The sequence below is a fragment of the Imhoffiella purpurea genome (assembly GCF_000585215.1).
Taxonomy (GTDB): Bacteria; Pseudomonadota; Gammaproteobacteria; order Chromatiales; family Chromatiaceae; genus Imhoffiella; species Imhoffiella purpurea.
On sequence record NZ_AONC01000040.1, the window covers coordinates 1 to 57671 of the forward strand.

45 protein-coding genes, 1 tRNA gene and 1 pseudogene (1 of these 47 running past the window's edge) are annotated in these 57671 nt (G+C 65.7%); 20 read left to right on the plus strand and 27 right to left on the minus strand.

Features of this window, described 5'->3' with window-relative positions:
- Positions 1 to 169: 169 nt before the first annotated feature.
- Positions 170 to 949: a 3',5'-cyclic-AMP phosphodiesterase gene (cpdA, locus tag D779_RS13115; RefSeq protein WP_232424180.1), complete on the minus strand. Its 780-nt coding sequence runs from the start codon at positions 947 to 949 to the stop codon at positions 170 to 172.
- 504 nt (positions 950 to 1453) lie between these two features.
- On the opposite strand from cpdA, the gene D779_RS13120 reads away from it, so the two are divergent.
- On the plus strand, positions 1454 to 1873 hold the full coding sequence (locus tag D779_RS13120) for a rubrerythrin family protein (protein WP_043754752.1): 420 nt from the start codon (positions 1454 to 1456) through the stop codon (positions 1871 to 1873).
- A gap of 103 nt (positions 1874 to 1976) precedes the next feature.
- On the opposite strand, the gene D779_RS13125 is transcribed toward D779_RS13120, so the two are convergent.
- From D779_RS13125 to D779_RS22895, 4 genes are all read right to left on the minus strand, one after another.
- The gene (locus D779_RS13125; RefSeq protein ID WP_043754754.1) at positions 1977 to 3488 is read right to left on the minus strand and encodes a LysM peptidoglycan-binding domain-containing protein; all 1512 of its coding nucleotides are present in this window, start codon (positions 3486 to 3488) and stop codon (positions 1977 to 1979) included.
- A gap of 117 nt (positions 3489 to 3605) precedes the next feature.
- Positions 3606 to 4205, minus strand: coding sequence for a Maf family protein (locus D779_RS13130; protein WP_043754756.1), 600 nt, complete (start codon positions 4203 to 4205; stop codon positions 3606 to 3608).
- Positions 4206 to 4329: 124 nt separating this feature from the next.
- On the minus strand, positions 4330 to 6441 hold the full coding sequence (glgX, locus tag D779_RS13135; RefSeq protein WP_043754758.1) for a glycogen debranching protein GlgX: 2112 nt from the start codon (positions 6439 to 6441) through the stop codon (positions 4330 to 4332).
- Between the two features lie 193 nt (positions 6442 to 6634).
- Positions 6635 to 6727, minus strand: coding sequence for a YtxH domain-containing protein (locus D779_RS22895; RefSeq protein WP_232424181.1), 93 nt, complete (start codon positions 6725 to 6727; stop codon positions 6635 to 6637).
- A 214-nt stretch (positions 6728 to 6941) separates the two neighbouring features.
- Between D779_RS22895 and D779_RS13140 the strand changes: the two genes are divergently transcribed.
- Complete coding sequence (locus D779_RS13140) at positions 6942 to 7337, plus strand: DUF2750 domain-containing protein (RefSeq protein ID WP_043754760.1); 396 nt, start codon at positions 6942 to 6944, stop codon at positions 7335 to 7337.
- Positions 7338 to 7415: 78 nt separating this feature from the next.
- Here the strand turns inward: D779_RS13140 and D779_RS13145 are convergent, their stop codons facing one another.
- From D779_RS13145 to D779_RS21190, 4 genes are read right to left on the minus strand one after another with little or no spacing between them, the layout of a single operon-like run.
- Positions 7416 to 8405, minus strand: a complete 990-nt coding sequence (locus tag D779_RS13145; protein WP_043754762.1) for a response regulator — start codon at positions 8403 to 8405, stop codon at positions 7416 to 7418.
- Positions 8402 to 11926: a response regulator gene (locus D779_RS21185; RefSeq protein ID WP_052348120.1), complete on the minus strand. Its 3525-nt coding sequence runs from the start codon at positions 11924 to 11926 to the stop codon at positions 8402 to 8404. The genes D779_RS13145 and D779_RS21185 overlap by 4 nt, the downstream gene beginning before the upstream one ends.
- A 9-nt stretch (positions 11927 to 11935) precedes the next feature.
- The gene (locus D779_RS13155) at positions 11936 to 12373 is read right to left on the minus strand and encodes a response regulator (protein WP_043754765.1); all 438 of its coding nucleotides are present in this window, start codon (positions 12371 to 12373) and stop codon (positions 11936 to 11938) included.
- The gene (locus D779_RS21190) at positions 12370 to 14226 is read right to left on the minus strand and encodes a sensor histidine kinase (RefSeq protein ID WP_052348121.1); all 1857 of its coding nucleotides are present in this window, start codon (positions 14224 to 14226) and stop codon (positions 12370 to 12372) included. Before D779_RS21190 ends, D779_RS13155 begins: the two co-directional genes overlap by 4 nt.
- A gap of 413 nt (positions 14227 to 14639) precedes the next feature.
- Between D779_RS21190 and D779_RS13165 the strand changes: the two genes are divergently transcribed.
- Positions 14640 to 16790 (plus strand): CHASE domain-containing protein, encoded by a 2151-nt coding sequence (locus D779_RS13165; protein ID WP_052348122.1) that lies wholly within the window; start codon positions 14640 to 14642, stop codon positions 16788 to 16790.
- Between the two features lie 203 nt (positions 16791 to 16993).
- Here the strand turns inward: D779_RS13165 and D779_RS13170 are convergent, their stop codons facing one another.
- The gene (locus tag D779_RS13170; protein ID WP_043754767.1) at positions 16994 to 17914 is read right to left on the minus strand and encodes a LysR family transcriptional regulator; all 921 of its coding nucleotides are present in this window, start codon (positions 17912 to 17914) and stop codon (positions 16994 to 16996) included.
- Between the two features lie 106 nt (positions 17915 to 18020).
- On the opposite strand from D779_RS13170, the gene D779_RS13175 reads away from it, so the two are divergent.
- Both D779_RS13175 and D779_RS13180 read left to right on the plus strand, forming a co-directional pair.
- Positions 18021 to 18626 (plus strand): FMN-dependent NADH-azoreductase, encoded by a 606-nt coding sequence (locus D779_RS13175; RefSeq protein ID WP_043754770.1) that lies wholly within the window; start codon positions 18021 to 18023, stop codon positions 18624 to 18626.
- A gap of 11 nt (positions 18627 to 18637) precedes the next feature.
- Entirely contained in the window at positions 18638 to 19489 is an 852-nt protein-coding gene (locus tag D779_RS13180; RefSeq protein ID WP_043754772.1) for a pirin family protein, read from the plus strand.
- On the opposite strand, the gene D779_RS13185 is transcribed toward D779_RS13180, so the two are convergent.
- From D779_RS13185 to D779_RS13195, 3 genes are all read right to left on the minus strand, one after another.
- On the minus strand, positions 19462 to 21384 hold the full coding sequence (locus tag D779_RS13185) for a bifunctional diguanylate cyclase/phosphodiesterase (RefSeq protein WP_081763523.1): 1923 nt from the start codon (positions 21382 to 21384) through the stop codon (positions 19462 to 19464). The two genes, D779_RS13180 and D779_RS13185, sit on opposite strands and share 28 nt — an antisense overlap.
- Positions 21385 to 21496: 112 nt before the next feature.
- On the minus strand, positions 21497 to 21775 hold the full coding sequence (locus D779_RS13190) for a hypothetical protein (RefSeq protein ID WP_043754773.1): 279 nt from the start codon (positions 21773 to 21775) through the stop codon (positions 21497 to 21499).
- 173 nt (positions 21776 to 21948) lie between these two features.
- Positions 21949 to 22710, minus strand: coding sequence for an SDR family oxidoreductase (locus tag D779_RS13195; protein WP_043754775.1), 762 nt, complete (start codon positions 22708 to 22710; stop codon positions 21949 to 21951).
- Positions 22711 to 22837: 127 nt separating this feature from the next.
- Between D779_RS13195 and D779_RS21195 the strand changes: the two genes are divergently transcribed.
- The 3 genes from D779_RS21195 to D779_RS13210 all read left to right on the plus strand — a co-directional run bounded on the left by D779_RS21195 (position 22838) and on the right by D779_RS13210 (position 27560).
- Positions 22838 to 25774, plus strand: coding sequence for a response regulator (locus D779_RS21195; RefSeq protein ID WP_081763504.1), 2937 nt, complete (start codon positions 22838 to 22840; stop codon positions 25772 to 25774).
- Positions 25775 to 25948: 174 nt separating this feature from the next.
- Complete coding sequence (msrP, locus tag D779_RS13205; protein WP_043754777.1) at positions 25949 to 26923, plus strand: protein-methionine-sulfoxide reductase catalytic subunit MsrP; 975 nt, start codon at positions 25949 to 25951, stop codon at positions 26921 to 26923.
- Between the two features lies 1 nt (position 26924).
- Positions 26925 to 27560: a protein-methionine-sulfoxide reductase heme-binding subunit MsrQ gene (locus D779_RS13210; protein WP_043754779.1), complete on the plus strand. Its 636-nt coding sequence runs from the start codon at positions 26925 to 26927 to the stop codon at positions 27558 to 27560.
- Here D779_RS13210 and D779_RS13215 read toward each other — a convergent pair.
- A complete protein-coding gene (locus D779_RS13215) occupies positions 27535 to 28707 on the minus strand; it encodes a class I SAM-dependent methyltransferase (protein ID WP_043755016.1) in 1173 nt (390 codons plus the stop codon). The genes D779_RS13210 and D779_RS13215 overlap by 26 nt on opposite strands.
- Before the next feature lie 120 nt (positions 28708 to 28827).
- Here D779_RS13215 and D779_RS13220 point away from each other — a divergent pair, with 120 nt between their 5' ends.
- On the plus strand, positions 28828 to 29316 hold the full coding sequence (locus tag D779_RS13220) for a DUF2452 domain-containing protein (protein ID WP_043754781.1): 489 nt from the start codon (positions 28828 to 28830) through the stop codon (positions 29314 to 29316).
- Between the two features lie 29 nt (positions 29317 to 29345).
- Here the strand turns inward: D779_RS13220 and folB are convergent, their stop codons facing one another.
- A complete protein-coding gene (folB, locus tag D779_RS13225) occupies positions 29346 to 29720 on the minus strand; it encodes a dihydroneopterin aldolase (protein ID WP_043754783.1) in 375 nt (124 codons plus the stop codon).
- A gap of 89 nt (positions 29721 to 29809) precedes the next feature.
- On the opposite strand from folB, the gene plsY reads away from it, so the two are divergent.
- Positions 29810 to 30409: a glycerol-3-phosphate 1-O-acyltransferase PlsY gene (gene plsY / locus D779_RS13230; RefSeq protein WP_043754785.1), complete on the plus strand. Its 600-nt coding sequence runs from the start codon at positions 29810 to 29812 to the stop codon at positions 30407 to 30409.
- Between the two features lie 34 nt (positions 30410 to 30443).
- Here the strand turns inward: plsY and D779_RS13235 are convergent, their stop codons facing one another.
- Positions 30444 to 31595: a TMEM43 family protein gene (locus D779_RS13235; protein WP_043754787.1), complete on the minus strand. Its 1152-nt coding sequence runs from the start codon at positions 31593 to 31595 to the stop codon at positions 30444 to 30446.
- A gap of 180 nt (positions 31596 to 31775) precedes the next feature.
- Between D779_RS13235 and D779_RS13240 the strand changes: the two genes are divergently transcribed.
- Positions 31776 to 33533, plus strand: a complete 1758-nt coding sequence (locus D779_RS13240; protein ID WP_052348124.1) for a PAS domain-containing sensor histidine kinase — start codon at positions 31776 to 31778, stop codon at positions 33531 to 33533.
- On the opposite strand, the gene tsaD is transcribed toward D779_RS13240, so the two are convergent.
- A complete protein-coding gene (gene tsaD / locus D779_RS13245; protein ID WP_043755021.1) occupies positions 33530 to 34555 on the minus strand; it encodes a tRNA (adenosine(37)-N6)-threonylcarbamoyltransferase complex transferase subunit TsaD in 1026 nt (341 codons plus the stop codon). The genes D779_RS13240 and tsaD overlap by 4 nt on opposite strands.
- Before the next feature lie 175 nt (positions 34556 to 34730).
- Here tsaD and rpsU point away from each other — a divergent pair, with 175 nt between their 5' ends.
- The 5 genes from rpsU to D779_RS13270 all read left to right on the plus strand — a co-directional run bounded on the left by rpsU (position 34731) and on the right by D779_RS13270 (position 39548).
- Positions 34731 to 34946: a 30S ribosomal protein S21 gene (rpsU, locus tag D779_RS13250; RefSeq protein WP_007041206.1), complete on the plus strand. Its 216-nt coding sequence runs from the start codon at positions 34731 to 34733 to the stop codon at positions 34944 to 34946.
- Positions 34947 to 35147: 201 nt separating this feature from the next.
- Positions 35148 to 35591 (plus strand): GatB/YqeY domain-containing protein, encoded by a 444-nt coding sequence (locus tag D779_RS13255; RefSeq protein ID WP_043754789.1) that lies wholly within the window; start codon positions 35148 to 35150, stop codon positions 35589 to 35591.
- A 19-nt stretch (positions 35592 to 35610) separates the two neighbouring features.
- On the plus strand, positions 35611 to 37362 hold the full coding sequence (gene dnaG, locus D779_RS13260) for a DNA primase (protein WP_043754791.1): 1752 nt from the start codon (positions 35611 to 35613) through the stop codon (positions 37360 to 37362).
- Positions 37363 to 37571: 209 nt separating this feature from the next.
- A complete protein-coding gene (gene rpoD / locus D779_RS13265) occupies positions 37572 to 39431 on the plus strand; it encodes an RNA polymerase sigma factor RpoD (protein WP_043754792.1) in 1860 nt (619 codons plus the stop codon).
- A 41-nt stretch (positions 39432 to 39472) separates the two neighbouring features.
- Positions 39473 to 39548, plus strand: a tRNA-Ile gene (locus tag D779_RS13270).
- 222 nt (positions 39549 to 39770) lie between these two features.
- Here D779_RS13270 and D779_RS21735 read toward each other — a convergent pair.
- The 3 genes and pseudogenes from D779_RS21735 to D779_RS13275 form a co-directional block, all read right to left on the minus strand.
- The gene (locus tag D779_RS21735) at positions 39771 to 39995 is read right to left on the minus strand and encodes a hypothetical protein (protein ID WP_081763505.1); all 225 of its coding nucleotides are present in this window, start codon (positions 39993 to 39995) and stop codon (positions 39771 to 39773) included.
- Complete coding sequence (locus D779_RS22285) at positions 39988 to 40164, minus strand: hypothetical protein (RefSeq protein ID WP_157726400.1); 177 nt, start codon at positions 40162 to 40164, stop codon at positions 39988 to 39990. The genes D779_RS21735 and D779_RS22285 overlap by 8 nt, the downstream gene beginning before the upstream one ends.
- A 17-nt stretch (positions 40165 to 40181) precedes the next feature.
- A pseudogene (locus D779_RS13275) lies at positions 40182 to 41743 on the minus strand (IS3 family transposase).
- A 271-nt stretch (positions 41744 to 42014) separates the two neighbouring features.
- Between D779_RS13275 and D779_RS13285 the strand changes: the two are divergent.
- The 3 genes from D779_RS13285 to D779_RS13295 are packed head-to-tail and all read left to right on the plus strand — an operon-like array spanning position 42015 to position 47052.
- Complete coding sequence (locus tag D779_RS13285; protein WP_198295716.1) at positions 42015 to 44162, plus strand: hydantoinase/oxoprolinase family protein; 2148 nt, start codon at positions 42015 to 42017, stop codon at positions 44160 to 44162.
- Positions 44163 to 44173: 11 nt separating this feature from the next.
- On the plus strand, positions 44174 to 46501 hold the full coding sequence (locus tag D779_RS13290; RefSeq protein WP_052348139.1) for a hydantoinase B/oxoprolinase family protein: 2328 nt from the start codon (positions 44174 to 44176) through the stop codon (positions 46499 to 46501).
- Between the two features lie 44 nt (positions 46502 to 46545).
- The gene (locus D779_RS13295) at positions 46546 to 47052 is read left to right on the plus strand and encodes an acetone carboxylase subunit gamma (protein ID WP_043754796.1); all 507 of its coding nucleotides are present in this window, start codon (positions 46546 to 46548) and stop codon (positions 47050 to 47052) included.
- 81 nt (positions 47053 to 47133) lie between these two features.
- On the opposite strand, the gene D779_RS13300 is transcribed toward D779_RS13295, so the two are convergent.
- Positions 47134 to 49155 (minus strand): sigma-54-dependent Fis family transcriptional regulator, encoded by a 2022-nt coding sequence (locus D779_RS13300; protein WP_198295717.1) that lies wholly within the window; start codon positions 49153 to 49155, stop codon positions 47134 to 47136.
- A 438-nt stretch (positions 49156 to 49593) separates the two neighbouring features.
- On the opposite strand from D779_RS13300, the gene D779_RS13310 reads away from it, so the two are divergent.
- On the plus strand, positions 49594 to 51570 hold the full coding sequence (locus D779_RS13310) for an acetoacetate--CoA ligase (protein ID WP_043754798.1): 1977 nt from the start codon (positions 49594 to 49596) through the stop codon (positions 51568 to 51570).
- A 104-nt stretch (positions 51571 to 51674) separates the two neighbouring features.
- On the opposite strand, the gene D779_RS13315 is transcribed toward D779_RS13310, so the two are convergent.
- The 6 genes from D779_RS13315 to D779_RS13340 form a co-directional block, all read right to left on the minus strand.
- On the minus strand, positions 51675 to 51911 hold the full coding sequence (locus tag D779_RS13315; protein ID WP_043754799.1) for a thioredoxin family protein: 237 nt from the start codon (positions 51909 to 51911) through the stop codon (positions 51675 to 51677).
- Positions 51912 to 51920: 9 nt separating this feature from the next.
- Positions 51921 to 52874: a permease gene (locus D779_RS13320; protein WP_043754801.1), complete on the minus strand. Its 954-nt coding sequence runs from the start codon at positions 52872 to 52874 to the stop codon at positions 51921 to 51923.
- On the minus strand, positions 52867 to 53955 hold the full coding sequence (gene arsB, locus D779_RS13325; RefSeq protein WP_043754803.1) for an ACR3 family arsenite efflux transporter: 1089 nt from the start codon (positions 53953 to 53955) through the stop codon (positions 52867 to 52869). The genes D779_RS13320 and arsB overlap by 8 nt, the downstream gene beginning before the upstream one ends.
- A 3-nt stretch (positions 53956 to 53958) precedes the next feature.
- Positions 53959 to 54393, minus strand: coding sequence for an arsenate reductase ArsC (locus D779_RS13330; protein ID WP_043754805.1), 435 nt, complete (start codon positions 54391 to 54393; stop codon positions 53959 to 53961).
- 223 nt (positions 54394 to 54616) lie between these two features.
- A complete protein-coding gene (locus tag D779_RS13335; protein WP_043754807.1) occupies positions 54617 to 54976 on the minus strand; it encodes an ArsR/SmtB family transcription factor in 360 nt (119 codons plus the stop codon).
- Positions 54977 to 55146: 170 nt separating this feature from the next.
- Positions 55147 to 57671 carry the 3' portion of a CopZ family metallochaperone gene (locus tag D779_RS13340; RefSeq protein ID WP_081763506.1) on the minus strand. Its footprint extends 298 nt past the window's final position, so only the last 2525 of its 2823 coding nucleotides appear in the window; its start codon lies beyond the right edge, outside the window — the gene reads right to left on this strand; it ends in the stop codon at positions 55147 to 55149.

The window sequence follows — 57671 nt, forward strand, 5'->3', positions numbered from 1 at the left end:
ACCAGCGACCAGCGACCAGCGACCAGCGACCAGCGACCAGCGACCAGCGACCAGCGACCAGCGACCAGCGACCAGCGACCAGCGACCAGCGAGATTATAGTGCTGGAGGCTGGAGGCTGGAGGCTGGAGGCTGGAGGCTGGAGGCTGGAGGCTGGAGGCTGGAGGCCGCTCAATACCCCCCGACCTGATGAATGGGTCGTTCCGCGTAATGGTCCAGTCTCATGACGCGGCTTGTGAGTCTTCCATCCGGATGCAGGTCGAGTTCGCGGTAGCCTGGTGGCTTGTTGTCGAGCGCGAAATCCAGGCTGTGCGGCAGGAACTGGATGCAGGTCGAGGGCGACCCCAGGACCTGATAGCCGCCGAGGTCGCGCTCGAAGCACTGGTGGATGTGCCCGAACAGGATGCCCTTGATCTGTGGATGTCCGTTGCAGAGGGCTATCAGCCGATCGCCGTTGTCGATGCCCATGGTATCCATCCAGACGCTTCCGACCGGAATCGGATGATGGTGCATGAAGAGCAGGGTCGGGGCCCCGTCGTCGTCGAGCAGATTCTCCAGCTGTGCGATATGTTCAGGCGCGAGATGGCCGCCATCGCTGCCGTTGACGTTCGAATCGAGGAAGATGAGGTTCCAGCCGTCGAGCCGGCGCAGCGCGAAGGGTCCGACACCGTATCCGCCCAGATGCTCGTCCATCAAGTTCTGAGGGTCATGATTGCCGGCCGTGCAGAAGCAGGGCAGTCCGGTTTGCCTCAGGGTGTCGCGCAGATAGCGGTAGCTGGCGGGCGAATCGTCGTGTACCAGATCTCCGGTGATCACCATGGCTCGCGCATCCGGCGACTGTTCCAGCGCCATCTCCAGAACCGCCTCGAAGCTGTTCCGGGTGGTGATGCCGAGTAGGCTGCCTTGTGGGTCTGCGAAGAGGTGCAGGTCGGTCAGTTGGATGATCCGCAAAGGTTCTCCCGCATCGCCAGTTCGAGGCTGATGCAAGCGCAGGTTGTGATTGGGGTAATGGAGGAGGGGCTTGTTTGCCGACATCGATGAATCCACTGTTTTCGGTCTGCACCGGGATTTCAAGGAGTGAGATCGATTGGCATCCCTTGTATCAGTGCGCCATCGCGTTCGTCCGGAACCCGTTCACGATCATCCGCAGCGTCCTTCACCCTAGAATCGTCTTTGCGAACCAGTTCACAGCCTATCGGGGACTGCCGGGGCTTGAATTTTCCCGACCGGCTCCAACATCAGCGCACGCGGTCCAGCTCCGGGCGCAGGGTGCCGGATACTGACCCGATGGCCTATCGAGGCCATTGGTAGAAACAATTTCAGTCGATCGGCCCTGCTCTATATGTTTCATCCACGGAATATGTTCGATCCGCGGAAGGAAGGCAACTCATGGATCGAATCCAGTCACAGATCGAATCCAGTCATCCAACTGTCGTCCACCACGAGGAATAGACCATGGAACTCAAGGGCAGCAAGACCGAGCAGAGCTTGAAAGAGGCATTTGCGGGCGAGTCGCAGGCCAATCGCCGCTATCTCTATTTCGCGGCCAAGGCCGACGTCGAAGGCTACAACGACGTCGCCGCGGTGTTCCGCTCCACGGCAGAGGGCGAAACAGGCCATGCCCATGGCCATCTGGAGTATCTGGAGGAGGTGGGCGATCCGGCCACGGGCCTTCCGATCGGTGCGACCGGGGACAACCTCAAGGCGGCGATCGCTGGCGAAACGCACGAATACACCGATATGTATCCCGGTATGGCCAAAACGGCGCGCGATGAGGGTTTCGACGAGATCGCCGACTGGTTCGAGACCCTGGCCAAGGCAGAGCGGTCACACGCCAACCGTTTCCAGAAGGCGTTCGACAATCTGGACGCCTGAGTGACCGCAAACCTGCGGCGTTCGGCTCGATATGGGGCGTGATCGGGGGCGCCGAGCGCCCCTGCGTGCGTCCGATGAGGGTGTGGCTGCGCTCGATTCGGGCTCAGATACCGACCTTCAGCCTCTGTCCCGGCTGAATATGGTTGTCGTTGGGCTTCATCTTGTTGAGCTTGCGCAGTTCGGCCACCGAAATGCCATTCTGAAGCGCGACCCGGTAGAGCGTTTCCTGCGGTTTGACCACGTGGTAGCGCACCTTGGTGGTTTTCCCCTTGGTCTTGGACTTGGGCGCGGTCTTCGCGGCGACCCTCTTTTGGCTGTCCGTCGACCTTGGCTTCTCGACCCTGGCGACCGCCTTGCGCGATACGGTGGATGGCTTCTGTCTCGGCTCCGTACGGGCGATCATGGTCGAGATCGGCGGCGGGGGAGAACCGGCACGCTGCTTCGAGCCATGAGGCAGCCACACGGTCGTTCCGACCGGGATGTGTCTTGCCCCATTCCGCAGCGAATTGCGCCAATGCATGTTCAGATCCGCGAGCACGCGGCTCGATGTGCCGTAGTGTCGGGCGATATGATCCGCTGGCATGCTGGATGCCAGGATCAGCCGGTCGTGCGGCCAGGGCGATTCGTAGCGGACGCCCTCGGGGAAATAGCGGCTGGGGTGACTCGCCACCTCGCGTGCGGCGACGAATTCAGCATAGAAGTTGCGTGAGGCGAATCCGAAATAGGGCCCGTCGTAATTGGAGACGATACGGCCGATGTCCGTGCCGTATTGCGCCTTGGCCTTGGCCATGCCGCCCTGGCCGTGGTTGTAGGAGGTGATGGCGAGCGGCCAGCTGCCGAGCTTGCCGTAGGCCTGGGCGAGATAGCGTGCCGCGCCGTCCGCGGCGAGAATGGGATCGTAGCGCTCGTCGACGCTGTCGTTGACGGTCATGTAGATACGCCCGGTCGCGGGCATGAACTGCCAGACCCCTCCGGCACCGACCGAGGATCTGGCATTGGTCTGGAAGGACGACTCCACGTGCGGCAGATAGGCGAGATCCTCCGGGACGCCGTGGCTGCGCATGATCTCGCGGAAGATCTTGTCGTAACGACCGCTGATCTCGACCCCGCGCCTGAAACGCTCGCGCAGTCCGCGCTGCAGGCGGATACGCTCCGATGCACCGTAGAGGGTGCCGATTCCGCCGGCCCGCTCGAACTTGGCGACCAGATCGCGGTCGGCCGCGGTCGGCGTCTGGCCCGAGCGCAGACGCTGCTCCAGAGCGCGCAGACGATCCGCGTGATAGTGGGTGCGGGCCTCCAGATAGGCCCGTTGCGCGCTGGTGTAGCTCGCCTGAATGGGGCCGGGCAGGGTCGCGACCTCGTAGACCACCCCGAGATGGTCGCTGTCGTGTATGGCGACCTCCCCGCGGCTCCACATACCGTAGACATGGCGCCAGAAATCCACGTTGTCCTGCAGCGCGTCCGGCACGGGGAAGGTACCCGAATCGCCGTAATCGACGTGGCTCTGACCGACCTCGCGCTCGCCGCCGCTACCAGCGCATCCGGCCAGAAACGACATGGCGAGCAGGGCGAGCGTCAGCCCCGATGTGCGAAGGTAGTAGTTGACGGTGCGCATGACTCGGAAATCCCCCTGAAAAACGAGACCCTATGCGAGGTCTCTCGCGTATAGCATGAAGTTTGGCCTAGGCCGTGGGGTCTTTCAATGGGCAAAATCCCCTAAGCTTCGGATTTCTCAGATACCCAGCGGGAAAATGCCCGATGTCTCCAGCAGAGGGATGAGCCGAATCAGCGGAAGACCGATGAGCGCGTTCGGATCCTCGCCCTCGAGACGCTCGAACAAGGCGATTCCAAGCCCCTCCGATTTGAAGCTCCCGGCGCAGTCGTAGGGCTGCTCGCGATCCAGATAGCCCTCGATCCGGGCGCGAGACAAGGAACGGAAATGAACCCGGAAGGGCTCGACCAGCGTCTGTGCCCGCCCGCTGCGCGCATCCAGCAGACAGAGCCCTGTCTGGAACAGGACGCTGCGCCCGGATGCGCGCTCCAACTGGGCGATCGCCCGGTCGCGCGTTCCGGGCTTGCCGAGGATATCGCCATCGAGACAGGCGACCTGATCGGAGCCGATGATGAGCGCGTCCGGATGCCTCTCGGCGACGGCGCGCGCCTTGGCCTCGGCCAGGCGCATCACCAGGACCTGCGGCGGCTCGTTCGGCCGAGGGGTTTCGTCGACCTCGGGCGAGTCGGTTCGGAAGCTCAGCCCGAGCTGCTCGAGCAATGCGCGACGATAGCGCGAGGTGGAGGCGAGGACGAGCGCTGGGGAGGGGGTCGGTGACACGCTGATCGGTTCCTGATTGCAGGGAGATGGGGGGCGAGCCGGCAATCCGCGAGATCCGCTCGCCGGGGATGATCGCCGACGGGCGGGCTTCCCCATCGAGGCGTCGTGGTGGGCGAGGGCTTGCTCAGTCGGTGGGCGGGTTCCAGACCCAGTTGGGCCGGCCCTCCAGGGCCACGACGCTGTAGGGGCCGAGCTGGATCCGCTCGCCCGCGATCGGGTGCTGTACCTCGGGCGCGACGGCGGGCTGCTCGCGGCTGGTGTCGAGCGCCAGGCTCCACTCCAACCCCTTGATCCGGGGGACGCTGAACTCGATGGGGTGCGCGGCCATGTTCAGCATCACGTGCAACAGCGGCTCGTCGTCGACCTTGCTTTCGAGGGTGAAGGCCAGCTGGTGGCTGTCCGGATCGTCCCAGCCGGGTGCATTCAGCTCGACGCCGTGCCAGATGATGTCCGGGCGCGTGTGGCCGTAGTCCGGCTTGCCGGTGAGGAAGCGGTCGCGGGTCAGGGTTGGGTGGCGTCGGCGCAGCGCGATCATGGAGCGGACGAATTCCAGCATCTCGCGATTCTGCTCGACCAGTCCCCAGTCCGACCAGGACAGCTCGTTGTTCTGACAATAGGTGTTGTTGTTGCCCTGTTTGGAGCGGAATACCTCGTCGCCGGAGAACAGCATGGGCACGCCCTGGCTGAACATGAGGATGCTGATGAAGTTGCGCGCCTGACGGCGGCGCAGGGCCATGATCTCGGGATCCTCGGTCGGTCCCTCGACGCCGCAGTTCCAGCTCAGGTTGTGATCGTGGCCGTCGCGGTTGTCCTCGCCGTTGGCCTCGTTGTGCTTGCGGTTGTAGCTGACTAGATCGCAGAGGGTGAAGCCGTCGTGACAGGTGATGAAATTGATGGAGTTCATCGGCAGGCGTCCGCGTCCCTCGTACATGTCGCTCGAGCCTGACATGCGGGTCGCGACCTCGGGCACCATGCCCGGGTCCCCGCGCACGAAGCCGCGGATCACGTCGCGGTAGCGCCCGTTCCACTCGGCCCAGCGATAGCCGGGAAAATCGCCCACCTGATAGAGGCCGGCGGCATCCCATGCCTCGGCGATGATGTGGGCTCGGTTGAGCGAGGGTGAGAGCTCGATCGCCCAGAGCACGGGCGCATGGTGCTGCGGATGCCCGTCCTCGCCGCGCGCCAGCGCGCTCGCCAGATCGAAGCGGAAGCCATCCACATGCATGTGGCGCACCCAGTAGAGCAGGGCGTCGATGAGGAAGCGGGTCACCATGGGATGGTTGCAGTTCATGGTGTTGCCGCAGCCGGTGTAGTCCCGGTAGTGTCGGCGGTCCTCGAAATCGAGGTGATAGAAGATCTCGTTGCCGAAGGCCTTGAAGCTGATGACCGGGCCCGTTTCGCCGCCCTCGGCGGTATGGTTGAAGACGACGTCGAGGATGACGCCGATTCCGGCGCGGTGGAATGCCTTGACCATGTCGCGGAATTCGTCGCGGGCATGGACGGCGGTCACGGCAAATCCGGGGTGCGGGGCGAAGAAACTGTGGGTGCTGTAGCCCCAGTAGTTCTCCATACCCATCCTCGCGGTCTGCGGCGGCACGTCCTGGGGATCGAAGGCCATTACCGGCATCAGCTCGACATGGGTGATCCCCAGATCCTTGAGGTAGGGGATCTTTTCGATGACCCCATTGAATGTGCCCGGGTGGACGACGCCGGAGGAGGGATGGCGGGTGAATCCGCCGACATGCATCTCGTAGATGACGGAGTCGTTGAGCGGGATATGGAGCGGCTGATCCTCTTCCCAGTCGTAATCGTCGCGTACGACCTGAGCGCGGATGGCCTTGGCGACGTTGTCGCCCGGGCGGCTCGCGGCGGTGCGGTCCCAGAGCCGGTCGCTGACGGTGGTCGCCCAGGGGTCCAGCAGCGCCTTGTCGGCGTCGAGGCGACAGCCGGTCTCGCTGGTCTCGATGCTGTCGCAGCGACCCTCGGCGCGCCAGTTGTAGAAGACCCCGTCGGGCAGGTTCTCGATGAAGATGTGCCAGAAGAAGAAGGTGCGATTGATGCGCGGATCGAGATGGATGACCTCGTAGGGCTCCTTGTGGGTGTCGCGCTCGAACAGCAGCAGCGACATCCGTTCGGCATGGCGCGAGAAGACGCAAAAATTCACCCCGCCGTTCAAGACGGTCGCGCCAGCCGTATCCCAGCTTCCGGGTCTGACACGGAATCTCGGTGATCTCATTGGACCATCTCCTGCGGGTTCTCAACGACCTGGCGCCGCGATTTCCCGCCGCTCCGTCCTGTTCGGCGGGAAGACATCCCTTCGTGGTGCCACGTCTCTATCGCGCCGGTTTCCGATGAACGGCAACCGGTCACCGACGAGCATGCTGGCCGCCATCCGATGACGGCGCTGGCAACGCAGAGTCAGTCCTGGCTCACTTGAGCATGCCTGGAACGAGGAGATAACCGATGATGGTCCCGACGATGGTGCCGAGTATGGCGCCCAACAGGATTCCGTACCACTTCACGACGTCACCTCTCTCGTTGCGATCCGAGCGGCTGCTATTGTGTTCCGCATTGGTGGGATCGACAAGTGATCCATGTGGCTTTTTCCTCGATCGCGGGCTTTCTCTTCGCGCGTCATCGGGGTTTCTCGCATCGGGTCGGGCTGCTAGAGTGGCGAGCCCGGTCGGCTGCTCGATCCGGGTTTCATGCCACACCCATGCAAGGCCTACCAGACCCATGAACGCACCCCTGTCCCGATCCGATATCGCCACGCTCTTCCACCTTTCGCCCTCCGAGCGCTACACCCATTTCCTGACCGAGGCGGCCCAGCGCGGGCGGGTCTGGACGCTCTGCGGCCAGGGCGGGTTCGTCGCCTTCTGCGACGAGGAGGGACACGACTGCTTTCCATTCTGGCCGGCGCCCGAACTCGCCGAGGCATCGGCCGACGAGGACTGGTCGGACTGCCGGGCGGAACCGCTCGAGCTCGGGGTCTTCATGGAGCGCTGGCTCACCGGGATGGCCCGGGACGACCGTCAGGTCTCGGTCTTTCCGGCACCCGATGGAACCGGAATCGTCGTCGATCCCCTGATGCTGCTCCAGGATCTCGAAGATGAGCTTCGGCAGCCGGATTGATCTCGTGCGTCTTCGAGCGCCGTCCGTCGGTCCGTCCGAGGGACCGGGGCCGAGCGGCCTGACGAGCCGGCGGCGGGGCTAATTCCGTTCTTTTGCGTCCCAGTCCGCCTTGATCTTCAGGATGCGCGGCAGGATGTCCTGAAACAGGTCGACGAGGCGCGGCTCGAAGTGACTGCCGCTGCCCTCGCGGAGCGTCCCCATCGCCTTGTCGATGGACCAGGGGTCCTTGTAGGGGCGTTTCATGGTGAGTGCGTCGAAGACATCGGCCACGGCCACGATACGTGCCGACTCGGGTATGGATTCGCCGGCCAGCCCTTCGGGATAGCCTCTGCCGTCCCAGTGTTCATGATGATAGAGCGCGATCTCGGCCGCCAGCTGGAACATGGGGGCGTGACTCATGCGCAGGATTTCATGACCGATTCTCGGGTGGGTCTTCATCACCGCCCACTCTTCGCCGTTCAGTTTGCCCGGCTTGCGGAGTATCTCGCTGGGGATGCCGATCTTGCCCGTGTCATGCATGGAGGCGGCCTGTTCGATACGTTCGCACGCGGCCGGCTCCCAGCCAGCGGCCGTCGCCAGCTCTCTCGCATAGTGCGCCATGCGCCAGATATGCACGCCGGTGTCCGTGTCGTTGAAGTGACCGGCCACGCCGAGCATCGAGAGGGCGTCGCGATGGCTCCGATCCAGTTGCGATGCATTGACCAGCGATAGATGGGTCCTGACGCGTGCCCGCACGATCGGTGGCGACAGCGGCTTGACGATGTAGTCGACGGCGCCGGCCTCGAATCCCGACGCCTCGTTCCCCGCATCGGCGAGCCCCGTCACGAAGATCACCGGGATCTCCTCGGTGGCCGAGTCCGCCTTGAGCGCCCGGCATACGCTATAGCCGTCCATGTCGGGCATCTCGATATCGAGCAGGATGAGGCTGGGGTGGCGTTTGCGGGTCGCCTTCAGGGCCTCGGCTCCATTGGCGGCGAACAGCAGCCGATAGTCGCCGCCCAGTATGTGGCGCATGGCATGCAGATTTTCCGGCTGATCGTCGACGATGAGTATGGGGCCCTGGGTCATGTCTGCTCCTCGAGTGGAATGCCGAGCCCGCTGGCCAGTTCGCGCACCGCGCGCTCGCCCGCGGTGGAATCCAGGCTCTCGAGTGCGGCGCGCATGGCCGCCATCCGCTCGCCCGGCATGGATTCCGACAATTCGGAGATGAATGGCTCGGCAGCGATGGGGTCGAAGTCCTGGAAGGCCCTGAGCGCGCCGCACAGGAGCGGCGCGATCGTGTCGGGATCGCGCGCTTGGGGTGCGGTGGCCGAGGATGGTTCGGTTGGCGGGGGAGGGGCTGGCTCGGGGGCATAACGGGCGATGGAGGCCAAGGCCGTTTCGATCGCGGCCTCGAGTCTCATGGTTGAGGTCCGGACTCGCTCGCTCGGCTCTTCGGCTGCAATGACACGCTCGAGATCGCCGGCCCGCTCCGCAACCTCCATGAGTCCCAGGTTTCCCGCCGTGCCCTTGAGCTTGTGAGCCAGAGGTCTGGCCGTTTCCGGGGTGGCCGAGGCGATCTGCCGGGCCGCTTCCTGGAGCTGAGGGGCGATTCTGCGCAGATAGCGCCGATAGACCTCTGCATCCTTCCAGATCGCCAGACCGCGCTCGATCGTCAGTCCCGGAAGGTTTCGGTCGCTCGCGTCATATGGCGGGGCGGGCGATGGGACGGACGACGCGGTCATCGCGGATTCCTCGTCGCGCGTCAGTACCGGGGCAAGGGCTGCCGAATCCTCCGAAGCGGGACGTTCCTTCCGGCCGTGGACGAGGTCCCGGATGAGAGAGACGGCCTCCTCCACATCCAGCGGCTTGGACAGAAAGGCATCCATCCCAGCCTCTTTGGCCGAGAGCTCCTGAGACTGCATGGCACCGGCCGTCAATGCGACCACGGGCAGCCTCGAATGCCGCTCGTTTTGGCGAATGCGGCGCGTGGCCTCGTGGCCGTCCATGACCGGCATCTGGACATCCATCAGGACGATGTCGACCTGGTCCGGGTGGGACGTGAGCCAGTCGAGCGCCTCCTGACCGTCGCCCGCTAGACTGACCCGCGCCCCCTCGTCGGCGAAGATCTGTTGGGCGACCTCTCGGTTGATGTCGTTGTCGTCCACGACCAGCAGGCGAAGACCGTCAAGGCGCTGCCGATCCTGTGCCCGTGGATGCGGCGGCATGACGGTCTGACCGAGGCGGCGCCCGCGCGCCCTGACGACGGCATCGTAGAGAGGTGATGGCGACAACGGCTTGTCGAGTACGGCCTCGACCGATGTCTCGTTCAGGCTGGCCATCACCTCTTCGAGCGGGTGGGCGGTGAGCAGGAACAGCAAGGGGCGGCGCGGCTCGGGCAGGGCCTCGCGAATCCCCGACAGGGTTGACGAGCCCTCCTGTCCCGGGAGATGCCAATCCAGCAGCACGGCCGCGTCCGGGCCTTGCAGCTCCTCGTCGTGCAGCACGCGATCCATGGCCTCCTGCCAGGATGCCGCTCGGTTGGCCGACCATCCCAGGCTGGCGACGGTCGCCATCAGGCCGTCGAGCACGACGGGATTGTCTCCGACGACCAGAACCTTCATTCCCAGTGTCAATCGCGTGGCCGCGGACTCCTGCTTCAGACGCGACAGGGGAATCTCGAACCAGAAGGTGCTGCCCTGTCCCGGAACGCTCTCGAGGCCCATGCGTCCATCCATGAGGTCGACCAGCCGGCGCGTGATCGCCAGCCCGAGTCCGGAGCCGCCGAACCGTCTGGTGGTCGACACGTCGGCCTGGGTGAAGGGCTGGAATAGCCGCTTCTGCGCCTCCGGCTCGATGCCGATTCCCGTGTCCCGTACCGCGAACCGCATCAGGACGCTGTCATGGCTGCGCTCGACGGGCTCGATGCGGACCTCGACCATGCCCGAATCGGTGAATTTGATGGCGTTGTTGGTGAGATTGATCAGGATCTGACCCAGTCTCAGCGGATCGCCGCACAATGGCCAGTCGCTGCAGATCGGCGGAACCATGACCAGCTCGATGGCCTTGCGCTCGGCGGTGGCGGTCATGATCGTCGCTAGGTTGTCCAGCACCTGGGTCAATCGGAAAGGGATGTGCTCGATGTCGATCTTGCCCGATTCGATCTTCGAGAAGTCGAGGATGTCGTTGATGATCCCCAGCAGACTCTGGCCCGACCGGTGGATCTTGCGCGCCAGGTCCCGAGCCACCACCGGCAGATCCTGGCGTTCGAGCAGATGGGCGAGCCCCAGCACGGCGTTCATGGGGGTGCGGATCTCGTGACTCATGTTGGCCAGGAACTGGCTCTTGGAGTTGGCCAGTCGAATGGCCTGCTCGCGCGTCGCGCGCAGTTCGGCGGTGCGTTCGTCGACGAGTTCCTGAAGATGGTTGCGATGCTGCTCCAGTTCGTGTTCGGCGCGCTTCAACTCGGTGATGTCGCGGGCGATTCCGAGCACGCCCATGATCTCGCCGCGGCCGTCCAGGACGGGGGTCTTGATGGTCTGCATCAGCTCGCGATGGCCGTCGCTGGCGAAGAGGATCTCCTCCTCGTTCGTTCTGGCCCGGCCGGCGGCCATCGTCGCCAGATCGTGGGCGCGGAAGAAATCGGCGGATGCGCGGTCGGTGAAGTCGTCGTCGGTCTTGCCGACGATGTCGGCCTCGGAGGCACCGTAGAGTGCCTCGAAACGACGGTTGCAGGCGAGGAATCGGCCCTGGGTGTCCTTGAGCCACACCGGATCGGGAATGGTCTGCAGGAGCGTCTGCAGACGCTCCTGGCTTTCGCGCAGTTCACGCTCCGCCCGCAGGCGGTCCGAGATGTCCCGCAGGACGAGGGTATGGCCGGACTGATCCTCGAGCCGGGCGACCGCGGCGCTGGCCTCCAGGCTGATCGGGGTTCCGTCCTTGCGCCGGCCCCGGACGATCTGATGGTCGGGCTTCCAGACCTGGGTGGAGTTGGGGTCGCAGAGCAGGCGGCTGCTCAGGGTCACGAGACGCTCGTAATCCTGATCCGGCAGGATCAGACCGATGCCGAGACCCAGTATCTCCCGCGCCGAATAGCCGAAGATGGCCTCGGCACTCTTGTTGAAGACGTGGATCAGGCCAGATCTGGTGGTCACGATGATGGCGTCCTGGACGCTGTCGAGGATGGCGCGATATTGGACCTTGGTGGCCAGCATCTCGCGACGCCGCTCCGCCTGTTTGAGTTCGCGCCTGATGACCGGTCCCAGGCGGGTCAGGTTGTCCTTGAGGATGTAGTCGTTGGCGCCGCCCTGCATGGCCTTGACGCCGATCCTGTCCTGGACGGTGCCCGATACGAAGATGAAGGGCAGATCGGAGGTATAGCGGCGGACGATCTCGAGCGCGCGCAGCCCGTCGAAGCCGGGCAGCCGGTAGTCCGAGATCACCGTCTGCCAGGCCGCGCTGGGCAGCGCGCTGATCAGTGCCTCGGCCGACTCCACACGTGTGTGATCCACGGCGTATCCTGCCTCCTCGAGCGCGTTCAGGAGCAGGATGGCGTCGTCTTCCGAGTCCTCCACCAGCAGCAGGCGAAGCGGCGTCGACTCCTTCATCATGGTTCTCGATCAGTCCGGGGCGCGCTCGTTCAGCAGCAGCCAGTACATCCCGAGACCGCGCACGGCCTCGGTGAATTGGTCGAAATCGACGGGCTTGCGCACGTAGCTGTTGACGCCCAGGTCGTAGCTCGTGAGCATGTCCTGCTCATCCTTGGATGTCGTCAGCATGACCACGGGCAGCCGCCGGGTGAGCGGGTCGGCGCGAATCTCGCGGAGCACGTCCAATCCGTTCAGACGCGGCATGTTGAGGTCGAGCAGCACCACGGCCGGTAGATCCATCGGCTCTCTCCCGGCGAAGATTCCCCGGCCGAATAGGTAATCCAGTGCCTCGACGCCGTCGTGCGCGACCACGACGCGATTGCAGATATTCGTTTCCTCGAGCGCATGGAGCGTGAGGATTTCATCGTTTGGGTCGTCTTCGGCCAGCAGGATTTCTTGGTTGCTCATGATTCATGAATCGCTTGTGGACTCAGGGTGAAATGGAAGACGGCGCCCTGATCGATCGCCCCTTGGCCCCAGATCCGTCCGCCGTGTTTGTGCACGACGCGCTGCACGGTGGCCAGCCCGATTCCCGTTCCCGGGAAGTCGCTGGCATGATGCAGGCGCTGAAAGGCACCGAAGAGCTTGTCCGCATAGGCCATGTCGAAACCGGCGCCGTTGTCGCGGACGAAGAAGGAGGGGGGACGGTCGGTGTCATCGCGGCCGACCTCGATGCGCGGTGCCCCGGTCCTGGAGGTGAATTTCCAGGCGTTGGCGAGCAGATTCTGCATGGCGATGTGGACCAGCCGGCGGTCGCCCGAGGTGTGCAATTCGGGCTGAATCCGGACCTCCAGGTGCCGCTCGGGATCGCTCTCCGCGAGTTCGTCGAGGATTTCCTCGGCCATGGCGCCCAGATCCAGGGGCTCGCGCTTCAATTCGGCCCGGGTGATCCGCGAGAGGGCCAGCATGTCGTCGATCAGCCGGCTCATCCTTTGCGCGGCGGTGCGCATGCGCTGGAGATAGTCCTGCCCTTTATCGTCGAGCTTGTCCGCATACCCCTTGAGCAGCATGTTGGAGAATCCGTCGAGTGTGCGCAGCGGCGCGCGAAGATCGTGCGAGACGGAATAGGAGAAGGATTCCAACTCCCGGTTGGCCGAGTTGAGGCCGTGATTCGCCACCGCGAGACGCTGGAGGGCCTTGTCCATCGTCTCGATGGATTGACGCCGCTTGACGCTGAGATGGGCGATGCCCACGCTGAGCATGGCGAGCAGTATTCCCAGCGTGATCCAGATGATGACGTGGCGCTGGGTGAGGGGGCGCGCCTGGAGCGCCAGGTCTTCCTTTGGTACCCAGGAGACGAGGATCCAATAGGATGGCGACTGGAGGACATGGTTCGCTGTCGCTGGATTCCTGTCGGAGAGCTTGCGGGTGGGTTCGAATCGGGCCGCGCTCAGAAGCCCTTCGTCGAACCGTGCGTGCAGGGGATGCCCATCGCGGGTTCCGGCCTCGATGGTTCTCCAGAGTGCGGGATCGCGCTTCGCCAGGGTTCTATCCCGGCCATCGGGAAACATGAAGCCCCATGCCTGTTCAGGCCGATCTCCCAAGAGCCAATAGCTGTCCTGGTTCAGCAGCCAGAGGGAGATGTCGCTGTCCTTGGCCAGGGCCTGTAGGCGGCCGATCAATGGCTGCCCGAGATAGTTCAGGATGAGCACCGCCTTGGCGACGCCGGTGCGATCGCCGACCTTTGTTGCGCAGCGCAGCATGGGCTTGTAGGGGATCTCGATCACGCCGTGCTCGACATTCAGATCGAATGGCGACAGATAAATGGTTCCCAGGGGAGAGGCCCAGGCGTCGTGGAAATAGTAACGGTCGCTTTTGTCCTGCAGTTCGGCCTCGGTCGCGATCCTGGTCTTGCCGCTTCCGTTGTCCACCCGCACGACCTCCAGTCCGCTCGCGTCCAGATAGCGCAGCTGATCGTAGATGCCGTGACGCGTTTCCATGAAGCTCGCAAGATCCCGTGTCAGCTCGCGATGCCGGTTCTCCCCGCCGCTCGTCAAGAAGCGATCCAGATCGGGCCGCCTGCTCAGATATTCGAGGTCCCGATGGACCCAGTCGAGATTGTTCGTGAGCACCAGGGCCGCCTCGGTGATGACGGCGTGCTGTTCCGTGCCGACGAGCCTGCGCAGATGCTCCATGTCCTTGGCGTGAAAGGTCGCCATGAGGAGCGTCAGCACGGCGATGAGAGGGATCCAGATCAGGGTGGCGAACAAGAGGGTTTGGCGCCATTTTCCAGAGGATCGGGATTCGTCGAGCTGGTCCATTCAGTCTCTCCACCCTGGTACACGCATTCAGTCTTGCATCTCGTCATAAAGATGCAAGCTAGGGGCGCCCCTTTCTCCAAAAAAGGCCGTTGCGATTATTTTTGAATTCTATTTCAGGACATGGGGTTGGATGTTTGGTTGTCTATATGGGGACGGGGCCTTGCGGGACTTGATACGCTTCTGTCGCTGCCGTCTTTGCCGGAGGCGTGAGATTTTCGCTGTCCTTGATGCCCGCATCGTGGATGCCCATTTGAGGCATCTGAGCGAGACGCTGCGAATGGAGGGCGGGTGCCCGGTGCGGATTGCCGTTGGCCTGGATAGGGATATAGCGGCTGGAATCGGTAGCGGGCGTGCAGCAGACCGCAATCGCGGGAATTGCCGAATCGAGCCGAGGGGTCGGGGATGAAACGGACATGTCAGCCCATCTTGTCGTCATGAATCCGCTGTTCCGCACGCTGATCTTACCGCTATTGGTCAGCCTGGTCGGAGTTCTCGCGGCGGGCCTGATCGAGACTCGGCTGGTTGAGCGCCAGCGCGCAGAGGCCGTCGCGCGCTTCGCGGTGAAGGCGGACCAGGTGGTGGAGTATCTGGCCGAGCGGATCGGCTCCTACGAGCATGGCCTGCGGGGCATGCGTGGGGTGATCGTCTCCCTGTGGCCGGATCGGCTCACGCGCGCCAAGGTGATCGCCTATAGCCGCACCCGGGAGCTGGAGCGCGAATTTCCCGGCTCGCGCGGGTTCGGTTTCATCCGCCGCGTGCCGAGGGCCGAGGAAGCGGCCTTCCTGGAACGGGCGCGACGCGACGGCAAGCCCGATTTCTCGATCAGGACGCTCACCCCGCACGATGACGAGCGTCTGGTCATCCAGTACATCGAGCCGGAAGCCAACAACCGACAGGCGGTGGGGCTCGACATCGGCTCCGAGAGGAATCGGCGCGACGCCGCGTTCAAGGCGATGCGCACCGGGCGGGCCACGCTCACCCATCCCATCACCCTGGTCCAGGCCAGCGGCAAGGTCAATCGCGGCTTCCTGCTGATGATCGCCACCTACCCTGCGGCCGAACCGAGCACGCCCGAGGCGCGTGAGGAGGCCGCCTACGGTCTCGCCTATACGCCCCTGGTCATCGACGAGATCCTGGCCGGGTACGAGGCTCGGAGCGGCGAGCTGTCACTGGCGCTCTACGATCTCGACGACTCCGGCCGGCTCGACCGCTTCTACGCGTCGCGCGATGCCGACAGCGACGCGACAGACCTGATCGAGCATCGGCAGCTGCATCTGTTCGGCCGCGAATGGCTGGCCGAGATCCGCGCCTTGCCTCCGTTCCTGCGTCAGCTGAATCAGACCTCGCCGCGTCAGGTCGCGTTCGAGATCGCTGCCAGCGGGCTGCTGCTTGCCGCCCTGCTCTACGGCTATCTGGTGGCGCGGGCGCGCACACGCGAGACGCAGCGGGTGCAGGCCCGGCTGGCCGCCATCGTCAGCGACGCCAGCGAGGCCATCGTCGGCGAGAATCTGGAGGGCATGGTCACCGACTGGAACCCGGCGGCCGAGACCATCTTCGGTTATTCGGAACAGGAGGCCATGGGTCGAGCGGCGATCGATCTCATCGTTCCCGCGGGGCTGGAGACCGAAGAGCGGCACCTCAACGAGTCAGTCCTCTCGGGCACACCGGTTTCCCAGCTGATGACCCGGCGCCACCGTGCGGACGGCGGCGACTTGGACGTCTCGATCACCGCCTCGCAGATCCGTGACGCGGATGGCCGGGTCGTCGGAATCGCCAAGACCATCCGCGACGTCAGCGTCCAGATCGCGGCGGAGCGGCGGATCCGCGCACTCAACGCCGAGCTCGAGCGCAAGGTCGAAGAGCGCACCGCCCATCTCGAGACCGCCTTGCACGAACTGGCCGACTTCTCCTATCTGGCCTCGCACGACCTGCGCACCCCGCTGCGCGCCATCGACGGTTTCAGCAGCCTGCTGCTGCGCGAAAGCGACACCTTGAATGAGGCGCACGGCGAGTATCTGCAGCGGGTTCGCGCAGCGGCACAGCACATGGGGCGGATCATCGATGACATGGTGGCGCTCGCCCAGGTCTCGCGGAGCGGTTTCAGTCCCGAAACGCTGGACATCAGCGGTCTGGCCGACAAGGTCGTGGCAGCCTTGCGCGCCGCCTATCCCGATGACAGGGTTGAGGTGCGGATCCAGGCCGGACTGCAGGTCCGGGCCGACGCGAAGCTCGCCCACATCCTGCTGATGCAGCTCTTCGACAACGCCTGGAAGTTCACGCGCGCGATCCCGAATCCTGTTGTCGAATTCGCAGAAGAGGGGCGCGAGCTGTTCGTTCGCGACAATGGCGTGGGCTTCGAGATGGCCTATGCCAAACGGCTCTTCGCGCCCTTCCATCGGTTGCATACCTCGGACGAGTATCCGGGCTCAGGAATCGGTTTGGCCATCGTCCAGCGCATCGTCAACATGCACGGCGGCCATGTCCGCGCCGAGGGGGCCGTCGGCCGGGGGGCGACCATCTGGTTCCGATTCTCTCCCGACGATCGGTCCGAAGACCCAGGCTAGATGCCGGCCGAGCCCTCGGGCATGCGGACGTTCCATGCGGGGATGCGGCAGGCTCATCGGCGAGCCAGAAACAGGCGCGGCGTGCGTTCCGACCGATTCGGCCAGAAAGCGGGTGTCGTGACCCTTGCCGGCGGTGGCGTCGAGCGCCCGGTCGCCGGGTCGAAGATGTCCGCGGAGTCTCTGGTGTGCGGCTTGGGTCAGGTTCACGGTATCGGGCGTTCCGGTCGCGCCGGACGGCCGGCCTCGTGGATCAGTCTCTCGCCCAGCGAGCGGGTGGCGGGGCCGGCGCCTTCCGGGTCCGCGTAGACCAGATAGAGCGTTTCCCGGTGCTCGGTGCCCTGGGTCAGGTTCAAGGGTCTGAGCTCGCCGCGCTCCAGTTCGGCCTGGATATGGGGCCGCGGGATCCAGGCGAACCCCAGTCCGCGTCTGAGCATGGCGATGGCGGTGAGCATGTGCGAGACGGTCCAGCGCTCTTCGGCCTCCAGCCAGCCGCTGTCGATCTGGCGGAAGCGTCCGGTATCGCGGATCACCAGCTGACGGTGCGAGCGCAGATCCTCGAGCGTGAGCGGGCGGTCAGTCGCGTGCAACGGATGGTCCGGATGGGCGACCGCGACGAAGGTCACCTGGATCAGCGGGTCGCCAAGGAATCCGGGCGGGACCTGTCCGGTGACGGCGAGGTCCACCTGACGCTGGATGAGCGCCTCGTTGGTTCCGGAGAGCACGGTCTCCATCAGTTGGATCCGGGTCTGCGGGGCCTGGTCGCCGAAGGCGGCCAGGGCGCGCAGTAGCGGGTCGGGCGGCATGACGATATCGATCGCCAGACGCACCTCCGCCTCCCATCCCTGGGCCAGGGTCTCGGCCAGGCGCTCCAGACGGTGCGTCTCGTCGAGGATGAGGCGCGCCCGCTGCAGCAGCACCGCCCCGGATTCGGTCAGTCGCGTCCGCCGTCCCTGGGCGGCCATCAGCGGCAGGGGCAGCTGCTCCTGCAGACGCTTGAGGCTGTAGCTCACCGAGGACTGGCTGCGGCGCAAGGCATCGGCGGCGGCCTCGAAGCCGTCGTGATCCACCACCGCCTGCAGCGTCGCCCATTGCTCCAGCGTGGTCTTGGGTGTCCGGGTCGACATGGATAGATCCGAATATTCGATGGGTTGCCCCGAAAATGAGGATAAATAATCCGATCCTTCGATGCCATCCTTTTACTCGAATCCAACACTATTCGAGGAAATCGTCATGAAACAGATTCTGCACATCGACAGCAGCCTTTTCTCCGATAAGGGCGTCTCGTCTACCCTGGCCGGCGACTATGTCGCGGGTTTGATGGAGCGGGATCCGGAGCTGCGGGTGGTCCATCGCGACCTGGGGCGCGACCCCGTTCCGCATCTGGACGCGATCCGGCTGGGTGCGATCTCGACGCCCGAGGCGGGGCGCACGCCGGAGCAGGCTCGGATCGCCGAGGAGGCGGAGGCCATGATCCGCGAGATCCAGGAGGCGGATCTGCTGGTGGTGGGGGTGCCCATGTACAACTTCGGTATCCCCAGCGTGCTCAAGTCCTGGTTCGACCATGTGGCGCGTGCCGGCGTCACCTTCCGCTATACCGCCGAGGGACCCGAGGGGCTGCTCGAGGGCAAGCGGGCGGTGATCGTGACCAGTCGTGGAGGCCTGCATCGGGGGCAGCCGACCGATACTCAAACCGGCTATCTGACCACCATACTGGGGTTCGTCGGCATCACGGACGTCGAGTTCGTCTATGCCGAGGGGCTGAATCTGGGCGAGGAGGCGCGCGCGTCGGCGCTGGACTCCGCCAAGAAGGACATCGAGCGGCTTCTGGCCGCCTGAGGAGGTGAATCATGAGGCTCAAATCGCTCGATCGCGTGCTGACCGCGACGCCCGCCTCGGACGGTGGCGGGGTCAAGCTGTATCGCATCCTCGGGCCGGACGGGATGCGCGGCCTGGATCCGTTCCTGATGCTCGACGACTTCGGTTCCGAGAGCGCGGAGGACTATATCGCCGGCTTCCCCCCGCATCCGCACCGTGGCTTCGAGACGGTCACCTACATGCTGGAAGGACGGATGCTGCACGAGGATCATCTGGGCAACCGGGGGCTGCTCTCCTCCGGGGGCGTGCAGTGGATGACCGCCGGCCGCGGGGTCGTCCACTCCGAGATGCCGCAGCAGGAGTCTGGCCGCATGCGCGGACTCCAGCTCTGGATCAATCTGCCAGCGGCGGACAAGATGCGGGATCCGGCCTATCGCCATCTGCCCGCCGAGGACATTCCCGAGGCGACACTGGCGAACGGCAGCCGGGTCAAGGTGGTCGCCGGAGAATTCGTGCATGACGACCGGCGACTCCGCGGGCCGGCGCGGGGCATCGCGACCGATCCGCTCTATCTGGACCTCGAACTGCCGGCCGGGGAGAGGCTGGATGTCCCGGTCCACGCCGGGTATCGGGCGCTCGTCTATGCGATCGAGGGTGGAGCCGAGGTCTGCGGCGCCTCCATCGATCGGCGCCGGATGGCCGTGCTCGGGACCGAGGGCGATGGCGTCGCGTTATCCGCCGGACCGGACGGGGCGCGTCTGCTGCTGCTCGCGGCCCGGCCACTGAACGAGCCCATTGCCCACTATGGCCCCTTCGTGATGAACAGCCGCCGCGAGATCCTGGAGGCGGTCGCCGATTACGAGGCCGGCCGGCTGGTCGCCTGAGCGGCCGGGGACCAGGCGTTCTCGTCCCGGGGCGTCGGGGGCAGGGTGCGGATCGGTCCCTTCGGACCCTGCTGCAGCGCCAGCCCCGAAGGGCTGCGCTTGGCCTGGCACTTCATGGCGGCGATGATCCGGCCCAGATCGTCGCCGCTGCCGTAGTCGTCTCCGGGGCGGATCTCGAGGATGGCGCCGCTGCAGCGCATCAGCGGGTTCTGGCGCTCCTGTCCGAAACGGTCGCGTGCGTTCAGATGACCGCGCTCGCGATCCTCGGGGTCATAGAGACTCTGGACGTCCGAACGGAACTTGGACAGCATCCCTTGCACCTGGTCGATCACGGAGTCGAGATCCCTGTCGCCGATCCCGGCGAAGAAATCGTCCCCGCCGATATGGCCGATGAACCAGCCGCCCGAGCTCAGATATTGACGCATGAGCTCGGAGAACATCTGGATGACCCGGTCGCCGCGCCTGAAGCCGTAATGGTCGTTGAAGGACTTGAAGCTGTCGAAGTCCAGATAGACCAGATGCGAGGTCGATCCGTGCTGGGAGAGCGCGTGCGAGAGATATTCGTGGATCGAGTTGTTTCCCGGGAGCTTGGTCAGCGGATTCTGGTCGCGGGCCGCGGCCAGATTCTTCTCGTCGATCAGCTGGAGGAGGGCGGTCGTGGAGATGAAGCCGTGATAGCGTCCGTCGAGCGTGACCAGCAGCCCGGCGGCGTTGTCTCCGGCCGAGAATGCCTCGAGGAAGCGGTTGGGCGAATCGTGGATGTCGATGGCGGGGCAGGGCCTGACGAAATCCTGGAGCGAGCGGCCGTAGCTCCGGTTGACGATCAGGTCGCGGCCGTAATTGGAATAGATCAGATCCTTCAGATCGCTCTCGTGGACGAGTCCGATCGGCCGGTCGGCCGCGTCGAGCACCGGGAGGATGTTGTGGGTTTTGTCCAGTCGGAAGGCGTCGAAGAGTCGCGAGATGCTGTCGCTGACGCGCAGGGGCGGGATGCGTTCCAGACAGCGCTCGATCAGCACCCGGTCGCCCGTTGTCTCGCGGCGATTGCGCGAATGGATCTCGGCTACCTGGGCGTAGCAGGTCTGAAGGGATTCGATCCGCAGTTGCGGGCGCTCGATCAGATACCCCTGAACCAGGTCGCAGCCCACCTCGCGGCAGGCGAGCAGCTCGGCCTCGGTCTCGACCCCTTCCGCGACCACCTGGATACCGATGACGTGCGCGAGCTGGACCATGTTGGCGACGAAGTGCCGCTTGCGATGGTCCTCGGCCATGCCGCCGACGAAGAAGCGGTCGATCTTCAGCAGGTCCGGCGGGTGTTCGTAGAGCAGACGCAGTCCGGCATAGCCGCTGCCGAAGTCGTCGATGGCGAAATGGAATCTGTGTCCACGGTAGGCGGAGATGGTCTGGGCGACGATGGGATTGGCGGTCAGGTCGGAGCGCTCGGAGAGCTCCAGACAGATGCTGTCCGCACCGAGACCGTGCCGGGTCAGAAGCTCGAGCGTGGGTTCGGGACGCTCCTGCTCGATGAGGTGAGGGTCGAGGTTGAAGAAGAGCTTGTAGCGCGCGGCCTCCGGGACGCAGGTGAAATGCGCCAGGGCCAGCTCGCGCAGCCTCATGTCGAGCGCGCTGGAATGACCCTGCTCCCAGGCGTACCCGAAGAGGCTGAAGATGTCCTGGAAGCCGAGCTCGCCGACGCCGCGCAACAGCGCCTCGAAGCCATAGACGCTGCCGGTATGGACGTTGACGATGGGCTGCAGGGCGTAGCTCAGGGCGTCGAAGGCCCGTGCCAGAAATGCGTCCTGGTCGAGCGCCGTGGCGCGATGTCTCGACGCAGCGGCTTGGGTGAGGGTGGCAGTCCGTGTTTGCTCGCTGGTGGTGGTCCTATCGAGAGACATGGACATGGGCGAACTCGGTCGCCGCCAGAGACGGCGAGGTGTTTCTGTGTGTTCTGCGACGTTGCAATGACCTTCCTGGCGTGGACAGGATGGGCACTGGATCCTGGATCCGTCAGGCGACGAAGTCTTGGAGATCCGCGTCCTCGAGTCCCAATCCCTTGGTTCTGCCGCGATTGGCATCGATCAGGCGCCGGTAGCGCTCGGGCTCGTCCCTCAGCATCCGGACATGGTCCTCGACCAGATCCTGCCAGCCCCGGTTGTCGTGCTCCTTGAGCTCGAACAGCGCGATGAGCAGCAGCTTGGATGCCGCACGGATCTCGCGCTGCCGGCCGTCCCCATAGGAGACGACCAGCTCTTCGTAGAGGGCTTCGACCTTTTCGAGCGGAGTCATGAGGGCCTCGCGAGCCTGCTGTACAGGCGCTGATGGGGTGAGCGCAGGCTTGGCGGCTGGGCCTCGACCGCTGCCCAGGGACGGTGTCCCCGGGGCATGCATCCTAGTAGGCGAATGTTGCGCCAGGATGACCATGTGGGATTGGCGGGGTGGTCATGGCGGCATCTCTCGGATCAGGGATAATCCTGGCGGGTGGGGCGCACCACCATGTCGCTGATATGGACGTGAGGCGGCTGGGTCACGATGTGGTGGATGGCGTTGGCGATGTCCTCCCCGTAGAGCAGGGGGCCGAACTTCTCGTCGAATTGACGCTGCAGGTCGTCGCTGTAGCCCGCGACCGCCTGGAATCCGCTGACCACGATGCCCGGCTCGACCAGCGAGACGCGTACCCCCTTGGGTCCGACCTCGCGTCTCAGTCCCTCGGCGAGTGCATGGACGGCGAATTTGGTCGAGCCGTAGACGGCGCTGAAGGGCGAGACGTGCCGTCCGACCACCGAGCCGATGACGACGATGTCGGCGGCCTTGCTGGGATAGTCCTTCTCCTGGGCGGCGACCATGCCGCGTGCGGCGGCCTGCATCAGACGGAGCGCGCCACCGAGGTTGATGCGCATCACCGCCTCGAACTCGTCCGCGTCGGCGGCGGTGACGGCGCCCCCGAGCCCGCGTCCGGCGTTGACGACCACGATGTCGGCCGGCCGGCCGAAGCGTGTCTCGGCGGTCTCCAGCATCCGCGCGGTGACCTCGGCGTCGCCGGCGTCGCCCGCGAGGCCGACGAAGCGCTCGCCGAGTTCCTCCTCCAGTGCGTTCAACTTGTCGGCGGTGCGTCCGTTGCCGATGACGCCGAAGCCGGCGGCGACGAATGTCCTGACCGTGGCCTCGCCGATGCCGGAGGTGGCGCCGGTGACGATGGCGATGCGTTCGGGATGCGATGACATCTTTCAGACTCCTGATGGGTTGATGGGTCGGGAATGAAGTAGGACGCCGTGCGGCTGGATCAAGATTGCCACACGCACGATGCCTGCTGCATGCTAGGGCGCATGATCGTGTTCCGATGGAGCGTCCGTGCCTGTATCACCCAGCCTCCTTCACGATACCAACATCGAGGTGGGCGTCGGTCGTCGTCCTCTGAGCCGGGATACGTTTCGGGCCGGCAAGGATGCGGCCGCGGAGGCGCTGCGGAGCATCCATCGTCACCCGCTGTCCGTCGTTCTCGTCTACGTCTCGCCGAGCGAGGATCTCGACCGGAGCCTGTCCGGGATCAGGGAGATCGTCGGAGAGGTGCCGGTATTGGGGTGTACCACGGCCGGCGAGTTCCTCGACGGAATACGGCATCGAAGCGTCCTGGTGGTGGCCATGGCGTCGCCCTTCCTGATCGCGCACGCGGCCGTCGCCGGTCATGTCTCCCGAGATTGGCGCGCGGCCGTGCAGGCCGTTGTGGATTCGGACGCGCTGCGGCCTTTCTTCCATCCGACGCCGGACTCCAGTCAGCGCCGGCTGAGCGAGGGCAAGCGTCTCTTCGCGATCCTCTTCTCTCCCGGCAACACCCGTCATGCGACCTCGCGCAGCTTCGAGATACTGAATGCCGTCAAGTCGCATGTGCTCGCCGACATCCCCATCTTCGCCGGGAGCAGCGCCGACGATTGGCGCATGGAAGGCAACGCCGTTCTCTTCGGGGGCGCGGTCCATGAAGACGGTCTTCTGCTCGCGGTGCTCGAAACCAGCCTGAGCTTCGGGCTGGCCCTCGGCCACGGGTTCACGGCGGTTCCGGCGCGGATGCGTGTCGACGAGGTCGATGGCCACGAGATCCTCAGACTCGACGACCGGTCCGCGGTCGAGGCGCTGGCTGAAGTGCTGGGACATCGTCCGGCCGATCTGCGCGAAAGGCATATCACGCTGAGCACCGGGCGTACCTTCGGCGTTCCGCGTCTCATGGGGCAATATTCGATCAATGTCGCGAGCTTTCCGACCGAGCGCGGCGGGATCAAGATGACTCAGCCGCTCGAGTCGGGCGACGAACTGGTGGTGATGGATGCCACCGCCGACACGGCGCTCGCCTGCGCGAGCGATACGCTGCGCAAGGCGTTGATGCGCGCCAATACCAGCCGGGCTGCGATCGTCCTCTGTCATTATTGCGCGCTGCGGCCGCGCCTCATGGGCGAGCGGCGCTCGGAGCAGGAGATCGGCCAGCTGATCGCGATGGCGGACGGCGCGCCCATCGCCGGCTTTTGCAGCTTCGGCGAGGGAGGGCTCTCGGACGACGGGATCAGCCTGCACAACAACGCCTGCGTCAGCATCCTGGCGATCAGCCCGGATCTGTCCCCGCTGGCGCATGTCGCGCGCGAGAACGCGCGTCTGAGGGGCGAGGTCGCGGCCTATGCCGATCATCTCGAGCGGCTCGTCGAGGAGCGCACCCTCGATCTGCAGTTCGCCCAGAAGGAGAGCGAGTCCGCCCGCCGCATGCTCCAGACGGTGCTCGACACCATTCCCGTCCGGGTCTTCTGGAAGGACCGGGATCTGAGGTACCTGGGCTGCAACAAGCACTTCGCCGAGGATGCCGGCTATCGGAGTCCCGAGCAGATGATCGGGCTCAGCGATTTCGAGGCGGGATGGCGCAACGAGGCGGGCCTGTATCGGGCCGATGACCGCAAGGTCATGGCGGACGGCAATCCGCTCCTCGGCTACGAGGAGCGGCAAACGACGCCGGACGGGCGCTCTATCTGGCTGCTGACCTCCAAGATTCCGCTCAGAGACGTCCGTAGCGGCGAGGTCATGGGCATCCTGGGCTGCTATGAAGACATCACGCGAAGGAAGGAGGCCGAGCAGGCGCTCAGGGTCGCCCAGGAGGCGGCCGAACAGGCCTCGCAGGCGAAGAGCGCCTTTCTCGCGAACGTCAGCCACGAGATCCGTACGCCGCTCAACGCCATCACCGGAATGGTCCATCTGCTCAAGCGATCGCCCCTCACGTCCGCGCAGTCGAAGCGGCTGGAACAGATCGGACGCGCGGGTCAGCATCTGCTCGATATCATCAGCACCGTGCTCGATCTCTCGAAGATCGAGGCCGAGCGGTTCCTGCTCGAGGAGACCCGGTTCGATCTTCGCGGTCTCGTCCTGACCGTGGCGGATCTGATTCGCGAGCGCGTGGAGGCCAAGGGACTGCTGCTGTGTCTCGAGTTGCCGCTCGTTCCGGCCCAGCTGGTCGGGGATCCGACCCGGCTCAAGCAGGCGCTTCTGAACTACTTGTCCAATGCCGTCAAATTCACCGAGACGGGGCGCATCACCTTGCGTCTCGGCATCGAACAGAGCCGTGTCGAAAGCCTCTTGGTGCGCTTCGAGGTGGAGGATACGGGAATCGGCATCGAGCCCGAGGTGGTTCCCAGGCTGTTCTCGGCCTTCGAGCAGGCGGACAGCTCGATGACGCGACGCTATGGCGGTACCGGGCTGGGGCTCGCCATCACCAGGAAACTGGCCGAGCTGATGGGCGGAGAGGCGGGAGTCGAAAGCCTTCCCGGCGTGGGGAGCCGTTTCTGGATCACGGCCCGGTTGGGCAGGCCGAGCGAATCCGAACCGGTTCAGGTGGTCGCGTCCAGTGACTCGGTCGAGCGGATCCTCGCCAGATCCCATGGCGGGCGTCGTGTCCTGGTGGTCGAGGACGAGCCCATCAACCGCGAGATACTGATCCTCCTGCTGGAGGATGTCGGGATCCATGTCTCCATCGCCTCGGATGGATACCAGGCCTTGAGGCTGGTCGAGCAGAATGCATTCGACCTCATTCTCATGGATGTGAGGATGCCCAACATGGATGGACTGGAGGCGACCAAGCGCATCCGGGCCATTCCTCAGGGCAGGACGGTTTCCGTCATCGCGCTCACGGCCAATGCCTTCCTCGAGGACAAGGAGCGGTGCATGGCCGCCGGGATGAACGATTTCATCGCCAAGCCCGTTCAGCCGGATACCCTGTTTCGGGCACTGCTGAAATGGCTCGATGCGACGCACCCTTGAATGGGGCGCGATGGTCGGCTTGCCGGCAGCGTCGCGGCCTCGTTCCATCGAGCGCCTGCAAGCTGCATCCTCTTTTTTCAAAGGGTTTCCGGATTGGGAATCGAGTGTCTCGGTCGGCATCTATATGTCCGATGACTCGACGACGACCTCGCTCGTCCCTTCTGGAGACCGCCCATGCTGATCAAAAGACCCGCGGACATTCCTTCGTCCCAGATCACTCCGCCCGCGATCTATCGCCGACGCCGTGAAATCATCAAGGCGGCCGCTGCCGGGGCAGGACTGATGATGGGGGGCGGATCTCTGCTGATGCGTTCTGCCAAGGCTGCCTCGGAGACCGCCGGTGGCGAGCGGATCCCGAATCCGCGGCCCAGCCCTCTCAGCACCGACGAGAAGCCGACCAGTCTGGACGACGTCACCCACTACAACAATTTCTACGAGTTCGGGACCGAGAAGACCGACCCTGCGGCCAACGCCGGGACGCTCGAGACGCGTCCCTGGACCCTGGTGGTGGACGGCGCCTGCGAATCGCCCGGGGAGATCGGGATCGAGGACCTGCTGTCCGGTTTCACCCAGGAGGAGCGCGTCTACCGGCTGCGCTGCGTCGAGGCCTGGGCCATGGTGGTGCCCTGGGTCGGTTTCCCGCTCGGCGATCTGCTGAAGCGGTTCAGGCCGACCTCGAAGGCCCGCTATGTCGCCTTCGAGACGCTCTTGGATCCGGACCAAATGCCGGGTCAGCGCCGCTCGGTGCTCGAATGGCCCTACCGCGAGGGGTTGCGGATGGACGAGGCCATGCATCCGCTGACCATCCTGGCGACCGGACTCTACGGCGAGCTGCTGCCGAATCAGAACGGGGCGCCGCTGCGACTGGTCGTGCCCTGGAAATACGGCTTCAAGAGCATCAAGTCGATCGTCCGCATCCGCTTCACCGAGCGTCAGCCCCCGGCGACCTGGAACAGGATGCAGCCCGACGAATACGGCTTCTACGCCAACGTCAATCCGGCGGTGGACCATCCGCGCTGGAGCCAGAAGCGGCACCGCGTCATCGGCGAGGGGCTGTTCGCCCGCAAGCATGAGACGCTGCCCTTCAACGGCTATGGCGAACAGGTGGCGAGTCTCTACAGCGGCATGGATCTGAGGCGGTATTTCTGAAATGTCCGGGCGCCGGGGCGAATGGATCCTGAGGGCCGCCAAGGTCGTGCTCTTCATGGCCTGTCTCGCGCCCTTCGGCATCATGGTCCGTGAGGCGGTCGCGGGATCGCTGGGAGCCAATCCGGTCGAGACGCTGCTGCACGGGACGGGGGACTGGGCGCTGAGACTCTTGCTGGTCACCCTGGCCATGACGCCGCTGCGACGCCTGACGGGGCTGGCCTGGCCGATCCGCCTGCGGCGCATGCTGGGGCTCTTCGCCTTCTTCTACGCCGTCCTGCATCTAACGGTCTATCTGTGGCTCGACCGCGAACTCGCCTGGTCGACGATCCTCGAGGACATTCTGGAGCGGCCCTATATCGGTGTCGGCTTTCTCGCCTTCCTGCTGCTGATTCCCCTGGCGGCGACCTCGACCCGGGGCTGGATGCGCCGGCTCGGTCGGCGCTGGACCCAGCTGCATCGCGCCGTCTACGTCATCGCGGCGCTCGGCGTGCTGCACTATCTCTGGCTGGTGAAGGCCGATCTGCGCGAGCCGCTCCTCTACGGCGCCATACTGCTGGTTCTGCTCGCCTTTCGCCTGCCCTGGAACCAGTTGCGTTCGGTTCGCCGAGGGCTCAGAGCCGATCGCTCAGATCCCTGACCGAGAATCCGCGCCAGGACTCGCTCATCCCCTTGTCGAGACCCATCACCTTGAAGCGCTCGCCCATCTCGGTGGGCAGCAGCAGCTGTTTGGCGGCCAGCGTCTGTTCCAGTGCGTCGGGCGATTCGCTCAGGAGCCGGTCGATTCCGCATCCGATCAGGAAATGGGCCTGGGTGGTGAAGCCGGCCAGTTCGAATCCGGCCTCCAAGCCGGATTCGACGACGGCCGTGAAGTCGACATGGGCGGTGATGTCCTGCAGTCCGATGTGTCGATAGGGATCGTCGTGCGCCTGGTGACGGTAATGGCACATGAGGGTGCCCATGGAGCGGTCGGGCTGATAGTAGGCGGAGCGGTCGTAGCCGTAATCGATCAGCAGCGCCAGTCCGCGTTCGAGCCGCTCCGAGAGCGCCGACAGCCAGGGGCCGAGTCGCAGGTTGATCTCCGAGGCGTAGCCGGGCGTCCGGGCGAGACCCTCGGCCTGAAGCGCCCAGACGCGGTCCGCGAGACCGGGCGAGCGGATGGGGGCCGCGCTCTCGGTGAGGAGGCCGTCGGACTCGCCGACGCAGATCTCCAGCGGTTCGCCCGAGTCGTCCAGCCGAAAACGGTGCACCGGCATGGCGTCCAGCACCTCGTTGGCGACCACCACGCCCTGGATGCGCTCTGGGAGCCCGTCCAGCCATGTGCAACGATCGATCAGCCGTGGTAGTTGCTGGCGGATGCGATCCCGCTGACGTTCGCGCAGCTCGGGACTCGGTTCCAGAATCAGATAGCGATCGGGCAGGGCGTCGATCTCTTCGAGGCGGCCCAGGATCTGTACCGCCAGTGCGCCGCTGCCGGCACCGAATTCGAGGATGTCGGCCCGGGGAATCCGCTCCAGGACCTCGGCGCACTGGTTGGCGATGCAGCGTCCGAACAGGGAGGAGATCTCGGGGGCGGTGACGAAGTCCCCGCCGGGGCCGAATTTTTCGCTTCCGGCCACGTAATAGCCCAGACCTGGGGCATAGAGCGCCAGGTCCATGAAGCGATCGAATGGCAGTGACCCGCCGGCTCGGGCGATCTCGGCACGGATGCGCTCCAGGAGACGGGCGCTGATCTCTTCCTCGAAGGTGTCGGTCTCGTTCGCTGTGTGGCTGTCTTGCAGGGGCATGTGGGTCTCGATGGTCCTGATCGTGGTTGGATAGAATGTCGTGGAGCGACGGATGTTGGTAGGCTGGTCGGGGTTCGTGCCGGGCCGTTTTCCGAATCCGAACACAACGAGCGAAGGACAATGAGCGAGCAAGACAAGGCAATCCTCCACCGTGGCGACGCCCACGCCTCACCCTATCCGGTCAGCCGGCTGGCCCCGTCCTTCGATACGGGCGAATTGTCCGCGGAGGTTGCCAAGGCGGAGTCCATGCTGAGCGCGCGGACCGGGGCCAAGCTGCGCGTCATCGCCGATCAGATCGCCCTGCTGCAGCAGGAGGCCCGCAAGGTGCTGGACGAGGCGCGCGACGAGCAGGTGCTGAACCGCGCCGAATGCGCCTTCAAGCGGATCCCCGGCAAGACCTACCACCTCTATCGTCGTGCCAGCGGCAAGAGCTTCTTCTCGATGCTGTCGCCGGATGAATGGGGCGGGGCGCCGCCCCATGCCTTTCTCGGTTCCTATCGGCTCGAGACGGACTATTCCTGGACGCCGGCCGAGCAGGAAGAACGGACCGGAGATACCGGCGATCTGGTCGATCAGCTCCTGCGGATCGGCTTGGGTTCCAGCGACTGAGATCCGGTGGTCGGTGCCGGACTCCGGTCTCAGCCGGGCAGGCTGCCTTCCGGGCGCACGCCGCGCTCGATGAGGACCCCCACGTTCACCCCTTCGCCGACCGCGCCGGGTTTGTTGAGTCTCAGTCTGACCCAGGGGATCCCGAACTCCTCGCGCAGGATCGCGGCGCAGCGCTCGGCCAGGGTCTCGACCAGCTCGGCGCCGTTCTCGCTCACCTCCTGTCTCAGCCGCCGGGTCACGGCATCGTAGTCGAGCGCATCCTCGATCCGGTCGGAGGCGGCGGCGCGGGCGATGTCGCTCGCCATCTCCAGGTCCAGGACGATCGGTCGGCGGATCCGCTTCTCCCAGTCGTGAATGCCGATGGTGGTCTCGATGGCGAGACCCTGGATGAAGACGATGTCCAAGGCGGTACTCCGGGTGCTTCTGTGACGATTCGAGGATTCGATGATAGCTATCTTGACCTGAAGCGGCTTCGCGGGTCCAATTGCGCACCATGATCACCGCCACTCTACTCACCATCGCCGCCTATCTGCTGGGATCCGTCTCCAGCGCCATCATCGTCTGCCGCTTGATGGGGCTGCCGGATCCGCGCACCCAGGGCTCCAACAACCCGGGCGCGACCAACGTGCTGCGCATCGGCGGCAAGAAGCCGGCCGCCATCACCCTGGTCGGCGACAGCCTCAAGGGTCTCGTGCCCATGCTGGTCGCCCACCTGCTGGGGGCCGGGCCAGCGGTTCTGGCCAGCGTCGGACTCGCGGCCTTCATCGGGCATCTGTATCCGGTCTTCTTCGGCTTCCGCGGCGGCAAGGGTGTCGCGACGGCGCTCGGCGTTCAGTTCGGCCTCTATTGGCCGATCGGGCTCTGCGTCGCGGCGGTCTGGCTGTTCGTCGCCAAGGTGCTCAAGATCTCCTCGCTCTCGGGCCTCATCTCCATGGCCCTCGCGCCGCTCTTCGTCTGGCTGTTCTGGGCGGACAAGACGCTGATCGGGATGCAGCTCATCATCACGGGTCTGCTGATCTGGCGTCATCGCAGCAATATCCGCAATCTGGTCGCCGGCACCGAGGGCCGACTGACCGGCCGCCCGAGCGAATGAGTCGGCCCGCGGCCGGTCCTGTCCGATCCCGCGATCAGGATGGCCCGGCGGCCTCGGGTACCGGTTCGGCGCGCTTGATCTTGAAGGCGCTCAATCCGAGCAGGACCAGGGCCGCCGCGATCAGTCCTCCCGCCAGCAGCGGACGATAGAAGATCCAGGCGACGGCGATGGTGACGAAGCCGAGCGAGAGGGCGACGAGCCCGGCGACGAGGCTGGTTCCCGCCCCGACGATGCCTCCGACGAGCGGGACGATGTCCGCCAGGACGCGCAGCGGCTCGAGGACGATCTTGAGCCCGATCCACAGCAGCAGGATGCCGGCGAACCTCAGCCCCCAGGTGAGCGCCGCGTTGGCGTCCAGCGCCTTGGCGAACATGGTTTCGGAGTCGACCCGTCCGAGCTCCAGGAGCGAGATGGTGCCCTTCGGCATGTGCGCGATCTCGATGCCGTCCAGGACCTGTCTGCCGACCAGGCTGACGGTCGTGGGACCGACGCTCGCGAACCGCACCCGGATGTCGCCGATCTCGGGACTCTGAGGCGTGCCGCGATAGTAGCCGTCGCCATAGGGCTCGAAACCCGGGGGTACGGCGGCCGTCTCCGTCGGTCGATAGGGCTCGAAGGCGTCGATCTGATCGACGAAGTCCTTGCCCAGCCGGAAGGCGCCGAGCGTCACCTCGGATGCCTCGTAGTCCTCCGACCCGAACGGCATCCGGCTCGGATTCTCGTGGCCGGCGCGGTACTCGAAGGTGCCTGAGTCGATCCAGTGATCGGCCCATTCCTTGTCGTATCTGTAGGTGGTCTCGGTCTCCTCGGTGCCACCCGAGCCGCGGCTGGTCGAGGTGCTCTTGTGCTGCCGCCATTGATACATCTCGACCCTGCGTCTCAGGCGCAGCGCCTCGACGGCGACGCCGAAGGTCGCGTCTTCGAGGATCTCGTCCGTGGTCGCCAGGCCGCTGGTGTGGATCAGCCGGTCCTCGTGCGCCGGATCGACCGCGTCCGCGGCTGCCGAGATCACGGCGCTGCGTCCCGCCTCCAGGGTATGGGTGCGGTCGATCGCGCGGCCCTCGTTCCACCAGAGGAGCGGGAAGGCGGCGATCGCCAGCAACCCGCCGAACAGGATGCCCTTCATCGAGCGACCCAGTCGCCCGAACCAGGATGTCGAGCTGGTTTGCCTGTAGACGTCGGTCATCTTGGCTGTCCTCGTCTCGTTGTCGTCGTTGATCCAATGTCCTCGTCGATGCTCCGGGCCGCGAAACCGGAAGGGAGCGGGCGCCTGCGGGGCCAGAGAGCGAGCGGATCGCTATACTCGATAGACGCGAGCGGGCTCGGAGTCCGCTCGGGATGGTAAAGCAATTTGCGGAGGGCTTCGATGAGCGATAAGGCTGCGGATTCCGGGTCGCGGGTACCCGTACCCGATGGTTTCGGCCTGGACGAGCTGCACAGCCTCGATCGCGGGGCCTTGGAGGCCCAGTTCGATGCGCTGGTGTCGGCCCTGGGCGCCGCGCACGATGCCAATGACGCCCAGCGCTGCATGCTGCTCGATCTGCAGAGCCATCAGGTCGAGCTCGAGATCCAGGGGCGCGACCTCCGCGAGGCCCAGAAGGCGCTGGAGCTGTCCCGCAATCACTATGCCCGTCTGTTCGACGAGGCGCCGGTCGGCTATGTCGTTTTCGGCCCGGAGGGGCGGATTCTGGCGCTCAATCTCACGGCCTCCAGCCTGATCGGGCGACCGACCGCCGAGCTGGAAGGGGTCTCCTTTCTGGACTTCATCGCCGATTCCGAGCGCGAGGGGTTTCGCTGTCATCTCGACGATGTGTTCGCCGAGTCGGACGTTTCGCACAGTCTCTGCGATCTGGTCCTGCATCTGGCCCATTCGGGCGGCATGCGCGTGGCGCGTCTGTGCTCGGTGCGGCGGGATGCCCGGTCCGGGCCCGAATGTCTGACGGTCCTGCTCGATATCACGGCCGAATACGAGGCCGAGCGCGAGCGCCAGGCCAGCGAACAGCTGCGTCAAGCGGTCCTGGATGCTCTGCCGTCCCAGATCGCGGTGCTGGACCGCGACGGCCGCATCCTCGCCGTGAATCGCGCCTGGCGCGAGCTGGCCGAAGAGAGCGGCGTGTCGGACAATCTGCGCGATGCGATCGGCCCGGGCGCATCCCGCGAGGCGTCGTCGGGAGGCTTCGATCGAGCCCATCCGGGTGGCGATGCGACCCGTGGAATCTGGCAGGTCCTGCGACGCGAGCGTTCCGGATACAGCGTCGAATACGCGAGCCACAGGGATCGGCACAGACGCTGGTTCCTGATGCGGGCGGTCGCGCTGGACGGCGAGCCCGAGGGGGCCGTCGTCGCCTATGTGGACGTGACCGAGCGGCGGCTGGCCGAGGAGGAGGCGCGTCGCGCGCGCGATGTCCTGGCCCAGGTCGCCAGACTCAATGCGGTCGGCATTCTGGCCTCTTCCCTGATCCATGAGATCCTGCAGCCGCTGAGCTCGGCGACCTTCTATTGCAGCGCCGCCGGGCAATTGGCCCAGGGGCCCAACGCCGATCCCGAACGGCTGGTGGACGTCATCGGCCGGATCGACGGTCAGATCCAGCGCGCCGGAGACATCATGGAACGTCTGCGGATGTTTCTGCGCGGACGCAAGATGCACAAGGTGATGGCCTCGCTGGGGCAGGTGGTGTCGCATGCCTTCGCCCTGGTGCAGTGGTTCGCCACGGATCACAAGGTGACGCTCGAGTATCGGGTGCCCGAGGATCTGCCGGAACTCCTGGTCGATCCGGTCCAGATCGAGCAGGTGCTGGTCAACCTCATCTGCAATGCCATTCAGGCCATGGAGGCGGCCGGGTCCGAGCGGCGCCAGGTGCGCGTCGAGGTGATCCGGGGCGATCGGGAGGTTCGGCTGGTGGTGAAGGATACCGGGCCCGGAATCCCCGGGGGGCGCCACGATGCCGTGTTCGACATCTTCGAGTCCACCAACGATTCCAGTCTCGGATTGGGGCTGGCGATCAGCCGCTCCATCGCCGAGGCGCACGGCGGCCGTCTCTGGGCGGAACCGGGCGCGACCGAGGGCGCCGAGCTCCACCTGACCCTGCCGCTCGCGAATCTGGAGCCCTCGACGTCCGGCTAGAGCGGGGGCAGCTGCTCCATCGGCCAGCGTGCCCTGGGTTTGAATGCGAGCGGTTCATGCTGGCCGGCCCGGAGCCGATGCCAGCCGGCATGGGCAATCATGGCGCCGTTGTCGGTGCAGAAATCGGGTCTCGGATAATAGGTCTCGCCGCCGTCCGCGGCGATGGCCGCGTTCATGCGCTCGCGCAGCCGCCGGTTGGCGCTGACTCCCCCGGCGAGGACGAGCCTGCGCCGTCCGGTCTCGCGCAGGGCGCGCCGGCATTTGATCGCCAGGGTGTCGACGACGGCCTCCTCGAAGGCGCGGGCGATGTCGGCCCGGGTCTGGCTCGGATCCTCGGCGCGCGCAAGCTCGGTGCGCAGACAGTTGAGGGCGAAGGTCTTGAGTCCGCTGAAGCTGAACTCGAGCCCGGGCCGATCGGTCATGGGGCGCGGGAAGCGGAAGCGCTCCGGATCGCCGCGCTCGGCGAGCTTGGCGAGCTCGGGGCCGCCGGGGTAGGGGAGGTCGAGGATCTTGGCCGTCTTGTCGAAGGCCTCGCCCGCGGCATCGTCGAGCGACTCGCCGAGGACGCGGTACTCCCCGATCCCCGCGACGTCGACCAGCTGGGTGTGTCCGCCCGAGACCAGCAGCGCAACGAAGGGAAACTCGGGTGCCGGCGTCTCGATCAGCGGGGCGAGCAGGTGTCCCTCCATGTGATGCACGCCGATGGCGGGGCATCCCCAGGACCAGGCCAGGCTGCGTCCGAGGGCGGCTCCGACCAGCAGGGCGCCGATCAGACCCGGGCCCGCGGTGTAGGCGACGCCGTCGATCAAGTCCGCTGCCGTGTCCGATTCCTCGAGCACCTGATGGATCAGCGGCAGGGTCTTGCGGACATGGTCGCGCGAGGCGAGTTCGGGCACCACGCCCCCGTACTCGGCATGGATCCCGATCTGGCTGTAGACCGCGTGCGCGATCAGCCCCTGCTCCCCGTCGTAGATGGCGACACCCGTTTCGTCGCAGGATGTCTCGATACCCAATACACGCATTCGACCGACCTCATGACCAAACTGGCGCGGCATCATATACCCAAGCGTCGCCATCTTGGGATGGCGATATGGACGAGGATGAAATTCCATTTTGCAATCAAGACTGATTGCTCGCTATAATTGGCGATCTTTTTACCGTTGATCAACCTCAACCCGGAGAAGCAAAGGACTCTCTATGCCCAGCGTTCGCGTCAAAGAAAACGAGCCATTCGAAGTCGCCATGCGGCGTTTCAAGCGTTCCTGCGAGAAAGCAGGGGTGCTTGCCGAAGTTCGCCGTCGTGAGTTCTACGAGAAGCCCACTTCCGAGCGGAAGCGCAAGAAGGCGGCCGCCGTCAAGCGCCACCAGAAGAAGCTGCAGCGCGAATCGCGTCGCTGGGAGCGTCCTTACTGATCGGACGGTCGAACCGATCGGTCGGAGATGCGGGGCGATGGCCGGCAGCCGGCGGCCTCCCGCGTAGATTTCGTCGGTGAGTGCGCGATCCAGCCAGCCACGTCGCGCCCTCGTCGTGTCCAAGACGATTCCTCTTCGTCTCAAACCCTAACATGTCGGTCGGTTCGTCCCTCCAACCGGCCCGATCCCAGTTGTTCACTCATGCTCAAGCAGCACATCCAGGATGCCATGAAGGCCGCCATGAAGGCGGGCGAGAAAGACAAGCTCGGCGTGATCCGTCTGATCATGGCCGCGATCAAGCAGCGCGAGGTCGACGAGCGCATCGAGCTCGACGACGCTCAGGTGCTCGCCGTGCTCGACAAGATGGTCAAGCAGCGCCGCGACTCCATCGCCCAGTACGCGTCCGCCGGCCGCGAGGATCTGGCCGCCGTCGAGCGTTTCGAGATCGGGGTCATCCATGCCTATCTGCCCGCGCAACTGAGCGAGGCCGAGATCGCCGGGCTGGTCGATGCCGCCGTCTCCCAGACCGGCGCCGCCGCCACGAGCGACATGGGCAAGGTCATGGGCGTGCTGCGTCCCCAGGTTCAGGGCCGCGCCGACATGGGTGCCGTGAGCGCCCTGGTCAAGCAGCGCCTCGGGGGCTGATGCCGTCCGCCCGGCGATCATGTCTGGCCGGATTCCACCCGAGTTCATCGACGATCTCATCGCGCGGACCGACATCGTCGATCTGATCGGTTCGCGTCTCCAGCTCCGCAAGGCGGGTAAGGACTACCAGGCCCGCTGCCCCTTCCACGACGAGAAGACTCCGTCCTTCACGGTCAGTCCGGACAAGCAGTTCTATCACTGCTTCGGGTGCGGGGCCCACGGCACCGCCATCGGCTTTCTGATGGAGTACGATCGCCTCCCCTTCCGCGAGGCGGTCGAGGAGCTGGCCCAGCGCGCGGGGCTGACGATACCCGCGAGCGGCCAGGCGCAGCCCTCCGGGCCGGACAACGGACCGCTCTATGGGCTGCTGGAGCAGGTATCGGAGATTTTTCGTCAGCAGTTGCGCGACCCGGCTCGGTCCGAGCCTGCGGTCGCCTATCTCAAGTCTCGTGGTCTGAGCGGCGAGATCGCCGCGACCTTCGGGATCGGCTATGCGCCGCCGGGTTACAACTTCCTGCTCTCGAGGCTCGGCGCGACCGCCGAGCGCCGCGAGCAGCTGATGACGGTCGGTCTGCTCGCCGAGCAGGACGGCCGCCGCTACGACCGGTTCCGCGACCGCATCATGTTCCCGATCCGCGATCGCCGGGGGCGGGTCATCGGTTTCGGCGGGCGCCTGCTCGGGGACGGCAAGCCGAAATATCTCAATTCGCCGGAGACCCCCGTCTTTCACAAGGGGCGCGAACTCTACGGTCTGTTCGAGGCCCAGCAGGCCGACCGCAAGCTGGGTGCGCTGCTGATCGTCGAGGGCTATCTCGATGTGATCGCCCTGGCCCAGTTCGGCATCACCAATGCCGTGGCGACGCTCGGGACGGCGACGACTGCGGAGCACCTGCAGCAATTGCTGCGCACGGTTCCGGATCTCGTCTTCTGCTTCGACGGCGACCGTGCCGGACGCTCGGCCGCCTGGAAGGCGCTCGAGACGGCCTTGCCGCTGGTCACCGGGCATCAGTCGATCCGCTTCCTGTTCCTTCCCGAGGGCGACGATCCGGACACCCTGGTGCGTCGCGAGGGCGCGGAGGGAATGACGCGGCTGATCGAGGGCGCTGCCCCCTTGTCCGAATTCCTGTTCGATCACCTGTCCGAGCAGGTGGACATGACCAGTCTCGACGGGCGGGCCAGGCTCGGCGGACTCGCCAAGCCGCTGCTCGAACGGATGCCGGCGGGTCTCTATCGGGATCTGATCGCCAATCGGCTGTCTAACCTGGCGGGTCTGAGTCAGCCCTCCAAGCCGGGATCATGGGCGGGCCGCCGACGCGGTCGGTCCGATCCGATGCGGCCGATGCGGCTCAGTCTGGTGGCGCAGTCGATCGCCTTGTTGCTCGATCATCCCGACCTGGCCGCGCGCGTTCTGGCGATGACGGACGATCGCTGGCGCCGCTCCGAGAGCCCCGGAGCGGAGGTGCTCGTCGAGCTGCTGGAGATGCTCGCTGCGGCCCCGGACCTCAACAAGGCGGCGCTGCTGGAGCGTTGGCGCGAGCATCCGCATTTCGCCTATCTCCAGCGTCTGAGTGTCGCCCCCTTTCTCCGGGACATCGCCGAGGAAGACGTGGGCGCCGATCTGGTCGGCGCCTTGACGCGGCTGGGCGACGAGGCCGACAGGGCGGAGCGCAGCCGGCATTTCAATCAGCGCAGCACGGCCGACTGGTCGCCCGAGGAGCGGGCTCGATTGGAGCGCGCGCTGCAGAACGTCCGCGTGCGGCGCGAGGAGTGAAACGGATGACCCTTGCTCGGCAACTGGTTTTTTGTTCGATTTCTACTATCTATTTTGTGACCGTCTGGAGTATAGGCCGTTCCGATGGCCATCCGCGGTTGGAAGTGCGAATCCCGCCTATATCTATTGGTGGGAACGCTTGAAATTATGCTAGACTGCGGAGTTCGCTTTTCGAGCCGCTATCCGCCGCACCGATTCTAAGGTATCCCATGGATCAAGAACAGCAACAGTCTCAGCTGAAGCAACTGATCGCCAAGGGTAAAGAGCAGGGCTATCTGACCTATACCGAGGTCAACGATCACCTGCCGCCCGGTATTGTCGAGACTGATCAAATCGAAGACATCGTTCGCATGATCAACGATATGGGGATCATGGTCCAGGAGACCGCTCCCGATGTGGTGGATCAGACCCTGAGCGATTCTGCGGTGTCCGACGACGAGGCCGCGGAGGCCGCGGCCGCTGCGCTGGCGACGGTCGATAGCGAATTCGGTCGGACGACGGACCCGGTGCGCATGTACATGCGCGAGATGGGAACCGTCGAGCTCCTGACCCGCGAGGGCGAGCTGATGATTGCCAAGCGGATCGAGGACGGTCTGACCCAGGTGCTGACCGCGCTGTCCGTCTACCCGCGCTCGATCGAAAAGCTCATCGAGATCTTCGATCGCGTCGAGCGCGAAGAGGCGCGTCTCACCGACGTCATCTCCGGCTTCAACGATCAGGAAGAAGAGGCCGATCTGCCGGTCGCCTCGCAGCCGGAAACCGAGGTGGTCGCCGCGAAGTCCGATGACGACAGCGACTCGGATGAGGATTCCGACGGCGACGATGACGACGACACCCCGGCGGTCGTGGACACCGGGCCGGATCCGGAAGAGGCCGCGCGCCGTGCCCTGCTTCTGCGCGAACGCTATGAGGTTCTGCGCGCAGCGCTCGAGGAGTTCGGTCGCGATCACGAGCGATCCAAAGAGGCGATGGCCGCCGTCTCCGAGGTCTTCCTCGAGTTCAAGCTGGTCGCGCCGGTCTTTCAGGAACTCGCCGAAATCCTGCGTGGCACCATCGAGCGGATCCGTTCTCAGGAACGTCTCATCATGAGCCAGTGCGTCGACCAGGCCGGTATGCCGCGCAAGCACTTCATCGAGACCTTTCCGGACAACGAGACCAATTCCGAGTGGCTCGATCAGCTCCTGGCGAGCGGTCATGCCTATGCGACACGGCTCGAAGAGCTGGCCCCCGAGATCCGCCGCGCCCAGCGCAAGCTGCAGGAGATCGAGCGCGAGAACATCCTCACCATCGGCGAGATCAAGGAGGTCAACCGCAAGATGTCGATCGGCGAGGCCAAGGCCCGCCGCGCCAAGAAGGAGATGGTCGAGGCCAATCTGCGTCTGGTCATCTCCATCGCCAAGAAATACACCAACCGCGGCCTCCAGTTCCTCGACCTCATCCAGGAAGGCAACATCGGCCTGATGAAGGCGGTCGACAAGTTCGAATACCGCCGCGGCTACAAGTTCTCGACCTACGCCACTTGGTGGATCCGCCAGGCCATCACCCGCTCGATCGCCGACCAGGCCCGCACCATCCGCATCCCGGTGCACATGATCGAGACCATCAACAAGCTCAACCGCATCTCCCGTCAGATGATCCAGGAGATGGGCCGCGAGGCGACCCCGGAAGAGCTGGCCGCGCGCATGGACATGCCCGAGGACAAGGTCCGCAAGGTCCTCAAGATCGCCAAGGAGCCCATCTCGATGGAGACCCCGATCGGCGACGACGAGGACTCGCATCTCGGCGATTTCATCGAGGATTCCGGCGTCGTTTCCCCGCTCGACTCCGCCACAGCCGAAGGGCTGCGCGAGGCCACCCAGAACATGCTCGCCAGCCTCACCTCGCGCGAGGCCAAGGTCCTGCGCATGCGCTTCGGCATCGACATGAACACCGACCACACCCTCGAAGAGGTCGGCAAGCAGTTCGACGTCACCCGCGAGCGCATCCGTCAGATCGAGGCCAAGGCCCTGCGCAAGCTGCGTCATCCGACCCGTTCGGATAAACTCAGAAGCTTCCTCGACACGGAGTGACCCCCGCCGCGCCATGGATGGCGCCAAGATGCCACATCTCCGGGCCGTTAGCACAGCGGTTAGTGCAGGGGACTCATAATCCCTTGGTCGTAGGTTCGAATCCTACACGGCCCACCATATTTCAATAACTTATGTTTGCGTTAAGGCGCATGGATCGCCTCGATTGGCCTCAATCGCGCCCTGCGGTGTCACCTCTAGTGTCACCTGCCGATAAGCCCTGAAGCGATCCCTCGCATGCCTAAGGTGTGAATGTGGCGAGGCGCGTGGTTTGGCACTGATTTGCGATCCGTTTGTCATTTGCGCATTGGCTTGTGATTTTGCGCTTCGCTTGGCACTGGCTCATAATGGATAATTCACTGCAGCCACCGGTGCCGGATAGACAATCCCGTCGCGCAATGTGACGCGCTGCCCGACCGCCAATGCCGATGTGCCCGCCATCGCGGCCACGATGCCACCACTGGTGGCCACCTGCACCCGTTGACCCGACACCCGCGAGACGACGCCCCGCTTGGGCGTGTCAGGACGCAGTAGCCGGCGCAGCTCCTGCAGCGGAAAACTAGGCATTGATCGGCCTCCTGATCGTCAAGATCGTCGGTGCGGCCCCCGCCTCCAGTTGATGCTTGATGCCGACCACCTTGCCCATCCACTCGGCCCCCTGATCTGGATCTGACACGGCGATCAGGTCACCGAGCTGCACGCTGGTTTCTGGGGCGACCATCTCGGTCGTTGTCAAGAAAGATGTCGCGTCGCTCAGGTGTCGTTGTGCAGGCTGTCGACCTCCTTCTTTGACGTCGGTTTTCCGGGATTGAGGAGCACGACGGCGTCGGGCTCCCAGGTGCGGGTCGCTCCGCTCCAGCGCTTGGGATGTTGCGCCCGGGCGGTCTCATAGAGCCGCGCCCGGTCGACCAGGATGCGCTGGTCTTCCCCCCGATGGCGCTGCCCGGGTGTGACGAACTTCAGGGCGCTATGGCGATGGTGCTCGTTGTACCAGTCGACGAATCCGGCGACCCAGGTGTGGGCGTGCTCGAGATCCTCGAAGGGCTGGCTGGGAAAGGTCGGCTGATATTTGAGCGTCTTGAAGAGCGCCTCCGAGTAGGGATTGTCGTTACTGACGCCAGGTCGGCTGAAGGAGGGCACGACCCCGAGGCGCTGGAGGGTGGCCAGCATGGTGGCGCCCTTCATGGGTGCGCCGTTGTCGGAATGCAGCGTCAGGGTTCGGGGGGCGACGTCTTCGCGCCGGTGGGTCTGCTCGAAGAGCGTGGCGGCGTGCGCGCTGCTTTCCTCGGCAAAGACCTCCCAGCCGACGATCTTGCGGCTGAAGACATCCAAGATCAGATAGAGATAGAAGAAGCTCCCCTTGAGGGTCGTGGCCAGATAGGTGATATCCCAGCTCCACAGCTGATTGGGCGCCGTCGCTGCCAGAGGCTCGGGACGGCGGTGTCTGGGCGCGCGGGTCTTGCCACGGTGGGCAAGTTGGTCATGCGCGCGCAGCACGCGGTAGAAGCTCGCCTCCGAGGCGATGTAGCGCCCCTGATCGGCCAACGCCGGAACGATCTGATTCGGCGGGCAATCGGCGAATTCGGGGCTGTTGCAGACCTCAAGGATCGTGGAACGCTCAGCTTCGCTGAGGCGATTGGCCGGCGTGCGCTCCTGGGCCGCCGCCGCGCGGGCATCGGCCTGGATGCCATCCTCGCCGCGCCAGCGCTGCAGTGTGCGTACCGACACCCCCACGACCTCGCAGGCGGGTTTCAGGCGCGCTCCGGCGGCGCAGGTCTCCTCAATCCAGGTGCTCACGGTGTGCCGCTGCTCCACGTCGATCAGGCTTCCGCGTCGCCCAGCAAATGACGGACTTTTTTTTGGAGCACCAGCAAGGCCGCCGCCTCGGCCAGCGCCTTCTCCTTGCGCGCCAATTCCTGCTCGAGCGCCTTGAGACGCTGCTGATCGGCACGGGCCTTGGTGCGATCCACGGGCGCCGATCCAGCGGCATCGGCCTGCTCGCAGGCGGTGCGCCAGGCGAGAATCTCGTGGACATAGAGCCCCTGGCGGCGGCAATAGGCGCTCAGCTGCGCCTCATCAAGAGTGGCCGTCTCCAGCACGATGGCGAACTTCTCGCGACTGCTGCGTTCGGCCTGTCCGCCGCTGAGATGTTCTTGGGCGCCTTGGCGTGCCTTCAGGGCACGCGAGCGCCAGCTGTAGAGGGTGTCCTTGGGAATCTGCGTCTCGCGGGCCAGTTCGCGTACCGGCACGCTCTGCGGCGGCAGCATCTTGGCAATCAGCTTGGCTTTCAGCTCAGGCGAATAGCGCGTACTCATGGTCTGTCACTCTGTCAGGGATGCCGCCGGGTTCGCGCCGCGTTCAGCTCCACTCCATGCTGCGGACGCGAGCGTCCGATCTCCGGACGGGATTTCGCTGTCGGCCGGTCGCTCGAATAATAAAAAACCTCTTCTGTTTCATTTGGTTGTTCTGCATGCGCATGGATGGCATGAGGTTTGTGTAGAAGACGGCGGGCGCGACACCAAGCGCAGCCTGCCTACAGCGGACGGCCAGATCCGTCCGCCACGACACATTCGAGGAGGAACCAGAGTGCAAGCACCCAACCACAGAGTCGAGGTGATGGGCATCGATGCCGGGGGCACGATGACCGACACCTTCTTCGTGCGCGGCGACGGACGTTTCGTCGTCGGCAAGGCGCAAAGCAATCCGGGAGACGAGTCCTTCGCGATCCTGGAATCGTCCCAGGACGCGCTCGCACACTGGGACCGGGACGTCGATGCGGTCTACCCGGAGCTGGTGACCTGCGTCTATTCCGGCACGGCGATGCTGAACCGCGTGGTCCAGCGCAAGGGGCTCGAGGTCGGTCTGATCGTCAATCGCGGATTCGAGCAGGTCCACTCGATGGGGCGGGCGATCCAGAGCTATCTCGGCTACGCGCTGGAAGACCGTCTCCATCTCAACACCCACCGCTATGACGAGCCGCTGGTGCCTCTGTCGCGGACGCGCGGGGTGACGGAGCGCACGGACGTTCAGGGCGAGATCGTCATTCCCTTGCGCGAGGACGAGGTCCGCCGGGCGACCCGCGAGCTGGTGGAGGCCGGGGCCAAGGCCATCGCCATCTGTTTCCTGCAATCCCACAAGAACGAGACGAGCGAACTGCGTGCACGCGACCTCTGCCGCGAGGAGCTGGCCCGCCTGGGCGTGGATATCCCGGTGTTCGCCTCGGTGGACTACTACCCGCAGCGCAAGGAGAGCCACCGGATGAACACCACCATCCTGGAGGCCTATGCGGCTGAGCCTTCGCGCCAGACGCTGAAGAAGGTCAGCGAGCGCTTCCGCAAGCACGGCGCCAAGTTCGATCTGCGGGTGATGGCGACGCACGGCGGCACCATCAGCTGGAAGGCGAAGGAGCTCGCGCGCACCATCGTGTCAGGCCCCATCGGCGGCGTCATCGGCTCCAAGCTGCTGGGCGAGGCCCTCGGCTACGAGAACATCGCCTGCTCCGACATCGGCGGCACCTCGTTCGACATGGCGCTCATCACCAAGGGCAATTTCGCCATCGCCTCCGACCCGGATATGGCCCGGCTGGTGCTCTCGCTGCCCCTGGTGGCCATGGATTCCGTCGGCGCGGGCGCCGGCAGCTTCGTGCGCCTGGACCCCTACAGCGGCGCCATCAAGCTCGGTCCGGACAGCGCCGGCTATCGCGTCGGCACCTGCTGGCCCGACAGCGGGCTCGATACCGTCTCGGTCACGGACTGCCACGTGGTGCTGGGCTACCTCAACCCGGAGAACTTCCTCGGCGGCGCCATCCAGCTCGACGTGCAGCGCGCACGGGATCACATCCAGGCGCAGATCGCCGGCCCCATGGGGCTCTCGGTCGAGGATGCCGCGGCCGGGGTCATCGAGCTGCTCGACCTGCAACTGCGCGAGTATCTGCGCGCCAACATCAGCGCCAAGGGCTACAGCGCGACCGACTTCATCTGCTTCTCCTATGGCGGGGCGGGACCTGTGCATACCTACGGCTACACCGAGGGCGTCGGCTTCAAGGACGTCATCGTGCCCGCCTGGGCGGCCGGCTTCTCGGCCTTCGGCTGCGCCTGCGCCGACTTCGAGTACCGCTACGACAAGAGCGTGGACGTGGCGCTGCCGCAGCTCGCGGCGGATGCGGACAAGGCCGCCGCCTGCGCGACGCTTCAGGCCGCCTGGGACGAACTGGCCGAAAAGGTCGTCGAGGAATTCGTCATCAACGGCTTCGCGCCCCAGGACATCATCCTGCGCCCCGGCTACCGCATGCAGTACATGGGGCAGCTCAACGACCTGGAGATCGATTCCCCGGTCGGCACTGCCGCTGCGGCCGAGGACTGGGACCGCATCGTCGACGCCTTCGAGGACACCTACGCCCGCGTCTATGCAAGCTCCGCGCGCTCGCCCGAGCTGGGCTTCAGCGTCACCGGGGCGATCATGCGCGGGCTGGTCGCGACCCAGAAGCCGACGCTGCCGGAGGACGAGGAGGCCGGACCCATCCCCCCGGCGGCTGCCCGAATCGGCTCCCGCCCCTTCTACCGCCACAAGACATGGATCGACGCGACCGTCTGGAAGATGGAATCGCTCCTGCCGGGCAACCGTGTGCGCGGTCCGGCGATCATCGAATCGGACGCCACGACCTTCGTCGTACCGGACGGCTTCGAGACCCTGATCGACAAGCACCGGCTGTTCCACCTGCGCGAAGTCAAATGAGGAGTCCCACCATGAATCAACCCGCCAAGATCGCACTCGACAACAGCCAGGGCCTGCTCGGCAACGGCCAGACGCTCAAGCAATTCCGCGACGGGATTCTCGCGCGCACCAAGGCGAACGGCCATTACAACGGTCTCGAGCACCTGGAGCTGCGCGAGGCCGACCCGATCCGCTACGAGAAGATCTTCTCCAAGCTGCGCGGCGGCCTGGTCCATGCCCGCGAGACCGCGAAGAAGATCGCGGCCAGCCCGATCGTCGAGCAGGAGGGGGAACTCTGCTTCACTCTCTACAATGCTGCGGGCGACTGCGTGCTGACCTCGACCGGCATCATCATCCACGTCGGCACCATGGGCGCGGCGATCAAATACATGATCGAGAACGACTGGGAGACCAATCCCGGCATCGAGCCCGGTGACATGTTCACCAACAACGACTGCTCGATCGGCAACGTCCACCCCTGCGACATCATGACCATCGTGCCCATCTTCTCCGGCGACACGCTGGTCGGCTGGGTCGGCGGCGTCACCCATGTCATCGACACCGGCGCGGTCACGCCCGGCTCCATGTCGACCGGCCAGGTGCAGCGTTTCGGCGACGGCTACCAGGTGACCTGCCGCAAGACCGGGGTCAAGGATCGCCTGCTGAAGGATTGGGTGCACGAGTCGCAGCGCTCGGTGCGCACGCCCAAGTACTGGATCCTCGACGAGCGCACCCGCATCGCCGGCTGCCACATGATCCGCGATCTGGTCGAGGAGGTGATCGCCGAGGAAGGGGCCGACGCTTACGAGCAGTTCGCCTTCGAGGTGATCGAGGAGGGGCGTCGCGGGCTCCAGACCCGGCTCAAGGCGATGACCCTGCCGGGCAAGTACCGCAAGGTCGCCTTCGTCGACGTGCCCTACAACCACCCCGACGTTCAGACCCCCTCGGCCTTCGCCAAGCTCGATACCATCATGCACTCGCCGGTCGAGATGGAGATCCGTGGCGACGGTTCCTGGCGGCTGGACTTCGAGGGCGCGAGCCGCTGGGGCTGGCACAGCTACAACGCCAACCAGGTCGCCTTCACCAGCGGCATCTGGGTGATGATGACCCAGACCCTGGTGCCGACCCAGCGCATCAACGACGGCGCCTACTATGGCACCGAGTTCCGCTTGCCCAAGGGCACCTGGATGAACCCGGACGACCGCCGCACCGGGCACGCCTATGCCTGGCACTTCCTGGTCTCGGGCTGGAGCGCCATGTGGCGCGGGCTCTCGCAGGCCTACTTCGCACGCGGTTATCTGGAGGAGGTCAACGCCGGGAACGCCAACACCTCGAACTGGCTGCAGGGCGGCGGGATCAACCAGGACGGCGAGATCCACGCGGTCAACAGCTTCGAGGCCAGCTCCTGCGGCACCGGCGCCAGCGCCATCAAGGACGGACTGAATCACGCCGCCGCCATCTGGAACCCGGAGGGCGACATGGGAGACATCGAGATCTGGGAGATGGCCGAGCCGCTCCTCTATCTCGGACGCAACGTCAAGTGCAACTCCGGGGGCTACGGCAAGTACCGCGGCGGCTGCGGCTTCGAGACCCTGCGCATGGTCTGGAAGGCGCAGGACTGGACCATGTTCTTCATGGGCAACGGCTTCATGAACTCGGACTGGGGTCTGATGGGCGGCTACCCCTCGGCGACCGGCTACCGCTTCGAGGCGCACGACACCGGGCTGAAGGAGCGCATCGCGATCGGCGACTCGCTCCCGCTCGGCGCCGACACCAACCCGGACCGGCCGGACTACGAGCATCACATCGACGCCACGGCCAGGATCAAGCGCGATCAGCAGTGCATGACCACCGAGGACTGCTACGCCAACTACGACCTCTATCTGAACTATCTGCGCGGCGGTCCGGGCTTCGGCGACCCACTCGACCGCGACCCGGAGGCGATCTCCCAGGATCTCAACCAGGGAAGCCTGCTGCCGGAGTATGCCCGCAAGGTCTATGGCGCAGTGATCGACCAGGACGCGGGCGGAATCTGGAGCGTCGACGCGGCCCAAACCGAGCGGCGGCGCGCGGCGATGCGTCAGGAACGGCTGGCGCGCTCGATGCCGACCCGCGACTGGATGAAGGAGGAGCGCGAACGCATCATCACCAAGCACGCCTCACTGCAGGTGCGGCACATGTTCGCGACCAGCTTCGGGCTTTCCGAAAAATTCCTCGCCACCTTCAAGGCGTTCTGGAGCTTGCCGGACGACTGGAGCCTGACCGAGGCCGAGCTCGGCGTTCCCTCCTACGGATCCACCTACCGCATGGACCTGTCCCTGCTGCCCGACGTGAATACCGTCAGGCTGGTGGACGAATAGGCCGTTCCCCCAAGCGTCGATCAACCGCACTCAGGAGTCATCCGATGTCTACCTATACCAAAGAACAGGTCAAGCATCTGGTCGAGGGCAAGCTCGACTGGGACACCACCATGCGCATGCTGTCCATGCCGAAGGATCGGGAGCGCTTCACCCAGTATCTCGAGGTCCTGCAGTCCAAGGTGGACTGGCCGGACCGCATCCTCCTGCCGCTCGGGCCGCACCTCTATATCGTGCAGTCCGCCGAGGACCAGCGATGGATCGTCAAGTGCGATTGCGGGCATGCGTTCTGCGATCACAGCGACAACTGGAAGCTGCACGCCAACATCTACGTGCGGGACACGGAGGAGGCGATGGCGGAGGTCTATCCCAACCTCATGGCCCCCGACACCCAATGGCAGGTCTATCGCGAATACTACTGCCCCAGCTGCGGTGTCATGCACGACATCGAGGCCCCGACACCCTGGTATCCGGTCATCCACGACTTCGAGCCGGACATCGAGACCTTCTACGAGCAGTGGCTAGGTCTGCCCGTGCCGGCCAAGGCCGCCTGACGGCCTGAAGCGGGCCTGGGCCGCCCGTCACGGGCGGCCCGGCCCATCAGGACTGGACGACAGGCGCCGAGGAGCGCCCCGTCAGAACCGACCGGTGCGAGATTCCTCCAGATGCCCCGACAACCCGAAACGCTTGAGCTTGAGGTAGACCGTGCTCTTGGCGATGCCCAACTCCCTGGCGACCGCCGCCATGTTCCCGCCACAGCCGCGAATGGTGCGCAGGATGACATCCCGCTCGACGCTCTCCAGCCCCATGAGGACGGGATCGCCGTCCTGGCCGCTCGATACGTCGACCTGGACCTCGTCCAGGATCTCGGGCGGCAGGTCGCGCTCGGTCAGGATCGGATCCTGGGACATGAGCAGCATGCTCTCCATGACATTGCGGAACTCGCGGATATTGCCGGGCCAGGAATACCGCTCGAGCACCGCCAGGACCTCGGGCGAGAGGGTGCGCGGCTCCACGGCGTGCTCGCGCGCCAGGAGTGCCAGATAGTGGTCGGCCAGGAGTGCGACGTCCTCGATCCGCTCGCGCAGCGGCGGAATCCGGATGCTAGTGACGGCGATCCGGTAGAAGAGGTCCATCCGGAAGCGCCCGGCCGGGATCTCGCTGCGCAGGTCGCGGTTGGTCGCGGCGATGAGCCGAAAATTGATCCTGCGCGGCTTGTTCTCGCCGAGCCGGTAGACCTCGCCTTCCTCCAGCACCCGCAGGAAATTCGGCTGGAGGTCGATCGGCATCTCCCCGATCTCGTCGAGGAAGAGGGTGCCGCCGTCCGCCGCCTCGATCTTGCCGATCATGCCGCCGCGCCGCGCGCCGGTGAAGGCGCCCTCGGCATAGCCGAACAGCTCGCTCGCGAGCAGGTCGCGCGTGAGCCCGCCGCAGTTCAGCGCCACGAATGGGCTGTCCTTGGCGGTGCCGCAGGCATGGATGCTGCGCGCGAAGACCTCCTTTCCGACACCCGTCTCACCGAGCAGGAGGATCGACACCCGCGAACGGGCGAGCTGACGGGCACGGTCCAGGGACTGGATGAGCGCGGGAGATCGGCCGATCACGCCTCCGAATGGTCCTTCGCGGGGCTGTTCCTCAGCCGGATTGCTCGAGCCCGCCTGGCGCCTGACTCCCGAGCTCGGTGCGCGCCGAGCTGGGATCGAGAGGACGGCGCCGATCCGTTTGCCCTCGACCACCACGGGCTCCAGCCACTCGGGGCGCAGCCACTCCGGCCGGGCGTCGGGGACCAGCTGTCCGTTCGTCCAGCGCAGCGTCAGATGGCCCAGCCCGTCGCCGATCGCGCCGGCCTTCGATGTGCCCAGATCCGCCAGCGCCAGTGCCGCCCGCTCGTTGGCCTTGATCGCCCGGCCGTGCCGGTCGAAGACGATCACGCCGTCGGATCCCGCGCTCGAGAGCCGGTCGACGCAATGCTCGAGCAGCCGATAACGCGCGCCGAGCTCGATCTTGGCCAGCCGGTTCTCGATGCGCCCGGCCGTCGTCACCACCAGTGCGAGGCTGTGGCGGTTGTAGGACGGCCTCAGTCCGGAGACGTCCACCACGCCCAGGACGTCGCCGTCGTAGGGGTTGCGGACGACGGTGGCCGAGCAGGTCCAGCGCTTGATGCCGGAGCAGTAGTGCTCGGCGGAATGGATCTGCACCGGCTGACCGATCTCCAGCGCGGTGCCGATGGCGTTGGTGCCGCAGGCCAGCTCGCTCCAGTCCGCGCCGGACATGAGCTGGATGTCCTCTGCGGCGGAGCGCGTGATGTTGTCGCCCTCGGTCGAGAGGATGACCCCGCTGGGGTCGGTCAGGACCATGAAGGTCCCGGTCTCGGACAAGAGCTCGCGCGCGGCAGCCATGACGGGCGCACCGGCCTCCAGCAGCTCGCAATAGTCGCCGCGCAGCGCATCGAGCGAGCCCGCGCCGAGCGGCGGGGCCGCGGTTCGCCGCCCCGGATCGACGCTCGCCGCCTGGCAGCGCCGCCAGGAGTCGTCGATCAGACGGCGCAGCGCGTTGGAATCGGCCTCCTCGCCATTGAGGAACCGCTCCCAGAGATCCATCACGCGATGGTCGTTCTCCGGGACAGAAAAGATCTCGCCCGGTCTTTCGACAGGCATGGCCGTTCTCCTCTCTCGTATCTCGTAGTGATCGATCGGCATGGCGCGCCAGGGGCGGTAGACCGCCCTCGAGCCGGGAGCCGTCGAACGACGTGGCTGAATCGCCGCGTTTCTATTTATTTCAGAGGCTTGACTCTTTTCCGTCACGCCGGTCTTGTCAAGCCGTATCGCGATTCGAGCCGAACGGCGTGGGCTCGTCGCGACTCAATATTAAGCAATTGCTACGCCAATAGTAATTCGACGCCGGCCTCGCGCCTTGCGGGCAGCACCGGCCGCACCTGGAGGCGGTCGCGACCTTGGATGGCCACGGTGCTCGCTGCGTCCGAGAACCGGTCGATGACGGCGGGCCGGGCGTCCGATTTTCGAACGCCAGGGATCAGATTGGCGTCAGCGCCCCGAGCCAGAACCCAGAACAGACCATCGACGGAGGACACCCGCATGCCGAGCCCAACCGACCAGCCGATCTGGACGCCATCGGACAGCCGCATCGCCGCGGCCAATATCACGACCTTCCGGCTGACCGCGGCGGCGCGATGGGGTCTCGACCTGCCCGATCAGGCGAGCCTCCATGCCTGGTCCGTCGCCTCCCCCGAGCAATTCTGGATCAGCGTCTGGGAGGACGGTGGGGTGATCGGCGAGCGCGGCGAACGGGTACTGATCGATGCCGATCGCATGCCGGGGGCGCGCTGGTTCCCCGACGCGCGGCTGAACTACGCGGAGAATCTGCTGCGTCGGCGCGACGCCGGCGACGCGGTCGTCTTCTGGGGGGAGGACAGGGTGAAGCGGCGTCTGTCGCACGATGCGCTCTATCTAGAAGTCGCGCACCTGGCTGCGGCCCTGCGCGGGCTCGGGGTCGAGCCGGGGGATCGGGTGGCCGCCTACCTTCCCAATCTTCCCGAGACTCTGATCGCCTTGCTGGCGACGGCGAGCATCGGCGCCGTCTTCACGTCGGCGTCACCCGACTTCGGGGCGCAAGGCGTGGTCGACCGCTTCGGCCAGGTGCAGCCGAAGGTATTGATCGCGAGCGACGGCTATTTCTACGGGGGCAAGACCCTCGATTGTCTCGGCAAGCTCGCGGAGATCGTCGAGCGTCTGCCGACACTGCGCCGTGTCCTGGTCGTGCCCTATGTCCAATCCGACCCGGACCTGAGCGCCATCGGCCAGGCCGAGACCCTCGCGGCGTTCGTGGAGCCCTACCGGGACGTCGCCGAGGTCCCGTTCGAACCGCTCCCTTTCGATCACCCGCTCTTCATCGTCTATTCGTCGGGGACCACGGGCGTCCCCAAGTGCATCCTCCACGGCGCTGGCGGGATCCTGCTGCAGCACCTCAAGGAGCACCGCCTGCACTGCGACATCAAGCTCGGCGATCGGATCTTCTACTACACGACCTGCGGCTGGATGATGTGGAACTGGCTCATGTCCGGCCTTGCCAGCGGCGCCACCCTGCTGCTCTACGATGGCTCGCCCTTCGCGGGCGACGGCCGCATCCTCTTCGATTACGCGGAGGCCGAGGACATGACCCACTTCGGCACGTCCGCCAAGTTCCTGGACGCGGCGGCCAAGCAGGGTCTCGAGCCGCGCAAGACGCATGGGCTCCAGGCGCTGCGGGTCATGACCAGCACCGGCAGCCCCCTGATGCCGGAAGGCTTCGACTACGTCCATGCGCGGATCAAGCCCGACCTGCAGCTCGCCTCCATCTCCGGCGGGACCGACATCCTCTCCTGCTTCGTCCTCGGCAACCCGGCGCTGCCGGTGTGGCGCGGCGAGATCCAGTGCCGCGGGCTCGGCATGGCGGTGGACGTCTGGGACGACGACGGGAACCCGCTGCGGGGCGCGAAGGGCGAGCTTGTCTGCACCAAGCCGTTCCCCTCGATGCCGCTCGGTTTCTGGTCCGACGCCGACGGCAGCCGCTACCGGGCGGCCTACTTCGAGCGTTTTCCCGGCGTCTGGTGTCACGGCGACTTCTGCGAGATCACCGCCCATGGCGGACTCGTCATCCATGGCCGCTCCGACGCCACCCTGAATCCAGGCGGCGTGCGCATCGGCACGGCGGAGATCTATCGCCAGGTCGAGCGGCTGGAGGCGGTGGTGGAGTCGCTCGTCATCGGCCAGGACTGGCCACCGGAGCGTCCGACCGACGTGCGGCTGGTGCTCTTCGTCAAGCTGCGCGAGGGACTGGAGCTGGACGATGCGCTCGCCGAGCGCATCCGCCGCACGATTCGCGACAATGCCACCGTCCGCCACGTCCCGGCGAGGATCGTCCAGGTCCCCGACATGCCGCGTACCCGCAGCGGCAAGCTGGTCGAGCTCGCCGTGCGCAACCTGGTCCATGGCCGGGCAGTGAGCAATCGCGAGGCATTGGCGAATCCCGAGGCGCTCGATCACTTCCGGGACCGTGCCGAGCTTGCGTATTGAAGCAAAATCTCAGCCGCTATGGATTCCGTGGCCGCGCGGCTCGGTCACGGCACCCCCTGCGCCCTGAGCGGTGCCGAGTCGGACCGGAGTCCGCGGGACTCGGCTCATCCGCGCATCCAATCGCGGACTCGATCCGGCCCGGGGATGCCGCCCGCGTGCACGACCTTGCCATCCAGCACCACGCCCGGCGTCGACATGACGCCATAGCCCAGGATCTCGGCCATGTCCGTGACCTTCTCGAGCTGGATCTCGATTCCCGCGTCCTTGGCCGCCTGAGCGATGAGGTCGGCGGTCACCTCGCAGTTGCGGCAGCCGCCGCCCAATACCTTGAATGTCTTCATCTCGATTCCTCAAGCGATCAGATTGAATCCCCAGCCCACCAGGGTGAAGGCGATGGCCAGCACCCCGGCGAACAGCGCCAGCGCCGGCCAGCGGATGACCTTGCGCAGGATCAGCATCTCCGGCAGGGAGAGCGCGGCGACGCTCATCATGAGGGCGAGCGTCGTGCCCACCGCAACCCCTTTGGTCAACATGGCCTCGGCGACCGGGATGATGCCGGTCGCGTTCGAGTAGAGCGGAATCCCGAGCAGGACCCCCGCCGGCACGGTGAACCAGTCGTCACCGCCCAGATGCTCGGTCACCCAGCCGGCCGGAACGAAACCGTGGAAGAGGGCGCCGACGGCGATGCCGATCAGCACCCAGCGCCAGATGCGACCGACGATCTCCCGGACCTCGCCGACCGCGTAGCGGTGGCGCCCGAGCAGGCTGGTGTCCGGTTCGGCCATGGCCGCCTCGCCCATGCGGATCTTCCAGACATAGTCCTCGACCCAGCGCTCGGGCCGGAATGCCTGCATGGCGATACCGCCGAACCAGGCCACGAGCAGCCCCGCCGCCACATAGAGCGCAGCGAGCTTCCAGCCCAGGATGCCGACCAGGATGACGGCGGCGACCTCGTTGATCATGGGGCTCGCGATCAGGAAGGAGAAGGTCACGCCGAGCGGGATCCCGGCCTCGACGAAGCCGATGAACAGCGGCACCGAGGAGCAGGAGCAGAAGGGCGTCACGGCGCCCAGGGTGACGGCCATGCCGCGTGCCTGCCAGTCGGGCCGGCCGCGCACGAAGGCGCGCACCCGCTCCGGAGAGAGCATGGCGCGCAGCAGGCCCATGACGTAGATGACGGCGACCAGAAGCAGGAAGATCTTGGCCACGTCCATGACGAAGAACTGGACGGCCGACCCCAGGTGAGAATCGGGGCTCAGCCGCAGCAGATGAAAGGCGGTCAGATCGCCGAGTCGCTCAAACATTCGCGGGCACCCTGCGGCCTTGCTCGTACCAACCCTTGGTGCGGTTCGCCACCCGCACCACCAGCAGCATCACGGGCACCTCGATCAGCACCCCGACCACGGTCGCCAGCGCCGCGCCGGACTCGAAGCCGAACAGCGAGATGGCCGCCGCGACCGCCAGCTCGAAGAAGTTGGAGGCACCGATCAGGGCCGAGGGGCAGGCGACCGCGTGCTTCTCCCCGACCGCGCGGTTGAGCCAGTAGGCCAGGGCCGAGTTGAAGAAGACCTGGATGAGGATGGGGACCGCCAGCAGCAGGATGATCAGCGGCTGCGCGAGGATGGCCTCGCCCTGGAAGGCGAAGAGCAGGATCAGGGTCGCCAGCAGTGCCAGGATGGAGGCGTGGCCCAGGGCGTCCAGCGTGGCGTCGAAACGCGCCTGTCCCTGCTGCAGCAGACGTCTCCGCCAGAGCTGGGCGATGATGACCGGGATGAGGATATAGAGCGCCACCGAGGTCAGCAGCGTTGCCCAGGGCACGACGATCGACGACAGACCCAACAGCAGCCCGACGATGGGCGCGAAAGCGAAGACCATGATGGTGTCGTTGAGCGCGACCTGACTCAGGGTGAAATAGGGGTCGCCCCCGGTCAGCCGGCTCCAGACGAAGACCATCGCCGTGCAGGGCGCGGCGGCGAGCAGGATGAGTCCGGCCACGTAGGCGTCGAGCTGCTCGGCCGGCAGCCACTGGGCGAAGAGTCCGCGGATGAAGAGCCAGGCCAGCAGCGCCATGGAGAATGGCTTGACCGCCCAGTTGACGAAGAGTGTGACGCCGATGCCCCTCCAGTGATCCCGTACCTGATGCAGGGCGCCGAAGTCGATCCTGATCAGCATCGGGACGATCATCACCCAGATCAGCAGACCGACCGGAATGTTGACCTGAGCCACCTCCAGTTCGCCGAGGAACTGGAAGGGCGCGGGCACGAGCTGTCCCAGCCCGATGCCGACGAGGATGCAGAGCCCGACCCAGAGGGTCAGCCAGCGCTCGAAGACGCTCATGGACGCCCCGGCGGCCTGCTTGACGGAGACTTCGCATTGCACGGACATGGCTTATTCCGCCGCGCTCTGCGTCAGGTCCAGCGCCTCGGCCACCGCCGGCACCAGCTGTGAGCGGATCGCGTCGCGCACGCGGACGAAGGACTCCAGCGGCTCGCCGTGCGGGTCGTGGAACGGCAGATGGATCTGCCTGATCGGACGCGGAAAGATGGGACAGGTCTCCTTGGCGTTGTCGCAGACCGTGACCACCAGGTCGATGGCCTCGCCCAGGACGCTATCGACGTCTTTCGGGGCGAGCCCCTCGGTCGGCAGTCCGGCATCGGCCAGCGCGGCGATGGCGCCGTCGGCCACCTTGGGCTGCGGCCTGGTGCCGGCGGACAGGGCGCGCACCTGACCGGCGAGATCGTGATTGAGCAGCACCTCGGCCATCTGCGAGCGGCAGGAGTTGCCGGTGCAGAGCACCAGGACGGTCTTCGAGTCGGTCGTCATGGGTCGTTCCTCGGGAGTCTCTGGAGATTCGCAATGAGTCGACACCACGCTCGAGATCCAGGGGGCGGGCTTGATGGCCGTGCTGGGCGTGCTGTCGACCTTGGCGAGACGAATGAACCGGGTCGTTCGGTGTCGATTAAATATATGGAATAAAGAATATACTATTCAACATATATTGTGGTTGCCGAATATTTTCGGTTCGAAGACCCCCCCGGTCCTGGCACTACCTCGTCGCTCGAGCGCATCCTTGGGCCGATGGGCGATTGGGCATCCGATCAAGCGCTTGGGCATCAGCGGCGAACGGCGGCTGCGCGCGCACGCCCGAGGCCGTCTCTTTCAGAACGCTCCGAGCCCAATCCGGTAGCGCGCGATGGATGCGGTAATAGACCCAGAGTCCTTCACGCCGGTCCGAGACCAGTCCGAGTTCGCGCAGTTGCGCGAGATGACGCGAGACGTGCGGCTGAGCCGCCCCGATCGCATGGGTCAGCTCGCAGACGCACAGCTCATCATGCTCGACGAGCAGCACCAGGCAGCGCAGACGGGTGTCGTTCGCCAGGGCGGCGAAAACATCGGTTGGGTTCATGTCCACAATCCTAAAATATACTGTTCTCCGAATATATCGGAAACAGTATATTGAAGCGGTCGCAATCTGTCTCCTCTCGGGTCCGGATCGGGGCCTCGCGGTCGATGCCATCCGTCACCGGGCGACATCGACCGCGATGGATCTGTCGTCGGTCTCCCCGCCGACCTCCGCTAGATCAATTCCGCCCCGAAGCCTTCCTCCTTGATCGCGGCGAGCATCGCCTCGGGATCGGCGTTGCCGGTGACCAGGGCCTGATTCGCCTCGAGGCTGACCTCGGCCTGGTCGACGCCCGGCACCCCTTGCAGCGCCTTGGTCACGGCGCCGACGCAGTGCATGCAGCTCATTCCTGTGACTTGGATCTTGGTTTGCATCGCATGGCTCTCTATGGTTGATGTGGGATTGGAGATGTCCGATCGCGTCCTCGACGCGGATGCCGCGGCGGGTTCCGCGAAGGGCCTGTCCTCGGGGGATGCGACCGGTTCGCCCAGCGCGACCGGACGCAGTCGCCGCAGTCGCAGGCTGTTGGTGACGACGAAGAGGCTGGAAAAGCCCATCGCGACCCCTGCGATCATGGGGTGCAGGTGCAGCCCGAACGCCGGATAGAAGACGCCGGCGGCGAGCGGGATGAGCAGGATGTTGTAGAAGAAGGCCCAGAACAGATTGCCGCGAATGGTGCGCAGGGTGCGGCGCGCGACCTCGATCGCGGTGACGACCCCGCCGAGGTCGTTGCGGGTCAGGGTGACGTCCGCCGCCTCGATGGCGATGTCGGTGCCGCTGCCGAGTGCGATGCCGACCTCTGCCTGGGCGAGCGCCGGTGCGTCGTTGATGCCGTCGCCGACGAAGGCCACCCGGCGTCCGGCGCGCTGCAGCCTCTCGACCGCCGCGGCCTTGCCGTCGGGCAGCACCTGGGCCTCGATCTCCTCGATGCCGGCCTGACGCGCGATCGCCTCGGCCGTGCGCTGCGCGTCGCCGGTGATCATCGCCACCCGCAGGCCGCGTTTGCGCAGCGCCCGGATCAAGGCGGGCGCCTGCGGCTTGAGCGGGTCCGCGACCGCGAACAGGGCGCGCACCCGGCCGTCGACGGCGAGATAGATGGCGGTGCGGCCGGCGGCGGCCAGACGCTCGGCCTGTCCGGCCAGTGCGGCGGTCGGGATCCGTTCGCGCTGCATCAGGCGCTCGGCACCCAGCAGCACGTCCTGCCCGTTCACGCGGGCCCGCACCCCGTAGCCGGGCAGGGCGGCGAAGTCGTCGATGTCCGGAAGATCCAGTCCCCGCTCCTCGGCCGCCGCGACGATCGCGGTGCCGAGCGGATGCTCGCTGGAGGTCTCCACCGCGGCGGCGATCGCCAGCGCGTCGGCGGGATCCCCGTCGGGGACCTCCAGCTCGGTCAGGCGCGGGCGGCCCTCGGTCAGGGTTCCGGTCTTGTCGAAGACGAGGGTGTCCACCCGGGAGAGTGTCTCCAGCGCTTCGCCCTTGCGGTAGAGCACGCCCAGCTCGGCGGCGCGCCCCGAGCCGACCATGATCGCGGCCGGCGTGGCGAGCCCCATGGCGCACGGACAGGCGACCACCAGCACGGAGACGGCGCTGACCAGCGCTAGGGTGATCGCCGGCGGCGGACCTAGGGTCAGCCAGGCGACGAAGGTCACCGAGGCGGTCAGCAGGACCAGCGGGGTGAAGACGCGGACCACGCGGTCGGCCAGACCCTGGATCGGCAGCTTCGAGCCCTGGGCGCGCTCGACCAGGCGGACGATCTGTGCCAGCACGGTGTCGCGGCCGACCTGGGTGGCCGTGATGCGCAGCCGCCCGTGCTGGTTGATGGTCGCGCCGACGACCCGGTCGCCGACCCCCTTGGAGACCGGGGAGGGCTCGCCGGTCAGCATGGATTCGTCGACGTAGCTGCTTCCCTCCGCAACCTCGCCGTCGACCGGGATACGCTCGCCGGGACGCACCACCAGCTGTTCGCCGGCACGTACCTGTCCGACCGGCACCTCGACCTCGGCGCCGTCGCGCACCAGGCGCGCGGTCTTCGCCTGGAGGCCGATGAGCTTCCTGATCGCGCTCGATGTGCGGCCTTTCGCCTGCTCCTCGAGGTACTTGCCGAGCAGGATCACCGTGACGATTACCGCCGCCGAGTCGAAATAGAGGTTGCGCGCCTCGGGAGGGAAGAGGGCCGGGGCGAGCAGCGCGGCGAGGCTGAAGGCCCAGGCCGCGCTGGTGCCTGTCATCACCAGGCTGTTCATGTCCGGCGACCCATGCCGAAAGGCGATGAGGCCGGGGCGGAAGAAGCGGCGGCCGGGGCCGAACAGCAGGATCGTGGTGAGCAGGGCCTGCAGCCCGTTCCAGACGACCATGGGCGCGGCGGCGCTCAGCAGCTGGGCGAGTCCCGGAATCATGTCCGCGCCCATCGACAGCACCAGGACCGGCAGGGTCAGCCCGGCGGCCAGCCAGAGGTCGCGGCGCATCGCGCGCCGCTGGACCCGATGGGCGTCGTCCGCGTCCGCACCCACGTCGGCATCGGTCAGCGGCCGGGGCTCGTAGCCGGCATCGTCGATCGCCCGGGCGATCTCGTCGGGGCTCAGGGTCGCCGGCAGGTAGCGCACCGTGGCCCGCTCGGTCGCGAGATTGACGCTCGCCTGGACGACGCCATGCAGCTTCGAGAGCGCGCGCTCGACGCGCGCCGAGCAGGAGGCGCAGG

What these genes read in the sequence shown, in the direction of transcription:
- D779_RS13185 (WP_081763523.1), bottom strand. Translation starts at nt 21,384, where the DNA reads ATGTCTCTCGATAGGACCACCACCAGCGAGCAAACACGGACTGCCACC.
- D779_RS13145 (WP_043754762.1), bottom strand. Translation starts at nt 8,405, where the DNA reads ATGACCCAGGGCCCCATACTCATCGTCGACGATCAGCCGGAAAATCTG.
- D779_RS13140 (WP_043754760.1), top strand. Translation starts at nt 6,942, where the DNA reads ATGAACGCACCCCTGTCCCGATCCGATATCGCCACGCTCTTCCACCTT.
- D779_RS13315 (WP_043754799.1), bottom strand. Translation starts at nt 51,911, where the DNA reads ATGAAGACATTCAAGGTATTGGGCGGCGGCTGCCGCAACTGCGAGGTG.
- msrP (WP_043754777.1), top strand. Translation starts at nt 25,949, where the DNA reads ATGCTGATCAAAAGACCCGCGGACATTCCTTCGTCCCAGATCACTCCG.
- D779_RS13120 (WP_043754752.1), top strand. Translation starts at nt 1,454, where the DNA reads ATGGAACTCAAGGGCAGCAAGACCGAGCAGAGCTTGAAAGAGGCATTT.
- D779_RS13210 (WP_043754779.1), top strand. Translation starts at nt 26,925, where the DNA reads ATGTCCGGGCGCCGGGGCGAATGGATCCTGAGGGCCGCCAAGGTCGTG.
- D779_RS13240 (WP_052348124.1), top strand. Translation starts at nt 31,776, where the DNA reads ATGAGCGATAAGGCTGCGGATTCCGGGTCGCGGGTACCCGTACCCGAT.
- D779_RS13295 (WP_043754796.1), top strand. Translation starts at nt 46,546, where the DNA reads ATGTCTACCTATACCAAAGAACAGGTCAAGCATCTGGTCGAGGGCAAG.
- D779_RS13310 (WP_043754798.1), top strand. Translation starts at nt 49,594, where the DNA reads ATGCCGAGCCCAACCGACCAGCCGATCTGGACGCCATCGGACAGCCGC.
- D779_RS13190 (WP_043754773.1), bottom strand. Translation starts at nt 21,775, where the DNA reads ATGACTCCGCTCGAAAAGGTCGAAGCCCTCTACGAAGAGCTGGTCGTC.
- D779_RS21735 (WP_081763505.1), bottom strand. Translation starts at nt 39,995, where the DNA reads ATGCCTAGTTTTCCGCTGCAGGAGCTGCGCCGGCTACTGCGTCCTGAC.
- D779_RS13195 (WP_043754775.1), bottom strand. Translation starts at nt 22,710, where the DNA reads ATGTCATCGCATCCCGAACGCATCGCCATCGTCACCGGCGCCACCTCC.
- plsY (WP_043754785.1), top strand. Translation starts at nt 29,810, where the DNA reads ATGATCACCGCCACTCTACTCACCATCGCCGCCTATCTGCTGGGATCC.
- glgX (WP_043754758.1), bottom strand. Translation starts at nt 6,441, where the DNA reads ATGAGATCACCGAGATTCCGTGTCAGACCCGGAAGCTGGGATACGGCT.
- D779_RS21190 (WP_052348121.1), bottom strand. Translation starts at nt 14,226, where the DNA reads ATGGACCAGCTCGACGAATCCCGATCCTCTGGAAAATGGCGCCAAACC.
- D779_RS13320 (WP_043754801.1), bottom strand. Translation starts at nt 52,874, where the DNA reads ATGTTTGAGCGACTCGGCGATCTGACCGCCTTTCATCTGCTGCGGCTG.
- D779_RS13165 (WP_052348122.1), top strand. Translation starts at nt 14,640, where the DNA reads ATGTCAGCCCATCTTGTCGTCATGAATCCGCTGTTCCGCACGCTGATC.
- D779_RS21185 (WP_052348120.1), bottom strand. Translation starts at nt 11,926, where the DNA reads ATGATGAAGGAGTCGACGCCGCTTCGCCTGCTGCTGGTGGAGGACTCG.
- D779_RS13335 (WP_043754807.1), bottom strand. Translation starts at nt 54,976, where the DNA reads ATGAACCCAACCGATGTTTTCGCCGCCCTGGCGAACGACACCCGTCTG.
- D779_RS13155 (WP_043754765.1), bottom strand. Translation starts at nt 12,373, where the DNA reads ATGAGCAACCAAGAAATCCTGCTGGCCGAAGACGACCCAAACGATGAA.
- D779_RS13255 (WP_043754789.1), top strand. Translation starts at nt 35,148, where the DNA reads ATGCTCAAGCAGCACATCCAGGATGCCATGAAGGCCGCCATGAAGGCG.
- tsaD (WP_043755021.1), bottom strand. Translation starts at nt 34,555, where the DNA reads ATGCGTGTATTGGGTATCGAGACATCCTGCGACGAAACGGGTGTCGCC.
- D779_RS13215 (WP_043755016.1), bottom strand. Translation starts at nt 28,707, where the DNA reads ATGCCCCTGCAAGACAGCCACACAGCGAACGAGACCGACACCTTCGAG.
- D779_RS13175 (WP_043754770.1), top strand. Translation starts at nt 18,021, where the DNA reads ATGAAACAGATTCTGCACATCGACAGCAGCCTTTTCTCCGATAAGGGC.
- D779_RS13170 (WP_043754767.1), bottom strand. Translation starts at nt 17,914, where the DNA reads ATGTCGACCCGGACACCCAAGACCACGCTGGAGCAATGGGCGACGCTG.
- arsB (WP_043754803.1), bottom strand. Translation starts at nt 53,955, where the DNA reads ATGTCCGTGCAATGCGAAGTCTCCGTCAAGCAGGCCGCCGGGGCGTCC.
- dnaG (WP_043754791.1), top strand. Translation starts at nt 35,611, where the DNA reads ATGTCTGGCCGGATTCCACCCGAGTTCATCGACGATCTCATCGCGCGG.
- rpoD (WP_043754792.1), top strand. Translation starts at nt 37,572, where the DNA reads ATGGATCAAGAACAGCAACAGTCTCAGCTGAAGCAACTGATCGCCAAG.
- D779_RS13235 (WP_043754787.1), bottom strand. Translation starts at nt 31,595, where the DNA reads ATGACCGACGTCTACAGGCAAACCAGCTCGACATCCTGGTTCGGGCGA.
- D779_RS13330 (WP_043754805.1), bottom strand. Translation starts at nt 54,393, where the DNA reads ATGACGACCGACTCGAAGACCGTCCTGGTGCTCTGCACCGGCAACTCC.
- D779_RS13290 (WP_052348139.1), top strand. Translation starts at nt 44,174, where the DNA reads ATGAATCAACCCGCCAAGATCGCACTCGACAACAGCCAGGGCCTGCTC.
- D779_RS13300 (WP_198295717.1), bottom strand. Translation starts at nt 49,155, where the DNA reads ATGCCTGTCGAAAGACCGGGCGAGATCTTTTCTGTCCCGGAGAACGAC.
- rpsU (WP_007041206.1), top strand. Translation starts at nt 34,731, where the DNA reads ATGCCCAGCGTTCGCGTCAAAGAAAACGAGCCATTCGAAGTCGCCATG.
- D779_RS13125 (WP_043754754.1), bottom strand. Translation starts at nt 3,488, where the DNA reads ATGCGCACCGTCAACTACTACCTTCGCACATCGGGGCTGACGCTCGCC.
- D779_RS13180 (WP_043754772.1), top strand. Translation starts at nt 18,638, where the DNA reads ATGAGGCTCAAATCGCTCGATCGCGTGCTGACCGCGACGCCCGCCTCG.
- D779_RS13220 (WP_043754781.1), top strand. Translation starts at nt 28,828, where the DNA reads ATGAGCGAGCAAGACAAGGCAATCCTCCACCGTGGCGACGCCCACGCC.